At 64.1% G+C, this 57,050-nt stretch carries 51 protein-coding genes and 1 riboswitch (1 of these 52 running past the window's edge); of the genes, 28 read left to right on the forward strand and 23 right to left on the reverse strand.

The window, feature by feature from the left end; genetic code table 11:
- The 3 genes from VFW93_RS07545 to VFW93_RS07555 all read left to right on the forward strand — a co-directional run.
- Positions 1 to 828 (forward strand): tetratricopeptide repeat protein (locus VFW93_RS07545; RefSeq protein ID WP_329693379.1); only part of this gene is annotated, 828 nt, incomplete at its 5' end.
- Between the two features lie 109 nt (positions 829 to 937).
- Entirely contained in the window at positions 938 to 1,246 is a 309-nt protein-coding gene (locus VFW93_RS07550) for a hypothetical protein (protein WP_329693380.1), read from the forward strand.
- Between the two features lie 131 nt (positions 1,247 to 1,377).
- Positions 1,378 to 2,145, forward strand: a complete 768-nt coding sequence (locus tag VFW93_RS07555) for a hypothetical protein (protein WP_329693381.1) — start codon at positions 1,378 to 1,380, stop codon at positions 2,143 to 2,145.
- Positions 2,146 to 2,152: 7 nt separating this feature from the next.
- Here VFW93_RS07555 and VFW93_RS07560 read toward each other — a convergent pair whose 3' ends face one another.
- Positions 2,153 to 2,728: a helix-turn-helix domain-containing protein gene (locus tag VFW93_RS07560; protein WP_329693382.1), complete on the reverse strand. Its 576-nt coding sequence runs from the start codon at positions 2,726 to 2,728 to the stop codon at positions 2,153 to 2,155.
- Positions 2,729 to 2,830: 102 nt separating this feature from the next.
- Between VFW93_RS07560 and VFW93_RS07565 the strand changes: the two genes are divergently transcribed.
- Complete coding sequence (locus tag VFW93_RS07565) at positions 2,831 to 3,298, forward strand: nuclear transport factor 2 family protein (RefSeq protein WP_329693383.1); 468 nt, start codon at positions 2,831 to 2,833, stop codon at positions 3,296 to 3,298.
- On the opposite strand, the gene VFW93_RS07570 is transcribed toward VFW93_RS07565, so the two are convergent.
- Positions 3,299 to 4,234, reverse strand: a complete 936-nt coding sequence (locus tag VFW93_RS07570) for an AraC family transcriptional regulator (protein ID WP_329693384.1) — start codon at positions 4,232 to 4,234, stop codon at positions 3,299 to 3,301.
- Positions 4,235 to 4,371: 137 nt separating this feature from the next.
- On the opposite strand from VFW93_RS07570, the gene VFW93_RS07575 reads away from it, so the two are divergent.
- Positions 4,372 to 5,778 (forward strand): cytochrome P450, encoded by a 1,407-nt coding sequence (locus tag VFW93_RS07575; protein ID WP_329693385.1) that lies wholly within the window; start codon positions 4,372 to 4,374, stop codon positions 5,776 to 5,778.
- 32 nt (positions 5,779 to 5,810) lie between these two features.
- On the opposite strand, the gene VFW93_RS07580 is transcribed toward VFW93_RS07575, so the two are convergent.
- Positions 5,811 to 6,164, reverse strand: coding sequence for an HPF/RaiA family ribosome-associated protein (locus tag VFW93_RS07580; protein ID WP_329693386.1), 354 nt, complete (start codon positions 6,162 to 6,164; stop codon positions 5,811 to 5,813).
- 182 nt (positions 6,165 to 6,346) lie between these two features.
- Here VFW93_RS07580 and VFW93_RS07585 point away from each other — a divergent pair, with 182 nt between their 5' ends.
- A complete protein-coding gene (locus tag VFW93_RS07585) occupies positions 6,347 to 7,315 on the forward strand; it encodes an AraC family transcriptional regulator (RefSeq protein ID WP_329693387.1) in 969 nt (322 codons plus the stop codon).
- A 4-nt stretch (positions 7,316 to 7,319) separates the two neighbouring features.
- Here VFW93_RS07585 and pbpC read toward each other — a convergent pair whose 3' ends face one another.
- The 3 genes from pbpC to VFW93_RS07600 all read right to left on the reverse strand — a co-directional run bounded on the left by pbpC (position 7,320) and on the right by VFW93_RS07600 (position 16,197).
- Positions 7,320 to 9,506, reverse strand: a complete 2,187-nt coding sequence (gene pbpC, locus VFW93_RS07590) for a penicillin-binding protein 1C (protein WP_329693388.1) — start codon at positions 9,504 to 9,506, stop codon at positions 7,320 to 7,322.
- Positions 9,507 to 9,529: 23 nt separating this feature from the next.
- Positions 9,530 to 15,754 (reverse strand): MG2 domain-containing protein, encoded by a 6,225-nt coding sequence (locus VFW93_RS07595; RefSeq protein ID WP_329693389.1) that lies wholly within the window; start codon positions 15,752 to 15,754, stop codon positions 9,530 to 9,532.
- 155 nt (positions 15,755 to 15,909) lie between these two features.
- Entirely contained in the window at positions 15,910 to 16,197 is a 288-nt protein-coding gene (locus VFW93_RS07600) for a hypothetical protein (protein ID WP_329693390.1), read from the reverse strand.
- A 276-nt stretch (positions 16,198 to 16,473) separates the two neighbouring features.
- Here VFW93_RS07600 and VFW93_RS07605 point away from each other — a divergent pair, with 276 nt between their 5' ends.
- The 6 genes from VFW93_RS07605 to VFW93_RS07630 all read left to right on the forward strand — a co-directional run bounded on the left by VFW93_RS07605 (position 16,474) and on the right by VFW93_RS07630 (position 22,074).
- Positions 16,474 to 17,172, forward strand: coding sequence for a hypothetical protein (locus tag VFW93_RS07605; RefSeq protein WP_329693391.1), 699 nt, complete (start codon positions 16,474 to 16,476; stop codon positions 17,170 to 17,172).
- A gap of 32 nt (positions 17,173 to 17,204) precedes the next feature.
- Positions 17,205 to 17,837, forward strand: a complete 633-nt coding sequence (locus VFW93_RS07610; protein WP_329693392.1) for a class I SAM-dependent methyltransferase — start codon at positions 17,205 to 17,207, stop codon at positions 17,835 to 17,837.
- A 17-nt stretch (positions 17,838 to 17,854) separates the two neighbouring features.
- Positions 17,855 to 19,345 carry a bifunctional aminoglycoside phosphotransferase/ATP-binding protein gene (locus VFW93_RS07615; protein WP_329693393.1) on the forward strand — a complete coding sequence of 497 codons (1,491 nt, stop codon included), beginning with the start codon at positions 17,855 to 17,857 and terminating at the stop codon, positions 19,343 to 19,345.
- Positions 19,346 to 19,347: 2 nt separating this feature from the next.
- Positions 19,348 to 20,307, forward strand: a complete 960-nt coding sequence (locus VFW93_RS07620) for a hypothetical protein (RefSeq protein ID WP_329693394.1) — start codon at positions 19,348 to 19,350, stop codon at positions 20,305 to 20,307.
- A 149-nt stretch (positions 20,308 to 20,456) separates the two neighbouring features.
- A complete protein-coding gene (locus VFW93_RS07625) occupies positions 20,457 to 21,635 on the forward strand; it encodes an acyl-CoA dehydrogenase family protein (protein WP_329693395.1) in 1,179 nt (392 codons plus the stop codon).
- A 220-nt stretch (positions 21,636 to 21,855) separates the two neighbouring features.
- The gene (locus tag VFW93_RS07630; protein WP_290675160.1) at positions 21,856 to 22,074 is read left to right on the forward strand and encodes a SlyX family protein; all 219 of its coding nucleotides are present in this window, start codon (positions 21,856 to 21,858) and stop codon (positions 22,072 to 22,074) included.
- Positions 22,075 to 22,107: 33 nt separating this feature from the next.
- On the opposite strand, the gene VFW93_RS07635 is transcribed toward VFW93_RS07630, so the two are convergent.
- The 5 genes from VFW93_RS07635 to VFW93_RS07655 form a co-directional block, all read right to left on the reverse strand.
- On the reverse strand, positions 22,108 to 22,890 hold the full coding sequence (locus VFW93_RS07635) for a hypothetical protein (RefSeq protein WP_329693396.1): 783 nt from the start codon (positions 22,888 to 22,890) through the stop codon (positions 22,108 to 22,110).
- Positions 22,891 to 22,927: 37 nt separating this feature from the next.
- On the reverse strand, positions 22,928 to 25,549 hold the full coding sequence (locus tag VFW93_RS07640) for a PAS domain S-box protein (RefSeq protein WP_329693397.1): 2,622 nt from the start codon (positions 25,547 to 25,549) through the stop codon (positions 22,928 to 22,930).
- Positions 25,550 to 25,719: 170 nt separating this feature from the next.
- Positions 25,720 to 27,594, reverse strand: coding sequence for an ATP-binding protein (locus VFW93_RS07645; protein ID WP_329693398.1), 1,875 nt, complete (start codon positions 27,592 to 27,594; stop codon positions 25,720 to 25,722).
- A 129-nt stretch (positions 27,595 to 27,723) separates the two neighbouring features.
- On the reverse strand, positions 27,724 to 28,332 hold the full coding sequence (locus VFW93_RS07650; RefSeq protein ID WP_329693399.1) for a tRNA-uridine aminocarboxypropyltransferase: 609 nt from the start codon (positions 28,330 to 28,332) through the stop codon (positions 27,724 to 27,726).
- Between the two features lie 18 nt (positions 28,333 to 28,350).
- The gene (locus VFW93_RS07655) at positions 28,351 to 29,823 is read right to left on the reverse strand and encodes an aminoacyl-histidine dipeptidase (RefSeq protein ID WP_329693400.1); all 1,473 of its coding nucleotides are present in this window, start codon (positions 29,821 to 29,823) and stop codon (positions 28,351 to 28,353) included.
- Positions 29,824 to 29,918: 95 nt separating this feature from the next.
- Between VFW93_RS07655 and yegQ the strand changes: the two genes are divergently transcribed.
- The 5 genes from yegQ to VFW93_RS07680 all read left to right on the forward strand — a co-directional run bounded on the left by yegQ (position 29,919) and on the right by VFW93_RS07680 (position 36,019).
- A complete protein-coding gene (gene yegQ, locus VFW93_RS07660; RefSeq protein WP_329693401.1) occupies positions 29,919 to 31,286 on the forward strand; it encodes a tRNA 5-hydroxyuridine modification protein YegQ in 1,368 nt (455 codons plus the stop codon).
- Between the two features lie 141 nt (positions 31,287 to 31,427).
- The gene (locus tag VFW93_RS07665; protein WP_329693402.1) at positions 31,428 to 32,342 is read left to right on the forward strand and encodes an HDOD domain-containing protein; all 915 of its coding nucleotides are present in this window, start codon (positions 31,428 to 31,430) and stop codon (positions 32,340 to 32,342) included.
- Between the two features lie 96 nt (positions 32,343 to 32,438).
- Positions 32,439 to 35,222, forward strand: a complete 2,784-nt coding sequence (locus tag VFW93_RS07670; protein ID WP_329693403.1) for a TonB-dependent receptor plug domain-containing protein — start codon at positions 32,439 to 32,441, stop codon at positions 35,220 to 35,222.
- A gap of 52 nt (positions 35,223 to 35,274) precedes the next feature.
- Entirely contained in the window at positions 35,275 to 35,592 is a 318-nt protein-coding gene (locus VFW93_RS07675) for a cupin domain-containing protein (protein ID WP_329693404.1), read from the forward strand.
- Position 35,593: 1 nt separating this feature from the next.
- Positions 35,594 to 36,019 (forward strand): hypothetical protein, encoded by a 426-nt coding sequence (locus VFW93_RS07680; protein WP_329693405.1) that lies wholly within the window; start codon positions 35,594 to 35,596, stop codon positions 36,017 to 36,019.
- 16 nt (positions 36,020 to 36,035) lie between these two features.
- Here VFW93_RS07680 and trhA read toward each other — a convergent pair whose 3' ends face one another.
- Positions 36,036 to 36,650, reverse strand: coding sequence for a PAQR family membrane homeostasis protein TrhA (gene trhA / locus VFW93_RS07685; RefSeq protein ID WP_329693406.1), 615 nt, complete (start codon positions 36,648 to 36,650; stop codon positions 36,036 to 36,038).
- Between the two features lie 222 nt (positions 36,651 to 36,872).
- Positions 36,873 to 36,963, forward strand: a riboswitch (cyclic di-GMP riboswitch).
- Between the two features lie 105 nt (positions 36,964 to 37,068).
- Between trhA and VFW93_RS07690 the strand changes: the two genes are divergently transcribed.
- The 3 genes from VFW93_RS07690 to VFW93_RS07700 all read left to right on the forward strand — a co-directional run bounded on the left by VFW93_RS07690 (position 37,069) and on the right by VFW93_RS07700 (position 39,772).
- Positions 37,069 to 37,992 (forward strand): hypothetical protein, encoded by a 924-nt coding sequence (locus tag VFW93_RS07690; RefSeq protein ID WP_329693407.1) that lies wholly within the window; start codon positions 37,069 to 37,071, stop codon positions 37,990 to 37,992.
- Between the two features lie 85 nt (positions 37,993 to 38,077).
- Complete coding sequence (locus tag VFW93_RS07695) at positions 38,078 to 39,367, forward strand: secretin N-terminal domain-containing protein (protein ID WP_329693408.1); 1,290 nt, start codon at positions 38,078 to 38,080, stop codon at positions 39,365 to 39,367.
- Positions 39,368 to 39,406: 39 nt separating this feature from the next.
- On the forward strand, positions 39,407 to 39,772 hold the full coding sequence (locus tag VFW93_RS07700; RefSeq protein WP_329693409.1) for an HU family DNA-binding protein: 366 nt from the start codon (positions 39,407 to 39,409) through the stop codon (positions 39,770 to 39,772).
- Positions 39,773 to 39,781: 9 nt separating this feature from the next.
- Here VFW93_RS07700 and VFW93_RS07705 read toward each other — a convergent pair whose 3' ends face one another.
- The 3 genes from VFW93_RS07705 to VFW93_RS07715 all read right to left on the reverse strand — a co-directional run bounded on the left by VFW93_RS07705 (position 39,782) and on the right by VFW93_RS07715 (position 42,193).
- Entirely contained in the window at positions 39,782 to 40,813 is a 1,032-nt protein-coding gene (locus tag VFW93_RS07705; RefSeq protein WP_329693410.1) for an SGNH/GDSL hydrolase family protein, read from the reverse strand.
- Positions 40,814 to 40,898: 85 nt separating this feature from the next.
- Positions 40,899 to 41,306, reverse strand: coding sequence for a DUF4345 family protein (locus VFW93_RS07710; RefSeq protein ID WP_329693411.1), 408 nt, complete (start codon positions 41,304 to 41,306; stop codon positions 40,899 to 40,901).
- Positions 41,303 to 42,193, reverse strand: coding sequence for a sterol desaturase family protein (locus tag VFW93_RS07715; protein WP_329693412.1), 891 nt, complete (start codon positions 42,191 to 42,193; stop codon positions 41,303 to 41,305). Before VFW93_RS07715 ends, VFW93_RS07710 begins: the two co-directional genes overlap by 4 nt.
- Before the next feature lie 95 nt (positions 42,194 to 42,288).
- Here VFW93_RS07715 and VFW93_RS07720 point away from each other — a divergent pair, with 95 nt between their 5' ends.
- Genes VFW93_RS07720 through VFW93_RS07730 form a run of 3 tightly spaced genes read left to right on the forward strand, consistent with a single transcriptional unit; the run spans position 42,289 to position 45,557 of the window.
- Positions 42,289 to 43,287, forward strand: a complete 999-nt coding sequence (locus VFW93_RS07720) for a helix-turn-helix domain-containing protein (RefSeq protein WP_329693413.1) — start codon at positions 42,289 to 42,291, stop codon at positions 43,285 to 43,287.
- A 51-nt stretch (positions 43,288 to 43,338) separates the two neighbouring features.
- On the forward strand, positions 43,339 to 44,259 hold the full coding sequence (locus VFW93_RS07725; protein WP_329693414.1) for a ProQ/FINO family protein: 921 nt from the start codon (positions 43,339 to 43,341) through the stop codon (positions 44,257 to 44,259).
- 2 nt (positions 44,260 to 44,261) lie between these two features.
- On the forward strand, positions 44,262 to 45,557 hold the full coding sequence (locus tag VFW93_RS07730) for an SAM-dependent methyltransferase (protein ID WP_329693415.1): 1,296 nt from the start codon (positions 44,262 to 44,264) through the stop codon (positions 45,555 to 45,557).
- Position 45,558: 1 nt separating this feature from the next.
- Here the strand turns inward: VFW93_RS07730 and VFW93_RS07735 are convergent, their stop codons facing one another.
- From VFW93_RS07735 to VFW93_RS07765, 7 genes are read right to left on the reverse strand one after another with little or no spacing between them, the layout of a single operon-like run.
- Positions 45,559 to 46,029 (reverse strand): reverse transcriptase-like protein, encoded by a 471-nt coding sequence (locus tag VFW93_RS07735; RefSeq protein ID WP_329693416.1) that lies wholly within the window; start codon positions 46,027 to 46,029, stop codon positions 45,559 to 45,561.
- Between the two features lie 55 nt (positions 46,030 to 46,084).
- Positions 46,085 to 46,501 carry a DUF6916 family protein gene (locus VFW93_RS07740; protein WP_329693417.1) on the reverse strand — a complete coding sequence of 139 codons (417 nt, stop codon included), beginning with the start codon at positions 46,499 to 46,501 and terminating at the stop codon, positions 46,085 to 46,087.
- Positions 46,488 to 47,036: a GNAT family N-acetyltransferase gene (locus VFW93_RS07745; RefSeq protein ID WP_329693418.1), complete on the reverse strand. Its 549-nt coding sequence runs from the start codon at positions 47,034 to 47,036 to the stop codon at positions 46,488 to 46,490. Before VFW93_RS07745 ends, VFW93_RS07740 begins: the two co-directional genes overlap by 14 nt.
- Entirely contained in the window at positions 47,033 to 47,554 is a 522-nt protein-coding gene (locus VFW93_RS07750) for a phage tail protein (RefSeq protein ID WP_329693419.1), read from the reverse strand. Before VFW93_RS07750 ends, VFW93_RS07745 begins: the two co-directional genes overlap by 4 nt.
- Positions 47,555 to 47,565: 11 nt before the next feature.
- A complete protein-coding gene (locus VFW93_RS07755; protein WP_329693420.1) occupies positions 47,566 to 48,087 on the reverse strand; it encodes a phage tail protein in 522 nt (173 codons plus the stop codon).
- Positions 48,088 to 48,100: 13 nt separating this feature from the next.
- A complete protein-coding gene (locus VFW93_RS07760) occupies positions 48,101 to 48,613 on the reverse strand; it encodes a phage tail protein (protein WP_329693421.1) in 513 nt (170 codons plus the stop codon).
- Between the two features lie 14 nt (positions 48,614 to 48,627).
- Positions 48,628 to 49,326, reverse strand: coding sequence for a PEP-CTERM sorting domain-containing protein (locus VFW93_RS07765; RefSeq protein WP_329693422.1), 699 nt, complete (start codon positions 49,324 to 49,326; stop codon positions 48,628 to 48,630).
- Positions 49,327 to 49,595: 269 nt separating this feature from the next.
- On the opposite strand from VFW93_RS07765, the gene VFW93_RS07770 reads away from it, so the two are divergent.
- The 4 genes from VFW93_RS07770 to VFW93_RS07785 all read left to right on the forward strand — a co-directional run bounded on the left by VFW93_RS07770 (position 49,596) and on the right by VFW93_RS07785 (position 54,132).
- Positions 49,596 to 50,420 carry a hypothetical protein gene (locus tag VFW93_RS07770; RefSeq protein WP_329693423.1) on the forward strand — a complete coding sequence of 275 codons (825 nt, stop codon included), beginning with the start codon at positions 49,596 to 49,598 and terminating at the stop codon, positions 50,418 to 50,420.
- A gap of 14 nt (positions 50,421 to 50,434) precedes the next feature.
- The gene (locus tag VFW93_RS07775; RefSeq protein WP_329693424.1) at positions 50,435 to 50,950 is read left to right on the forward strand and encodes an SET domain-containing protein; all 516 of its coding nucleotides are present in this window, start codon (positions 50,435 to 50,437) and stop codon (positions 50,948 to 50,950) included.
- 165 nt (positions 50,951 to 51,115) lie between these two features.
- A complete protein-coding gene (locus tag VFW93_RS07780) occupies positions 51,116 to 52,972 on the forward strand; it encodes an ATP-binding protein (protein ID WP_329693425.1) in 1,857 nt (618 codons plus the stop codon).
- Between the two features lie 122 nt (positions 52,973 to 53,094).
- On the forward strand, positions 53,095 to 54,132 hold the full coding sequence (locus VFW93_RS07785; RefSeq protein WP_329693426.1) for a putative solute-binding protein: 1,038 nt from the start codon (positions 53,095 to 53,097) through the stop codon (positions 54,130 to 54,132).
- A 114-nt stretch (positions 54,133 to 54,246) separates the two neighbouring features.
- Here VFW93_RS07785 and VFW93_RS07790 read toward each other — a convergent pair whose 3' ends face one another.
- Positions 54,247 to 54,459, reverse strand: coding sequence for a hypothetical protein (locus VFW93_RS07790; protein ID WP_290674407.1), 213 nt, complete (start codon positions 54,457 to 54,459; stop codon positions 54,247 to 54,249).
- Between the two features lie 988 nt (positions 54,460 to 55,447).
- Here VFW93_RS07790 and priA point away from each other — a divergent pair.
- A protein-coding gene (gene priA, locus VFW93_RS07795) for a replication restart helicase PriA (protein WP_329693427.1) crosses the window boundary here: on the forward strand, positions 55,448 to 57,050 show its 5' portion. The gene runs 500 nt beyond the window's last position; 1,603 of the gene's 2,103 nt are visible here — the first part of the coding sequence; the start codon lies at positions 55,448 to 55,450; its stop codon lies beyond the right edge, outside the window.

Here is a 57,050-nt window from a genome sequence, read left to right on the forward strand (position 1 = left end):
GTGATCCTCTCTCAACAGGAAGAGGTGGACGCGCGCATGGTCTTTCAAGCACACAGCGTTCTGGCTGAGGTGGCGCTGTACGACGGGCGATTTGAAGAGGCAGGGCCTCATTTGGAAGAAGCATTGAGGCTTCAGCGTGAATTACATGATCGCGTACCGCTTGATGGGCATTTGCAGACTGTCATGGCATGGTACCTGGACGATGTTGGTCGAGCCAGCGATGCTCGGCTGCTGCTGGCACAGGTACGCAAGGAGTTGGTGAAGCGACTTGGCGCCGATCATCCATATGTGATTGCTGTGGATGACGCCATGGTCAACAGCTATCTGTCGGAGGGCAATTGGCAGGATGCCGAACAAGCTTTGCAGTCGTTGAGAATCTTGCATTCTGGGGGGACAGGGGAATCGCAGGATACGTTGGCGGCGTTGTTCATGGCCAAGGGCGCATTTCAAAGTGCAGAGCCCATACTGGACAGACGATACAAGCAGGTCCGGGCGTTGCCGAGAGACGATCAGTATCGGCTCGTTGTATTTAGCTTGCAGGACCAGATGGGGCGCCTCAAATTTGGAGTGAGGAAATTGGCCGAGTCCAAAACTCATTTCGAAAGCGCGATACAAACGCTTTCTCATGGCAATCCAGCTAACCCGTATCTCGCTGCGACTCGGGCGAGGTATGGTTTGTGTCTACTGGCCATGGGAGATAAGGGCGGCGCGATCAAGCAAGCAGAGCTTGCTTCAAGGGCATTGAAAACTCAGCCAGCCTTGTCGAGACGATTTCGCGAACCGTTGGAACTCTTGACGACCAGATTGGCGGACGCCAGCCGAGATTGAATTTGTATGAATTTGAAACAGCGTGACGGATGGCAGACGTTTTGCGCGTTTTAATGAGTGTGACTGTGGCGTGTGCCAAGGTCTGTTTCAACCCTCAAGGAGCAATGCCATGAAGTTTTCGCATGTGGGTCGGGTCAGCGTTCTGCTGGCTTCTGGCTTGTTGAGTCTGGCCGTTGGTGCGGCCCAAGCTGAAGTCAAGACAGAAGTCAGCCAGGCTGCAGCGAGCGCTGTGACGAAGACCAATCCCAAGGTAACGCCCGGCAAGGTCGTTCCAAAAGTGACCACTGCAACCGGTGCAATTGAAGTGAAAGGCGGGGACAACCAATATCCGACAGGCACCATTCCTGTTCCCCCCAAGCCCAAAAAAGAAGGCCTCGAAGCCGCCGGTGCCATCAAGGCCAAGGCCGCTCAGCCCTGATTGAGTCCACGCGAAAGCGTGCCTGGCACGAAACCGCCTTCGGGCGGTTTTTTTTGTTGCAGACTCATGACATGCCCCACATCACTTCTGCCCTCATGGCCCCTCAACGCGCCCTGGCTTGGATGGTTGGCATGTCCTGCTGGTTGACCGGTGTGGCGAATGCGCAGCCCGAGACGCGCTTCTATCAGGACATCGGCCGACTGACCTCGCAGTTTCCCGCCGACGGCCATTTCTTCTGGGCAGTGCCTCATTTCACGCAAGGTCCCCGCGTCCTGTGCGGTGAGGCGATGCAGGCTGATTGCGAGATACAGGTTTCGGCGCGTGATCTCACGGTGAGTCGCCCGCGGCGCCGAGAAGACCTGATCAAATCGATGCAGGCTTACAAGGCTGACGCCAAGGAGGCCACCATCGACATACTGACCGCCGGCTCAACCGATTTTCCCGTCGAGTATGTGAGCCTGACACACAAGGTGGATGGCGGTCGCGTGGCTGTGGGGCATTACGTCAAGGGGCCTTTCGCCATCAAGTTTCACTTTGTGGGGCGGGACCCGACGGGGGAGAAACTCCAGCGCGTGCTGAGTCTGCTTGGCACCGTCACTGCGCTGGATGCGGATGCGTATCTGGCGTTCAAGCTGGTGGACTACAAAGCCGGTTGCGATCTTTTGATGCCGGCCTTTCGCGCAGACAACGAGCAAGCGTGGCGTGCGTCAACCTTGTCTCGGGTGGATTACAAGGCCTTGATCGCCAATGCGCAACTGACTGGTCAAAAGGCCTTGCAGGAAACGGACTTCGACAAGATACAGCGTTTGACCGCCGACAGCATGCGTGAATGGGGTGCCCCGGCGACGGAGGCCTTCTGTCGCACTTTGCCCAGGCAAATGGCAGAAGCCATGCGCTAGTGGTGCGCTAGGCGCTGGATGGCGCCAACAAAGCCTTCACCACCCTCTGCAACCCACTCAAAGACCCTGGCGCATCCCCCGTCATCTGCACCTGCACGATCGCCCCATCCACCACCATCGCCAGGGCTTGCGCCAACGCAGCCCGCTGCCGCGAAGCCGGCAACAAGGCGGCGATGGCCCGCGTCATGTCCTGCTTGTGCGCTTGAGAGACAGCCACCACCTCCGGCAGTTCTTCGCCCAGCTCGTTCACCACGTTGATGAAGGCGCAGCCCCGAAAGCCCTCGCTCTCGAACCAGGCTTTCATCGTGGGGACCAGGGCCGTGGCCTTGCCACCGTGTGCGGCCAAGGTGGCGTCGAACCACTGCATCCAGCGTTCGTGGCGCAAGGCCAGGTAAGCGAGGATCAGCTCGTTCTTGCTGGGAAAGTGCCGGTAGAACGTGACCTTGGTGATGCCTGCCTCGGCAATCACCTTGTCGATGCCCGTGGCGCGGATGCCGTGCGCATAAAACAGGCGGTGTGCCGTGTGCAGGATCCGCGCGCGTGCGTTGGTGGGCAGGGCATCACCCTGAAAAAGGCTGGTCATGCACGCATTGTAGACAGACTTGTCTACTCCGTGTAGATTGCGCCCATGTAGACAGATCTGTCTACTTTGTTGATGATGCCATTGGCCACGCAAGGACACCCTATGGAAGCCCGCCCCCCACTCCCGCCTTTCACCGCCGATTCGGCTGCGCAGAAGGTCCGCCTGGCCGAAGACGCCTGGAACAGCCGCGATCCGGATCGGGTGGTGCAGGTCTACACCGAAGACACGCAATGGCGCAACCGCGCCGAGTTCCCGGTAGGGCGTGAGCAGGTGCGGGCGTTCTTGCAACGCAAATGGGCGCGTGAGCTGGATTACCGCCTGATCAAGGAGCTCTGGGCGCATTCGGATGAGCGCATTGCCGTGCGCTTTGCCTACGAGTGGCACGACGATGCCGGCCATTGGTTTCGCTCCTACGGCAACGAGAACTGGCAGTTCAATGCGCAAGGCCTGATGGTGCGTCGCTACGCGAGCATCAATGACATGCCGATCAAGGCATCGGAGCGCTTGTTTTTCTGGCCACTGGGCCGCAGGCCCGACGAGCACCCGGGTTTGAGCGAACTGGGCTTGTGATCAGCGCGGGGCCTTGCGGGCTTGTTCCTGAAAGCCCCACACGCGGTAGCTCCAGAAGCCCTCGTCTTCTGCGATGCGTCGGCGCAGGTCGTCGGGCGCGAAGCCGGTCAGGCGCCGTGTCTGGCGGCACAGGTGTGATTGATCCGTGTAGCCCGCCTCTTCTGCCACGTCTGACCATTTGTCCGTGCCGGTCTCCATGGCCAGCAAGGTTTCGAAGAAGGCGCGCTCCAGCTTGCCCATGCCTTTGAGCTCGCGCAAGGGCATGCCCGTCCACTGCTTGATGCGACGTTCGACCTGCCGCAAGCTGCGCCCCAGTCCGGAGGTGGCCGCACGCGTGGCCAGATGCTGAGCCCAGTCTTCCACCAGCTGACTGCCGGGCATGCCTTCGGGGCGCAAGGCCTGCCATTTCGGCTCCAGCGTGGCCTCGATGAACTGGATACGCGCCTGGTCATCCGCGGCGTCTCTCACACGATGACACCAGTCCAGCCATTCGGGGCTCATCACTTCTGATGCGGGCACCACCTTGTTGGCATATACGCCTGGGTCCAGGCCCATCAGGGCCTGCGCCGCCTGGGGCATCCAGCCCAGCATGAAGCAATACAAAGGGCCGGTGCTCCAGCTGACATAGGGCTGCGAAAACGGCCCGCTGAACAGGATGCGGGCGCGGTAGGGCGTGCGGGGGCTATCCGCATAGTGGCGTGTGCCGTCCTGAACCTCCAGCGATTCGCCCTCCAGAAACCAGGTGATGGCGCAATAGGGCGTGGCGGGAAAGAAGTTGAAGCGCTGCGCGTCCGTCAGCGTGACGCCCCGTGTGTCGCGAACCAGGGTGCCGCGCAGGCAATGCGCCAGCGAGGGCCGTGGCAGATACAGGCGCGCGGTATCGGTGCTGGGCGTTTTGTGCGTGTTGTGGGTGCTGGGCGACTCAAGCGCAGGCATGAAGTGGGTTCCCTCTTCGCGGCATGTGGGCGCAGTATAGACAGCAGCCTGCTTGATCGAAGGGACGGTAGCAAGAGGCCCGCCGATGTCGACTTCGTTCAAGACAAGGCGACGCGGGCTCCCTAGGATGCCCCCCCATGACTCAACACAATCTCAGCGCGCCTGAGGTGGTCCGCCGCCCGCCGGGTCCACCCTGCCCCTGGTTCGGTGCGCCGCACATGCAGGCGATCTCGCGCGACTTTCTGGGCTACACCAGGCAGATGCACCGGGAGTACGGTGACATCGTTTTTGTGCAGATGTACTGGGAAAAGGTCTGCCTGCTCAATGCGCCTGAACTCGTGCGTGCCGTGATGGTGGACAACGCCGCCAGCCTGATCCGCCAGGAGCGGGCCATCGAGGTGTTCAGCCGCGTACACGGCCCCAGCGTGATGATGGCCGAGGGTGAGGACTGGCAGCGCCTGCATCGCCTGCTCATGCCGGCGTTCTCGCCCAGGCGGGTAGCAGGCTATGCGCGCCTGATGGTGGATGCGGCCAAACCCTTGCTCGACAGGCTGGTGCCCGATGAGGCAGGCGCATCCGCCTTGATCGACATGGATGAGCTGACTTCCCGCGTGACCATGGACGTGATCTGCCGCACCTTGTTCAGCCGTGACCTGGGCGACAAGGCGCGAGAAGTCATGGAGGCCTCCCATGCGCTCAACGAGATCGCCATGCAGGAGTTGACGGTGCCCATGACCTTGCCGGATACCTGGCCCTTGCCAGGCAAGGCCGCCAAGCGCCATGCCATGCGCCTGTTTGACGAGGTGATCGACAGCCACATCGCCGCTCGTCGCCAGATGCCGGCCGATCAGGCGCCTCAGGAAGACGTGCTGGCCATGCTGCTGGCCGCGCGCGATGAAGAAGGCGGTGGCCGCCTGAGCGAGGCAGAGTTGCGCGCCCAATGCAAGGTGATCTTCCTGGCGGGCTTTGACACCTCGGCCAAGGCCCTGCAATGGTGGGCCTGGCTGATGGCCGCGCACCCGCAACAGGCTGCGCTGGCCTGTGCGGAGGTGCAAGGCGTGGTGGGCCAGCGCGAACCGCAGGCCGACGACCTGGCCCAACTGCCCTATCTGAGCGCCACCATCAAGGAGGCACTCAGGCTGTATCCCCCGGCGGCAGGCTTGCTGACCCGCAGAGCCCTGAAAGACATCGAGGTGGGTGAATGGACGATCCCGCGCCGTAGCCTGGTCATCGTGTCGCCCTGGGTGTTGCACAACGATGCGCGCAGCTTCCCGCAGCCGGAGGTGTTCCGGCCTGAGCGCTTCATGCCCGATGCGCCACCCTTGCCACGCAGCGCCTGGATGCCATTCGGGTTGGGGCCGCGTGTGTGCATTGGCCAGCACTTCGCCATGACGGAGATGACGCTGGTGGCCGCGATGCTGCTGCGGCGTTACGAGCTGGCCCGGGAGCCTGGGCAGCCCGAACCGGTGGCGCAACTCAACCTCACCTTGAGGCCCGCGCAAACCTTGCGCTTGCGCCTGCGCCGACGAGCACCCGCACCGTGAGGGCGGGCACCGGGGTTCAGATCAGATGACGCTCAATCTGCCGCGTCGTCCGCCTCAGGGCGGGGATGGCGACGTGTGTCGTGCTTCTCGATGGACGAGGCCACGGCGCGCTTGAGCTTGGCCACCGCGCCAGCAATGGCCTGGTGGGCATTGGGGGCAAATTCCTTGACAACCACAGGCTCCAGGCCGGTCAGGCGGGCTTCCAGCGTGCACTGGATGTCATCCGGATTGGGCTTGCTGTGGTGGGCGGCATCCGTCACGTGGGCTTCCACGCGGGTGACGTGATCGCCAAAGCGGTGCAGCGCTTCCTTGACCACGGTTTCAAGATGTTCGGCCATGCCCTTGCGGCCATCAACATGGGTATCGGTTTGCAGCAGTACTTGCATGTGCTTCTCGTTATGGAAAGTGGTCGGTTCAGTGTAGACCTCATCGAGGATGTCTGCATTTGATCTGGCTCGGGTTTTGTCGGGGGGCGTTGCGGGCTCGCCAAATGGCCATATTGGTGGCGCTTTTCAAACGAGCACACCGGGACACGTGGCGCCAGCCCGGTTTGGACACAATGGCGTCCATGCCTTACGCCCTGCGTCACCCCCTTGATTCGAGCCGCACCGCCGAACTGGTGTCACGTGCCCTGGCCCATGTCGATGCCCATCTCGACGAGGTGCTGGACGCCGACACCCTGGCCGACCGGGCCGCGATGTCACGCCACCACTTTCACCGCATGTTCAGGGCCCATGTGGGTTGCAGCGTGGCCAGCTATGTCACCTGGCGGCGCTTGCAGCGTGCCTGCGCCCTGCTGGCCAGCGGGGACGAGCCCGTGCTGGAGGTGGCCTTGTCCGTGGGTTATGACTCCGCGCAGGCCCTGGCCAAAGCCATGCGCCGTGAACTGGACACGACACCCACGGCCGTGCGACGTGGTGCCAGCGCACCGTGGAAGAGCCTGCTCATCCCGGAGCGTTTGCCCTTTCCTGCCACCCTTTCCGCCATGCAGGCGCCAGCTCCGGAGAGCGAGATCATGCACATCACCCGATTCACCGACTTGCCCGATGGCATCGTGGCCTTGACCGCCACCGCACGTGGCATGGTCGACAACAACATGAGCCGCGCCGCCCAGACGGCCTTCAATGAGCTCGCTGCAGCTGTGGTGCCCACCGGCTTGATCCGGCAGGTGGGCAGCTTCATGTGCATCGTGCCTGACGATGCGCATGGACCGGATGACCCGCACTGCCGCTTCGTGGCCGGCATGGTGTTCGGCTACAACATGGCCAGCCTGCAAGGCACGTGCGCTCAGCCAGATCTGCCCTTGAAGGGCTCGCTGGCCTGGCAGGCGCTGGCACCGGGCCGTTATGCGGTGTTCACGCACATCGGCCCCTACGACACGCTGTACCAGACCTGGCGGGCCGTGTATGTGGACTGGCTGCCCACCTCCGGCGAAAGCCTGCGTGATGCGCCACCCATGGAGTTGTGCCTCAACGATCCGCAGACCACGCCACCAGAGGCCTTGCACACCGAGATCTGGATACCGGTGCAGGCCTGAGTGCTTACCGCGGCGGTTTGCCCTTGCCCTGTTCCTTGACCTGGGCACCTCTGACCTCGAAGCGCACGGTCTCCATGACCTGGCTGCCCGCATCCACCAGTTCCAGCAGGTGAGGGCCGGGCCACATGGCCCATTTCATGTTGGTAGCCGGCCCGAGCCGCTTGCCGTCCAGCCGCCACGACCACCTGGGTGACACACCGGGCACCACGGTAAAGGCGATCTTCTGGGCCTGCAGCGGGATGTCCGGATCGAGCGCGAAGATGGTGCGATCAGCCGGCGCGTGGATCAGCGTGCGGGCCGCACCCATCTGGCTGGCCAGATGGATCTCGGCTTGTTCGGTGCCCGCGATGAACCACTCGCTGCGCGGCGGCTCCAGGTTGCGTTCGAAGTGCACCGTCTGCTGCAGCAAGCCCGCGGGTGCCGGTGGTGTTTGATGGGCTTGTTGATCGGGGTGGCGTCGGTGCAGTTCGTCCATCACGGCGCGCCAGACAGGTGCGGCGCCCGTGGTGCCGGACACATCCCACATCGGGTCGCCATTGGCATTGCCCACCCACACGCCCACGGTGTAGCGCTTCGAAAAGCCGATGCACCAGTTGTCGCGCATGTCCTTGCTGGTGCCCGTCTTGACGGCGGCCCAATAGCGTGCGGCCAGCGCATTGCTCAGGCCGAAGGTGGGCACGCGGGCTTCGCGGTCGGCCAGCACGTCGGCCACGATGTAGGCGGCCGCCGGGTTCATCAGCGGGCTGCCAGCCTGCGGTGTGCGCCCTTGGACCGGCTGCACGCGCCAGGGCCCGTATTGCCCGCCATTGGCCAGCGCCCGATAGGCATTGCTCAGGGATGCCAGCGTGACTTCCGCCGAGCCCAGTGCCAGGCTGTAGCCATAGAAGTCGCCGTTGTGGCTCAGGGGCAGGCCCAGCGCGGTGAGCCTTTGGGCGAAGCGCTCGGGTGTCACCATCACCAGGGTGCGCACCGCTGGCACGTTCAGCGATGAGCCCAGGGCCGTGCGCAGTGACACCGGCCCCTTGAAAGCGTGATCGTAGTTTTGCGGGATGTAGAGCCCGCTGCTGGTGGTCAGACCCACGGGCGAGTCATCGAGGATGGACGCCGCAGTCAGCCAGCGCTGTTCGATGGCGATCTCGTACAGGAAGGGCTTGAGCGTGGAGCCGGCCTGGCGCAGGGCCATCACCCCATCCACCTCGGCTGCTTGCGACAGCTCTCCGCTCGACCCGACCCAGGCCAGCACCTCGCCCGTGGCGTTGTCCAGGGCGATCACGGCGCCGTCTTCGACATGCCGCTCACGCAGCTCGCGCAGGTGCTGGCGCAAGGTGTCGCGGGCAAAGCGTTGCAGGCGGGCGTCCAGCGTGGTGGTGATGCTGGCGGGGCGCGGTGTTTTGGCAGGCCAGGCTGCGAGCAGGCGTTGGCCCAGATGCGGTGCCAGTTGATCGTCGGCATGGAGGCGCTCGTTGCGCTTGCTGGCCAGCACCTGCGCCGTGTAGGTGGCCAGGGTCTTGCAATCGGGCTTGAGGCCTTGTTCCTGCAGCACGCCGCAAGCGCGATCGGCCACGCGCGCCGCGGGCGCGTTGGGCGAGCGGATCAGCGCGGCGGTGATCGCCGCCTCTTCGGCATCCAGCCCGCTGGGGTATTTGTGGAAGAGGCGTGCCGACAAGGCCGAGATGCCGACCACCTCGCCTCTGAAGCCCACGAGGTTGAGGTAGGCCTCCAGGATCTGATCCTTGCGCCAGCTGCGCTCCAGCCGCCACGCGGTGGAGGCTTGCCCGATCTTGGCCACCACGGAGCGGCTTTGCTGGCCGCCCTGCGGCATGGCCAGGTCCTGGTCCATCAGGCCGGCGAGCTGCATGGTCACCGTGGAGGCACCGCGCGTGCGGCTGTTCCATAGATTGCCCCAGGCGGCCGCGCCCACGGCCTGCCAGTCCACACCGGTGTGTTCGTAAAAGCGTTTGTCTTCCGACAGCAGCAAGGCGGTGCGCAGGGCGGGCGACACCTGGGGCAGCGTGGCCCAATCACCGCGCAGGGCGGTCTTGTCGGTGCGCACGGCCTGCAGTGCCTGCCCTCGCCGATCCAGCAGCACCGTGTCTGACGAACGGTAGCCTGCCTTGACTTGATCGAAGCTGGGCAGGGCATGCGCCGCCATGCCGGCACCCGCCAGCGTCATGGCGACGCTGGCGGACACGAGCCCGCTGTGCCGCTTGTGGCTCAAGGTTTGACCACCACCGCTGCGTTGGGCGATTCGCCGAACATCTCGGGCGAGTACATCGCTTCCATGCGCGTTTGCGGCAGGCCGAAGTTGCCCGGGTTGTTCAGGCGCACCGTGTACTCGATGTTGAACGAGCCCTTGGGCAGGTAGCGGTAGTACACGCGGTAGGCCTCGAAGCTGCGCTCCTTGTAGGCCAACCAGCCGCGGTCGTCTTCCTTCTCCGAGCTGGTGTCCATCTGGCTGTCACGGCCCAGGCCGCTGCCCAGGATGGTGGCCCCGCCGGGCACCGGGTCGTTGAGCACCACCCAGGTGGCATCGGCTTGTACGTCGATGTCGAGGTGCACGCGCAGCACGTCACCGCGGCTGTACTGGCCCTTGACCTTCTGCTCCACCGGCGTGATGGTCTTGGTGATGCGGTAGCCCGAGCTGAACGGCGTGACCACCGGCACGGCCGCCTTGCTGGTGAAGGTGACCCAGGGCTTGCCCGTGCCTTCATGCGTGACCTTCACGGCGGTCGAGGCCTTGTTGCCACCCACGGCAAAGCCCGTGGGCCAGCCCAGGGCCAGCGTGCCGCCTGCGCCTTGGGCCGACCAGTTCAGCGCCTGCGCGTTGCCACCTGGCTCGAAGCCCACACGCGAGGTCCCGCTGACGGGGTCCTTCTCGAACTTGCGTGAGAAAGCCTCGATGGCCACCGAGCCCCAGGCATTGGCCACCGTGGTGGACCAGCGCCCGAACTGCTGGCGTTGCAGCGTGCCGGTCACCAGGCGAGGCATGTCGCTGGTCCAGGCGGGTTTGTCCAGCGCGCCCAGGATCATGCGCACGCTGTTGACGTCGCCGTTGCTCATCAACCACCACCAGCTGTCGTCGCGCTCGGTCGAGAAGCCCAGTCGGGTGCCTTGCACATTCAGGCGTGCACGCAGCACCTGCTCGGCCTCGTTGAGGCGCTTGTCGCGATCGGGGATGTCCTTCACGCGCTCCAGGACCATCAGCCAGTCGATCACGGCACCGGTTGGCCACTGGTTGGGCAGGATCTGGATCGAGCCCAGCATGCGCGGCTGCACGCGGCCGGTGCGGCTGAGGGCTTCCAGCGCGGCCAGCTTGCGCACATCCAGATCACCGTTCTTGAGGAAGGCCGGCATCCAGAAGTCGCGCTTGATGCGCCCTTCCACAAAGGCGATCAGGCCGCGCTCCATCTTGTCGCGCGTATCAGGCGGGATCTGGAAGTCATAGCCCAGCTTGCTGGCCTCATCGGTGATGGACAGCAGGTAGGCCGTGAGCGAGTCGCTGCCCGTGTTGTGCCAGCCTGCGGCGGGCGGGAAGTAGTTGGCCATGCCGTCTTCGTCCAGGTACAGCGGGATCTGGCCGGCAATGGCTTGCCAGTAGCCCGTGTCACGCAGGCCGATGGCGATCGAGGTCTTCTGTTCCAGGCAAGACCAGGGATAGCGGCTGAAGAAGTCGCGCACACCCGGCAGGCCATCGGCCAGCTTGGGCTTGAAGCCCACCTCGATGCCGCCCCGCAGCGCGCCCTTGCCATCGGGCAAGGCCTTCAAGGGTGGTGCAATCGGGATGCTGATGGGCTTGTCCAGTTGCATCAGCGTGGCTTGTTGCACCGTGACGGGCACGGCCTCGACCACCTTCTGCGTGAACTTCATGCGGTCTTGTGCACCGCCGCCCTGGGCGCTGACCAGCCATTCCACCTGTGGGATGTTGAAGGGCACGGTCACGTCCCAGCTCACCTCGGCGGCGGCATTGGGCTCGATGTGCACGCGCTGCTCGGGCAGGGCGTTGCCTGCCTGGCCGGTCAGCACCACGTCCATCGGCTTGGGCGTGGTATTGCGCAGCGTGAACATGGCGGTGTATTGGTCACCTTCACGCACCAGCGGCGGCACACCAGAGAGGATCTGCAGATCCTGCGTGGCGCGGATGCTGGCCTGGCCGGTGCCGAACAAGGCGGCATTGCTGCCCTTGACGGCATCGGCCACCACAACGATACGGAAGCTGGTGAGCGAGTCGTTCAGCGGCACCTTGACCACGGCTTCGCCCTTCGCATCCAGCACCACGCGCGGGTTCCACAGCAGCAGGGTGTCGAACAGTTCGCGGGCGGGGAAGTCACCCCCGCCGCCGCCAGCTGGCGCGGCCTTCTTGCCATAGTGGCGCTTGCCGATGATCTGCATCTGCGCGGTGGCGGTTTCCACGCCATAGCCGCGCTGCCTGATCATGGCATTGAGCAGGTCCCAACTGTCATTGGGCTTGAGTTCGAGCAAGGCCTCGTCCACCGCTGCCAGCGTCACTTCGGTGCCGGCGGGCACAGGTGTGCCATCGGGCAGGCTGACCTTCACGCGGACCTGGCTGTTGGCCCGGATGGGGTAGCTGGTCTTGTCGGGTTGCACCTCGACCTTGAGCGTGTGCGGGCCCATGCCCACTTCGATTTCGGCCAGGCCGTACTTGAAGGCCGGCTTGGACAGGTCGACCATGGCCGTGGGCTCCTGATACTGCTGGCCCTCCGTGCGATAGGCGTGCCACCACTCGGTGGGCGCGCGCCAGCCCCAGGTGAAGAAGGAATACCAAGGCACTTCGCGGATGCGGCCACGCACGGCCAGTACCGACACATACACGTTGGGCGCCCACTCGGCTTTAACAGGTACCTCGATGGTGGGATCCTTGCCGTTGAGTTCCACCGTCATGGTCTCGATGATGCCGTTGCGCTCGATGGCCACCAGGGCCGTGGCATGGCGGAAGGGGCTGCGCACCTGGAATTTGGCGACCTGGCCGGCTTCGTAGTTGCGACGCTCGGGGATCACGTCCATGCGGTCCTGGTTGTCGCCACCGAACCAGACTTCACCCTGGCGTGTCACCCACACCGAGGCGGCCGAGCGGGCCAGGTGGCCGCCGCTGTCCTTGGCTTCGGCGATTAGCTCGACCTCGCCCGTGGTGCTCATCTCGGCTTCGCACAGCACCAGGCCGCGCGCATCGCTGGTGCCGCTGCACACCTCGCCCAGTTCTTCATCGGCGTTCTGGTTGTCGTAGGCGTAGAAGCCACCCACCAGGCGTTTGCGTGTGGAGCTGGTGCGGTGCACCACGGCCTTGACCTTCACGCTCACATTGGCCTGTGGGTTGCCGTTGGTGTCCAGTGCCATCACCTGCGTGGCCACCTTCTGCTTGACCGACACCCACGAGTCCGTCCTCAGGCCCAGCACGATGGCGGAGGGCCACACGGGCAGCGTCTGGCTCAGTGTCTGCACCTCGCCGTTCGGGTCGGCATACGTGGCTTGCACCAGCAACTGGCGCGGTGTGGTCACCTCGGGCAGCTTGCTCAGTGTCACGTTGCCCGCACCTTTGGCATCCAGGGTGGCGGCCAGCTTGTCGGCCACCAGTTTGGATCGGTCATCGCGCGTGTGTTGCGAGGTCTCGTTGTCGTCCTCGTCCACATAGTCTTCCGAGAAGAAGCCGCGTGCATTCGGGTCACTTGGGGCGCGCGGTGCCTGGAAGCTGAAGCCTGGGAAGCGTTTGGTGCGCAAGGCGGTGTTGATGTCGGCCTCACCCAGCTGGGCAGATACGCGCACGGGCAAGCCTGCCGCGCCGCCGCCATTGCCGTAGTTGATCTGCAGGCCGATGGGCACTTCCTTGGGCTGGATCAGGGCAGCCTTGGGGCCGATCAGACGGCCTGTCATCACGGGCAGTCGGAATTCTTCAACACGGAAGGAGCCTGTGCTCACATGGCCGCGATGCCCCCCGGGCAGACGCAGCGAGACGCTGTAAGTGCCCAGCTTGGCGTCTTCCGGGATCTTGAAGCTGGTGTCCGCATGGCGTTGATCACGCCAGCTCAGCGGGAACTTGAACTCCTGGCCCGAGCCTTCATGCACGATGCGCACTTCGTCGGGCAGTTCGCCACCCTGCAGCAGGCGCATGCCGGTGAGCTGCTCGGCGCGGGCATGGTGCTGCATGGACACGGTCTGGCCGGCGCGCAGCAAGGTGCGGTCGAACACGGTGTGAAAGCGTTGCGGCTCCTGCGTGTCATGGCCCACGTTGTTCACGTGGAAGCGCCAGGATTCGATACCGTCATTCCAGGTCGACCACACGAAGGACATGTCGGCACGGCCTTTGTCGTCGGTCTTGCGGGCGCTGATGAAGTAGCCCTCTTCACGGCCGGTCTCGTAGCCCTGGCAGTAGCCCCAGCGCGGCGTAGGCAGCTCCTGCTTGACGATGGCAAAGCCGTTCTTGTCGGTACGACCCTTCCACACAAGCTGGCCCTGGCAGTCCGAGATCTGCACCTGGGCCTCAGGCACGGGCTTGCCCTTGTCCAATGTGGTTACCCACACGCCGGAGTTGACCGCACCCCACTTGAAGTGCACACCCATGTTGGTGACAAGCACGCTGGTGCGCACGTACATGGGGGCATCGCGGTCCAGCAAGGTCTTGCCCAGCCGGGGTGATTCGATCTCAACCACATGGAAGCCGGGTTGCGGCATGGGGATGCCGATCACCTCGAAGGGATGTGGGTCGGTTTTGGCCTGGCTGGGCAGGCTCAGGCGTTTGGCGGCTTTTTCCTGGTTGAGCAGGCTGACGGTGCGTGTCTGGACCAGGCCTTGCGCTTCGGGGCTGTAGTCGCGTGGCTCGTCGCCGTCTTGGGATTCGTCGTCCTCATCACTTTGACCATAGCGCTTCGCTTTGCGCTGCCCCTTCTGCTTGGCCTTGACAGGCGGTGGGGGCAGCTTGATGCCCAGCTCTGACTCCACCTCTTCACGGCGTCGGTTGGTTTCGTCATAACGCTTGACCATGGCCAGCCAGTCGATGATGGCGGCGTCATCCACCACGGTCAGGTCGCGCACGGCGCTGGGCTTCTTGCCTTGGCCTGATGCGGCCTTGCTGTGCTCGGGCCTGGCCTGATCAGCCTTGGCTGCATCGGCACCCGCCTGCAGGCCCTTCACGGCCAGATCGCCTTCCACATGGCGCACGGTCACGGGCAGCGTGGGTTCGGCGTTGAGCTCCAGGATGCCGAAGGTGGCGCGCGGGAACTTGGCCAGTGGTGGCGAATCGGCCGTCTTCGTCTTGATCGGGAAGGCGCTGGCATTGCTCAGCTTGCGGCCCGAGTCATCCTTCAGATCAGCCGGGATCTCGATGCTGACGGCTGCCGTGGGCGGGAAGTCAGGCTTGAATTCCACCGCGCTCACGGCGCTCTCGGACGGGTCGATCTTGACCTCGCCTCTGTTGCGCGTGAAGAAGTAGAACCACTTGCGGATGCCGCCGCTTTCCACGCCCACCAGGCGTTCTTCGGTCTCGCCCCGGTTCTGCTCTACCAGGGGCTTGTGATCCCCATCGGATGACTTGAGCACGACGCGCTCGGCCAGTTTGCGCGGCACCGGCGACGAGAACTCGATGCGCATCGGGCGGATGGGCAGGCAGTCCGACCGCGAGTTGACGCGTTCGCAGGTGAAGCTGGCCGTGAACGGCGGGCGCACCTTGTACTCGAGCTTGCGGTCGGCCGAATTGGGCACACCGGACGGCGTGGCAATGCCGCGTGCCCACACCAGGTTCACGTTCGCATCGGGCGGCAAGGGGCGGGCGCAGCGCAGCACCACGGCACGTTCCTGCTGGGGCAGCAGGCTCACTGCTTTGAGGATGTCGTTGCGCACGGCGCCCGTGATGACGGCCACGGGTAGCCGCTCAGACACGCCGCTGACTTCGCAATACGCGTGTTTTTCGATGCTGGCCTGGGTGGCCGCACCGTTGAGCAACAGGGCAAAGGCCTGTTCTTCTTCGATCTTGTTGTATTCGCCGGGCGAGGGGTAGGCGCGCACCACCGCGGGGCCGCCTGTGCTGAAGGCAAAGCGCGTGTCGCCCGTGACGGCTTCGCCGCTCAAGGCCTTGACGCCTTGGCTGAGCTTGATGCCGCAGCGGGTGCCTGCAGGCACATCCTGCGTGAAGTCGTAGACCCAGGTCTTGTCGTCCACCCAGCGGCCCGTGCCAGTGACCGGCTTGTCGTTCTGGCAGCTGACATCGAACGGCGAAGGCAGGCGCGGGTCGCCGAACTTCACCATCGAATCCGAGAAGGTGACGCGGGCCTGCCGCACCTTGGCCACTTCGCCCTGGGGCGACATGGTCTGCACGGTCACGGCCAGAGCGTGTCCGATGACGGCCACCGAGGCCACGGCCATGGCCAGCCCTGCCAATACGGACAGGCGGCCGGTTTGATGACGATCCTGCTTGTTTGATGACGAGCGCATGGCGCCTTCCCCCTGTTTGGCGGCTGGATGATGGCCATCCAGCGATCGCGAAACTATAAGGCGGGGGCAAGCCTGGGCCCGTGGGTGCTGCAACCCTCTTCAGGAGGATGGTGACGGGGTGTATCTGCGGGTGGGGTACCGCGGTGAGCTGATGCTCAATAGCCGCGCATGCGCGCTTCTTCCAGCCGACGTTCGCGCCGCTGCGCCCATTCATCCTTGGGGGTCAGGGTGGAGTCGGCTTCGGCGGCCTGGCGATGCTTGTATCGCCACAGTGCCGTGAGCACGCCGGCGGCCACCAGCATCGCAGCGCTGATCACGCTCGGACCGTTCAGGCCGAAAGCGGGCACGAGCGCCGCGCCGGCGGCCACATAAATGGCGGGCAGTTTCTGGTAAATCGAGTCAGGTATCCACATGTCAGTCAGGTTTGAGCTGGCTTGAGTCATGGTCCCAGAAGCGAGCCACCTTGTGGGGCAAGGCGGGCCCCCTGGGCACAGGGGCTCACGCGATAAAACGGGCGAGAGCGTGAAGGAATACCGCTCGGCGTGGTGCGCCATCAACGGGTTTTCCGGTAAACCCTGTTTTGGCCGGATTTCCGTGTCTGCATGGTCAGGCGATTGGCTCCGTGGGTCATCCCGCCGGTCGGGGGCGAGCACGTGGATGGCCTGGAGAACGCGCAAACTTGGGTGGTGCGCATGAAACGGGACACCACAGAGACAGCCATGAACCACCAACGCAGAGTCATCCTGGCCTGGGGGCTGTTTCAGCTTGCCCTGGGCGGCAGCGGTTGCTCGACCGCACCCAAGATCACGCGGCAAACCTATACCGAGAAGGTGTCGGTCGTCATGATCACGCGGGACAAGCAGCAGTTCGTGATCCTGGGCGAGCGCTATCACTACATCTTTGCCGCACCGGAAGAGCTGGTGGCCTTGCTGAATTCACCGCTCAAGGCGCAGGCCAGTGCCGTGTTCGATCCCTTTTTCGTGAAGCTGGACGGCCAGACCAGAGGCCAATACCACCTGAGGCTGCCTGCCTCGCTCAAGCGCGCCGAGATCGAGGATGCGAAGGCGATGGACTTCACGCAGCAGCCCGATGGCAGCTGGCTGCTCGAGGGCGAGCTGAGAGGCAAGCGCTTCATCCAGGGCAGCAATCTGTTTGCAGGTCGCGTGCACGCCAATCTGGCGAAGAACGAGACCCTGCCCCACACCCACATCGTGACGGTGGAGGCCGAGGAGTCCTTGGGTGAGAAGGCGGCGCAGCAGGCGGCCACGCCACTGGCCGTGACGGCCGATGGCGTGTGGATGCTGTACTTCGTGGTGCTGGTGCCGGTGCTGGTGCCATTGATGTTCCTGGCGCGGGAGAAAAAGCCCGGTGAATTGCCTCCTCCCGCACCAGCTGCCTCGGCTGCTTCGGTGCCTTGAGCGCACACGGCCATCCTGTGTCAACATGAGGCATGGGCCTCACACCTGACGCACTGCAGCGCATCACCTCCGACACCCTCTCGCACTACGAGGCGAGTGCCGAGCAGTTCTGGCTGGGCACGCGTGACCATGATGTCAGCCAGAACATCCACGCTCTCTTGCGCCACATCCAGGGCACCGCGCCGTTCGAAATCCTGGACTTGGGCTGCGGCCCTGGACGTGACCTGAAAACCTTCACGGCCCAGGGCCACCGTGCCACGGGCCTGGAGGGCACCCCCAGCTTTGCCGCCATGGCCCGCCAACACAGTGGCTGCGAGGTGATGGAGCAAAGCTTTCTCGCGCTGGATCTGCCAGCGGCCCGTTTTGATGGCATTTTTGCCAATGCATCGCTGTTTCATGTGCCTAGCCAGGCGCTGCCACGGGTGCTCTCCCAGCTCCACCAGGCCCTGAAACCAGGCGGTGTCCTGTTCAGCTCCAACCCGCGTGGCAGGGGGCAGGAGGGGTGGCACGGCGGGCGCTATGGCGTCTACCACGAGCTGGAAGGCTGGCGTGCCTTCATGACCGGCGCGGGGTTTGTCGAGCTGATGCACTACTACCGGCCAGAGGGCTTGCCGCGTGATCAGCAGCCCTGGCTGGCCAGCGTGTGGCGCAAACCAGCAGCCTGACAGAGGGAGACGTGGCCATGTCGCTCGAACTGGTTCGCACCCTGCAAGCACAATGGCAAGCGCAACTGATCGAGACGCACATCTCCTGGGTGCTGCTGGACGGGCAATGTGCCTGGAAGATCAAGAAGCCCGTGCACTTGTCATTTCTGGATTTCAGCGAGCTGCGCACGCGCCAGCACCTGTGCGAGGTGGAGCTGCAGCTCAACCGCCGGCTCGCACCAGACATCTACCTTGGCGTGCATGCGCTCACCGGCTCGGCTGCCGCGCCGGTTCTGAACGGCCCCGGCCAGCCCTTCGAGTACGTGCTGCAGATGAAGCAGTTTGCCCCCGGTGCGCTGCTCAGCGAGCGCCTGGCCGCCGACACCCTGCAGGCCGTGCACCTCGACAAACTGGCCAGGCGCCTGGCGGCCTTTCACGCGGAGGCCGCCATCGCCGGGCCCGACACCGACTGGGGCAGCTCCCGGCGCATCACCCAGCCGGTGGAGGTGCTCCTGACGGGCCTGGCCGAGCATGGCTGCCAGGCGGCCTGTGCCCGGCTGTGGCCGTGGTTGCAGGATGAGGCGCGCCGTTTGCAGCCCTTGTGGCACCAGCGCAAGGCGCAAGGCCGTGTCATCGAAGGGCATGGCGATCTGCATCTGGCCAATGCCGTGGTGCTGGGCGACGAGGTCACGGCTTTTGACTGCATCGAGTTCGACCCCGCCCTGCGCTGGATAGACGGGCTCAGCGACATCGCCTTCCTGGCCATGGACCTGATGGCGCATGCGCGCACTGACCTGGCCTGGCGCTTCATCAACGCTTACCTGGATGCCCGTGGTGACCATGCCGGCTTGCCTGTCCTGCGCTATTACCTGGTCTACCGGGCGCTGGTGAGGGCACTGGTGGCCCGGCTGCGCCAGGATCAACAGGGGCGAGAACCTGCCGCCGACGGGCCGGATTACCTTGCCCTGGCTTTGCAACTGATCGAGCCCACGCGGCCTGCGTTGTTGATCACACACGGTCTGTCCGGCTCGGGCAAGAGCCATGTGTCTGCGCCGATGTTGATGACCGCGGGTGCGGTGCGCCTGCGCTCCGATGTGATCCGCAGGCAACTGCTCGGCACGGGGCAGTACGACCAGGCCGCCACGCAAGCGACCTACGCGCGATTGCACGAGCTGGCCGCACTGGCGCTGTCGTGTGGCTACCCCGTCATCGTGGATGCGACTTTTCTGGATGCGGCAGAGCGTGCCCGCTTCAGGCAAATGGCACGTGACCACGCCGTGCCATTTGCCATCCTGCATTGCCATGCCCCTTTGGCCGTCTTGCAGGAACGCATCCGGCACCGGCAGGCCAAAGGTGGTGACCCTTCCGAAGCCGATCTGGCGGTGCTGGCCTGGCAGGCCCAGGGCGGGGATGCCTTGCTGCCTGAAGAAGGCCCCGAAGCGCTGGAGGTGGATGCCAGCCAGACCTGGTCGGCCACCGACCTGACGCGTCGCTGGCTGAACATGGCACCTGCGGGAAAGGCAAGCTGATCATGCAGCGCTTCGATGTCTGCAATGGTGATGCCGATGGCTTGTGTGCCACGGTGCAATGGCGCTGGTTCGAGCCGGCTGAGGCCACCCTGATCACCGGGCTCAAGCGCGAGATCACCCTGTTGGGCCGCGTCCAGGCGCGCGCGGGTGACGAGGTGAATGTGTTTGACCTGTCCATGCAGCGCAACCAGGCCGCCCTGAGGGCGCTGCTGGAACGGGGTGTGCGCATTCGCTATGTGGACCACCATGCGTCGGGTGAGATTCCGCTTCATCCGCTGCTTCAGGCCCATGTGGACCTGGGGCGTGACGTGTGCACCAGCTTGCTGGTGGACCGCCTGATCCAGGGTGCCAGCCGAGCCTGGGCGCTGGTGGGCGCCTACGGCGACAACCTCGCTCAGGTGGCCGATGCGCTGGCCATGGCCTCCGGCTTCGATGCCGCAGCACGTGCCGCGCTCAAGCGCATGGGTGAAGCCATCAACTACAACGCCTACGGTGACTCCGAACTGGATGTGCTGCTGGCGCCGCAGCATCTGTACCGGTGCATGCAGGCTTACAGGGACCCCCTGGACATGCTGGCAACCGAGCCCATCATCGATGAGCTGGACGCGCAGCGACAGGCCGACCTGCAGCAGGTGGCGGCGCTTGAGCCACTTTGGGAGAGCCCAGGCGGCCAGGTGCTGTGCCTGCCCGACGCGCCCTGGGCCCGCCGTGTGATCGGCGTGCTCGCCAATGAACTGGCCAATGCCGAGCCCGGTCGGGCCCATGCCGTGCTGCGTCAGCAGGCTGATGGCAGCTACTCGGCCAGCGTGCGGGCACCCTTGAGCAGGCCGTCGGGTGCCGAGGCCGTGTGCCAGGCCTTTGGCGGCAATGGCCGCGCCAGGGCCGGTGGCATCGATACCCTGCCTTCGGATCTGTTGCCACGCTTCATTGACACGTTCGCGGCAGCCCCCTGGGGCGCGTGAATTTCTCACGACAGGGCGGGCGTGCCGCCTGAATGAGTGGGGTGCCCGGCCATGGCAGATGCGCGCGGTTTGTGTTGTGTCAACGTCGCCCGCCGCCTGGCCAGTAAGGTTGGCAAGCCCGTCTGAACAGACTCCGCTTTGCCCTCATCATGACCCTCAGCCCCGCCGCCCTTGACCGTATCGAAGCCGTTCGCCGCATTGCCCGCGAGGTGGCCGGGCCTGCCGCCGTTTCCGTCGACAAAGAGGGCCGCTTTCCCCGTGAAGCCATCGATGCCTTGAAGGCGGAGAAGCTCCTGTCTGCCTATGTGCCCGAGAGCCTGGGCGGCAAGGGCGCTTCGATCGTCGAGCTGGGCCTGATGTGCGAGGCCCTGGGCCAGCGCTGCGCCTCGGCGGCCATGGTGTTTGCCATGCACCAGGTACAGGTGGCCTGCCTGGTTCGCCACGGTCACACGCCCTACTTCCAGGCCTATCTGAATGATCTGGTGCGTGACCAGCGCCTGATCGCCTCCGTGACCTCCGAAGCGGGTGTGGGTGGTTCCGTGCGCACCAGCATCTGCAACATCGAGCAGGAAGGCGACACCTGCCATGTTCGCAAAGACGGCACGGTGGTGTCGTATGGCGAAGATGGCGAAGACTTCCTGATGACGGTTCGCCGCACCAACACCTCGGCAGCGAGCGATCAGGCCCTGGTGCTGGTCAACAAGAGCCAGTGCAGCATGCAGATCACCAGCACCTGGGACGCCATGGGCATGCGCGGCACCTGCAGCCCGGGCTATGTGATCGAGGCCACTTTCAGGCCCGATCAGATCGTGCCGGATCCCTTCGCCGACATCAACGCCCACACCATGGTGCCCTGGGCCCACATCTTGTGGTCCTCCGGCTGGCTGGGCATCGCCACCGATGCCGTCACCCGCGCCCGCGCCTTCGTGCGTGACACGGCCAAGCGCATGGGGGGCGCCACGCCACCCACCGCCGCGCGCCTGAGCGAAGTGGCCTCCAGGCTGACCTTGATGCGCACCCAGGTGCGTGAACGTGCCGCCTACTACGACATGCTCACCCGCCAGCCAGATGGCGGCAAGGACACGCTCTCGTCCGTGGGCTTTGCCGTCGAGCTCAACCACCTCAAGCTCAACGCCTCGGAGCTGGTGGCCGAGATCTGCACCAAGGCCCTGCGCATCACGGGCACCACCGGCTACCGCAATGACTCGCCCTACAGTGTGACCCGCCATCTGCGTGACGCCCATTCGGCTGCGCTCATGATCGGCAACGAACGCATCCATGCGGCCAACGGTGCTCTGCACCTGGTCTTCAAGGACGACGTGCTCTGATTTTTTTGATCGGGCCGTGTCGGATCTGACGCGGCGCTTGCGTATTCCCCTTGTGAGGCCTGCCGTTTTGGCCAGGCGCCTGCAAGGAGTACGTGATGCCGGTGTCCGATCCCGATATGATCCCCTGGGGATTTGTCCTGTTTTGTGCGGTGGTGCTGTTGGTCAGCCACCTGCGGTTGCCAGGCGCCTGAACGGCCCGGTTTTCAGGTCCAATACGGGCATGGAACAAAGCGACCTCATCGACAAGCGCCTGACCGATCTGGAGATCAAGGCCAGCTTCACTGAAGATCTGGTGGAGGACCTCAATCAGCTGATCGTGCGCCAACAGCAGCAGATCGACATGCTGATCCGCGAGGTGTTGCAGTTGCGTCAACAGTCAACCGACACCAGCCAGGGCAGCTTCCGCAGCTTGCGTGACGAGCTGCCGCCGCATTACTGATTACCATGTCGCGGATTGCTGGTCTCAGGGCGATCAGCGTGGGGCCATCTCCAGGATGGCGCGCTCGATCGGCGCGGCCGTCACCGCCGTGGGCTCCTGAAAGGGGTTGCCCTGGATCAGCACGATGGCAGCCGTTGGCGCCGCCGCCAATGCAAACAGCATGATGGCCACGAAGGCCGCACGCGGGTTGTCCACGTGCACGACGGCCACCGACATCAGCGTCAACAGCCCCAGAAAGGCCATGCCCAGCCACTTGAGCGGGTTGACGTGCGTCTGGCTCAGGCCGATGCGCTGGTTGCGTTCATCCCGCAGTTCGCTGGCTTTGGCGAGCATCAGCGATTGCACGTTGCTGCCCGCAGCCTTGGCCATCTCGTCGCTCGACAAAAGGCGCATCAGCGCGTCGGCCCGCTGGCGTACTTCGCGGCTTTGGTGGCGTCGGGCCAACTGAGGCCATTCGTCGGCGCTGGCGCGGGCGTAGGACTGCAGGGCGTCATGTGTCTGGGCCTGCAAGGTGTAGGGCAGCTTGCTGGACAGGGTATGGATGGTCTGCAGGGCATCGGCCTCCTTGTAGACGGCCTGCATGGCCCGATCGTGGGCACTCCAGGTGTCATTGGCCAGAAACGCCAGCGTCAGGCCGAACAGCACACCGATGATGTTGATGAACGGTGGGGCCACGCCGTGCAGCGTGCGAGCCCAGTCTGCCCAGCGCGAATGCTGGATCACCCACTGGATGAGGGCCACGGCGGCGAAGGTGCCCACTATCGCCACCAGAGCGTAGCCGTATTGATCGTAGGTGTGCCAGCTGTTGGGAATCATGGAGCCGTTTGGAGTGATCCTTCTTGCAGTGTAGACCTCAGCCGTCACGCGGCCTGTCGCCGGGGTGCATGCCCGCCCAGTGGGCGATGCGCTCTTGCAGCAAATGCGGCGAGATGGGCTTGCTGATGTGATCCGTCATACCGGCGGCGAGGCATTCGCGTCGGTCTTCCTCGAAGGCGTTGGCCGTCATGGCCAGGATGGGCGTGGCGCCATATCCGGAGAGCTGTCGAATCAACTGCGTGGCCTCCAGCCCGTTCATCAAGGGCATCTGCACATCCATGAGGATGAGGTCGTACTGATGGCGGCTGGCCTTGAGCACGGCTTCTTCGCCATTGAGGGCCACGTCGAATTCGATGCCCGAGCCGGCCAGGCCCTCGATGGTGACCAGCCGGTTGATGGCGTTGTCTTCGGCCAGCAGCACGCGCAGGCCTTTGAGCTGGTCGGCACGCAAGGGCTGTCGGGCCCGCGCACGGGCTTCAGGGTCGCACGGGCTCAGTCGGGCAGGCGAGAAAGGCAGCTCGACCCAGAAGGTGCTGCCCTGGCCGGGCTGGCTGCGCACGCCGATGCACCCACCCATCAGCTCGGCCAGTCGCTTGCTGATGGCCAGGCCCAGCCCGGTGCCGCCGTAGCGGCGGGTCAAGGAGCGGTCCACCTGCTCGAAAGCCTTGAACAGGTCGTCGAGCTTGTCGGGGGCGATGCCGATGCCGGTGTCTTCGATGGCCAGCTTCAGCCATGTCTTGCCACTGGCACGATCGGGCGGGCTGCCGATCAGTTTCACCGAGAGGCTCACCCGCCCCCGCTCGGTGAACTTGACGGCATTGCTGGCGAAGTTCAGCAGGATCTGCTGCAGGCGCATGTCATCGCCATGCAGGCATCTGGGCAGGGAAGGATCCAGGTCCTGCACGAGATCCACCCTGGCTTGCGAGGCCCGCACGCGCACCATGTCGAATACATGGGCCACCACGTCGCGCAGGTCGAAGTCACGCTCGGCCAGGGACAGGCGGCCCGCTTCGATCTTGGAGATGTCCAGGATGTCGTTGATGATCTGCAGCAGGTGGGCGGAGGCCGCGTCGGCCTGTTCCAGCCTTTGGGCCTGAACCGGTTCGGTGACGTCTCGCTTGAGCAGCGCGAGCAAGCCGATGATGGCGTTCATCGGCGTGCGTATCTCGTGGCTCATGTTGGCCAGGAAGGTGCTCTTGGCCTGGTTGGCCTTGACGGCGTCATTGCGGGCGTGTTCCAGCTCCTGCGTGCGCTGGCAGACCAGCTGTTCGAGCTCCTGTCGATACTGCTGCAGTTCGCGCTGGGTCTGCAGCTTGTCGGTGACATCCAGCAGCGAGGCGATGACCAGCTGGGTCTGGCCGTCCGCCCGGTAGCTGGCCACCGAGACGGTCAGGTCGATGACGCGGCCGTCCTTGCGCACGGCGCGCTGGTCCATCTGGTAGTGATCGACCTCGCCGGCGAGGAGCCGCTGGTAGCTGACCAGGGCTGCGGCCCGGTCTTCCGGGTGGACGAGCTGTTCCCACTTCATGTGCTGAAGCTCGTCTTCGGTGTAGCCCAGCATGTCGCAGTAGCGGCGGTTGTAGCGCACCCAGCGCTTGTCCGGCGTGGTGATGTTGATGCCGATGTTGCCCAGATCGAACTGGGAGCGGAACATGAACTCGCTTTCTTTGAGCGCGTTCAGGGCCTGGTCGCGGCTGCGACGAGCCCGGGTGGCATTGAGACCATAGCTCAGCGTCTCGACCAGCCGGGTCAGGAGCTCGATTTCGTCCGGCTGAAAGGCGTCGGGTTCCGCGGCGTAGAGCGACAGCACGCCGATCTTGTCGTCGTCCAGCTTGAAGGGCAGCCCGGCGGATGACTGAAACCCGTGCCGCAACGCCGCCTCACGCCAGGGAGCCATGGCCGGGTTGGTCAGGAAGTTCTGGTTGCACACCGGCCGCATGCTGCGCACGGCCGTGCCGCAAGGGCCATGGCCGCGCTCGTCGTCAGCCCAGGAGAAGCTCAGACCTTCCAGGTAATCGGATGCGCCGCCAGCGCAGGCAATCGGGTGGATGGTGTGGGCGTCATCGTGCATCGCCTCCCCCACCCAGGCCATCAGGTAGCCGCCATCCTTGACGGCCAGTTCGCACACCTGACGCACCAGATCATCCTCGGTGGCGGCGTGAATCAGCATGCTGCTGGCTTCGGCCAGCAGGCGCGAGGCCCGGTTGATCTTCTTGAGTTCCAGCTGGGTCTGCCGCATGGCCGTGACATCACGGGATACCCCGGCGACGGCATAGATGCGGCCGTGTGCGTCGAACAGCGGTGTCTTGATCGACTGCACCAGCACCTGTCGCCCGTCGCTGGCATAGGTGATCAGCGATTCAGACGTGTGCGAGCGCCCGGATGCCATGGCCGCCAGGTCACTCTTGCGGAAGTATTCAGCCTGTTCGAGCCCGACAAAATCGTGGTCACGCTTGCCGATGATGTCCGCTTCCCGGGCGCCGAAGAATTTTTCGAACTCGGGGTTGCAGGCGAGATAGACACCTTCGAGGTCCTTCACCCAGACAAGGTCGGGGATGGCGCTCATCAGCGCCGACAGGTCTACGCGTTCATGTCGCATCTCGCTCAAGGCGTCCACCCTGGTGTCATGCTGATGCGTGTGACGCTGAGAAAGACGCATGCTGCCTCCCTGGCCTGACGGCCGTCAACGCACGGGTATGCAGCAGCCAGAAAGGGGGTCAGGCTCCGCACCGGGATACACAGGATAACGAAAGGGTCATTGGAGCGGAATAGCGCCCTGCACCAATTCAGCCCCTGCTGGGGGGAATACGCAACATCGGATCTGGCCCGTCAGGGGGCCTGGGGCAGGTCAAACCAGAACTCGCTGCCCTGATCTGGCGCGCTGCGAACATGCAGATCGCTGCCCATCAGTGCCAGCAATTGCTTGCAGATGACCAGTCCGATTCCGGTGCCCGGCTTGTCGCTGTGGTGGCGACCCAGCCGGTTGAAGGGTTCGAACAGGTGTTCGCACTGTTGCGCTGACATGCCCAGCCCCGTGTCCCGGACGGCAAAGCGCAGGCAATCGCCCTGGCGTTGAAGGCTCAGCGTGACATGGCCGCCGGGGCGGTTGTACTTGATGGCATTGCTCAGCAGGTTGAGCAGCACTTGTTTGAGCCGGGTGAGGTCTGCCCTGACCTGGCCGTTCTGGCTTTCGTTGATGATGGCCAGTTGCAGCCTGGCCTGGGCCGCATCGGCCTGCATCATCTGATGGCATGCTTCGATCAGGCTGCCAGCGTCCACCTGTTCGAATTCGATGCGCAACTGCCCGGATTCAATGCGGGAGAAATCCAGGATGTCACTGATCATGCTCAGCAGGTGCTGCCCCGAGCTGTCGATCAGCCCGATCAGGTTGCGCTGGCGTTCGGTGAGGGGCTCGGCGTGGTCCAGTTGCAAGACCTGGGTGAAGCCCAGCACGGCATTGAGCGGCGTGCGCAGCTCGTGGCTCATGCGTGAGAGAAAAGCCGTCTTGGCGCGGTTGGCGGCTTCGGCGGCCAGTTTGGCTTCGCGTTCCTTCTCACGCTCGCGCAATTTGGCGCTCATGTCGGCAAAGCCGTGTTCCAGCATGATGAACTCATGAGGGGTGTGTTGCATGTCGACCGGGCCGGGCTCCTGGCCGTGTGCGATGGCCTGCATGCGTTTGAGCAGTTCATGGGCAGGCTGCATCACGCGGGTCACGGCCAGGCGCCAGGCCACCCACAGCGCGGACAGGTAGAGCAGCACGCTGGCCACCAGCAGGGTGAACAGCGAGCGCTTGAGTTCGGCGGTCAGCTGTGCCTGTGGGATGCCGACCGCCACGCACCAGTCTGATAGCCGTGAGCGGCTGAATGCCGTGACCACGGGAATGCCCTCCAGCGTGACCGTTTCCAGCACACCTTCGCTGGATTGCCTCGACATGCGGACCAGGTCCGGCACGGCGGGCTTGCCGACAAAGCGGGCCATGTCGTGGGTGCGCGCCACCACATTGCCTTTGCTGTCCAGTACGGCGCTGATCCAGTTTCGAGGCAGGTTCTGCGACAGCAGGACCTTGGCAATGCGCTCGGGAAAGATGCCCGCATTGAGGCTGTACACGATGCGCTTGTCGCGCATGACCGGTACACCCAGCGCAAGGATGGGCTTGCCGGTCACGGGCCCGACGAACACGTCCGTGAGCATCGGTTCGCCGGTATCGAAAATGCGTTGCAGCTGCGGCGGCCCACCCACGATTGGCAAGGGGCTGCCCCAGGGCTTGAGCGTGTTGAGCAACTGACGCCCGGATGCATCGATCAGTACGTAGTTGGACACGGCCTGATAGGGCAGCGCGTTTTGGGCCTGTGTATAGAAGCTCGTCAGGTCATCGTTGCTCAGCGCGCTGGAGGAGGCCAGCACGCGCAACGCGGCGGAGATGCCGGCGAGATCGCGGTCCAGGCTGGCCGTGCCCGCTCGGGCGATGGCGATGGCGTTCTGGATGGCATGAGCCTTGTGCTGCCGGTAATCGGACACGATGAACCACGCGCTGAGCAAGATCCCTGGGAGCATGCTCGCGGCCACCAGCCAGATCAGGCTGGTGCGAATGCGCAGGCGTACGCCTTGTCCAGCCTGGTTCTCACGCGCGACGTCAGCTTGCTGGGGTATCTGGCCGGCAAGCCAGGTGAGCTCTTCAGGCATGGCGAAGGCAGCAGAACGCAAGGTCTCGGGCACCTTGCCTCGATACACCTGAGGCAAGGTGGGCGGTTACGGCAACCAATACGACTTACAGCCAGATCAGTAGACCAGAGCCAGCTCGACCTAGCCTGAAAAACCTCTGATTTTTCGTGGTTATGCGCGCGGCGTGTGGCGCAGTTGATCGCTCACAAATGATGAGAAGGCCGTGAGCAAGGGCGTATAGCGTTCTGGCGATTGCTCCAGCTCGGCCAGTGCCATGCACGTGGCTTCCAGCGTGGACAGCTGATCCGGGCGATGCGCCTTGCGGATCAGATAGCGGGATGGTGCATCCGGGCTCAGGGCCAGCCGTGGCAAGGCCTGCAAGGCGGGATGGATGTGCAGCATCTTCAGGCTCTTGCGCCAGGTGCCGTCCAGCACGACCAGTTTGATCTGCGAGGGATGCAAGGTGCTCATGTCGGCGCCGGGCGCAGGCAACTCCGGGTGGGCCGGGTAGAGCAAGACCGTTTGTGATGCCCCGCCGCCGTCGGCCGCCAGCCAGGTCTGCAGTTCGTCAGGATCGAAGGTCTCGCCCACCCGCAGTTCGGTATGTTGCAGACTGAGCTGCAAGAGCCTGGCGCTGCCTTTGGCCTGCTTCACTTCCAGCGGATGCTGCAGGATCAGGACGCGTGCTTCATTGGCCGTGGGGGTGATCCAGGCACAGATGCAGGCACTTTGCGGCCGATCACATCGCGGACACAGGAGGCGGCGCGGCGCGTTCGACACCGGGGCATCACCAGGCACTCAGGCTCCGATGGCCGACACGATGGCCTGTAGCAGCTGCCAGGTACGGGCCACCGAGGCCACTTCCACCTGCTCGCCGGGGGCATGCGCGCCCCGGATGGTGGGGCCGAAGGAGACGATGTCCATGCCCGGGTACTTGGCCGCGATGATGCCGCACTCCAGGCCGGCGTGGATCACCTGCACGCTGGAGGCGCTCTGGAAGGCCCGCTGGTAGACCTGCTGGCACAGCGACAGCAAGGGTGAATCGGGGTTGGGCGTCCAGCCCGGGTAGGCGCCGGACTGCTCGGCCCTGGTGCCCGACAGCGCCCACAGGCTCACGATCTCGTCGGCCAGGGCCTGGCTGCCGCTGTCGCGCAGGGAGCGCACCATGAAGTTGCAACTGCCGCCTTGTGGCTCCAGGTCGACCATGCCCAGGTTGTTGGAGGTCTCGACCACGCCGGCCACGCGTTGGCTCATGCGGCGCACGCCGTGCGGAGCGGCATGCAGGCTGCGCAGCCAGATGGTTTGTTCTGCTTCGCTCAACACATGGCTGGCCGATGCGGGCTCGGCCTGCAGCTTGATGCCTTGCTCCACGCCTTCCAGCTCCTGCGCGAGCAATGCTTGCCAGCTGCCCAAGGCTTTCGACAGTGCATCCGACTGACCGTCAGGCAGCGCGATCACGGCAAAGGCCTCGCGAGGCAGGGCATTGCGCGCGGTGCCGCCTTGCAGGGCCACCAGGTGCAGTGGCAGGCGGGCATTCAGATCGGCCAGCACCCGTACCAGCAGCTTGATGGCGTTGCCGCGTTCTTCGTGGATGTTCACGCCAGAGTGCCCGCCGCGCAGGCCCGTCAGGCTGATGCGCCAGGCCTCATGGCCAGCGGGCAGGGGTTGCGCCATGCCGGGGCGCTGCACGTTCACGTCCATGCCACCTGCGCAGCCCAGGTAGAACTCGCCCCACTCTTCGGTGTCGAGGTTGAGCATCAGCCTGCCTTGCAGCAAGCCGGGCTGCAGGCCCTGTGCGCCGCCCATGCCGGCTTCTTCGTCCACAGTGAACAGCGCTTCCAGCGGCCCGTGTGCGGTCGTCTTGTCTGCCAGCAAGGCCAGGATCATGGCCACGCCCATGCCGTTGTCGGCGCCCAGGGTGGTGCCTTCGGCTTTCACCCAGCCGTCTGCCAGCACGGGGCGGATCGGGTCGCGGCTGAAATCGTGGGTGCTGTCGCTGTTTTTCTGGCAGACCATGTCCAGGTGCCCTTGCAGCACCAGGCCTGGCGTGGTTTCGCGGCCCGCCGTGGCCGGTTTGCGGATGATCAGGTTGCCGGCCGTGTCCACCTGGGTGGCCAGCCCCAGGCCTTCGGCCCACTGGCGCAGATGCTCGCGCAGGGCGTCCTCCTGCTTGGACTGGCGCGGGATGCGGCACAGCGTGGCGAAGTGAGCCCAGACGGCGCTGGGTTCCAGCTGATCCAGGGCGGCGGTGGCGGAAGCGGTCTGTGTCATTTCAGCTGATGGGATCAAACAGGTGGGGCTGGTGTGAAAAGGGACAAGCAACCCGGGGATGCTAAGTCAAGGCGAAACGGAGACAATACCGCCCCATGACACGCCCTGCTCCCGAACTGCTCCTGCCTGCCGGCTCGCTCGACAAGATGCGCGCCGCCTACGATTTTGGCGCCGATGCCGTCTACGCCGGCCAGCCGCGCTACTCCCTGCGCGCCCGCAACAACGAATTCAAGCTGGAGCAGCTGCAGCAAGGCATCACCGAGGCCAAGCAGCGCGGCAAGAAGTTCTACGTCACCAGCAACCTGCTGGCGCACAACGACAAGGTCCGCACCTATCTGCGCGACATCGAACCCGTCATCGCGATGAAGCCCGACGGCATCATCATGGCCGACCCTGGCCTGATCATGATGGTGCGCGAGAAGTGGCCCGAAGTGGCCGTGCACCTGTCCGTACAGGCCAACACGACCAATTTCGCCACCGTCAAGTTCTGGGAAAAGATCGGTGTCAAGCGCATCATCCTGTCGCGCGAGCTGAGCCTCGACGAGATCGAGAAGATCCGCCAGGAATGCCCGGACATGGAGCTGGAAGTCTTCGTGCATGGTGCGTTGTGCATCGCCTATTCGGGCCGCTGCCTGCTGTCGGGCTACTTCAACCGCCGCGACCCCAATCAGGGCACCTGCACCAACGCCTGCCGCTGGGATTACAAGACCCACACGGGTACCGAGCTGTCGGACACGGGCGAGGTCATCCCCATCAAGCTGGAGGGTGACTTCAACTTCGGCAAGGAACAGGAAGAAGCCAACAAGGCCTTCTCGGCCTGCGGTGATGGCCAGCGCCATCCGGCGGCCGATCAGGTCTACCTGCTGGAAGAGTCCGAGCGCCCTGGCGAGCTGATGCCCGTGATGGAAGACGAGCACGGCACCTACATCATGAACTCCAAGGACCTGCGCGCCGTGGAGCACGTGGCCCGCCTGGCTCAGATCGGGGTGGATTCGCTGAAGGTGGAAGGCCGAACCAAGTCGCTTTACTACGTGGCGCGCGTGGCCCAGGTCTACCGCCAGGCCATCAACGATGCCGTGGCCGGCAAGCCCTTCAACCCGGACTTGCTGCTGCAACTGGAAGGCATGGCCAACCGGGGCTACACCAGTGGCTTCCTGGAGCGCCGCCCCGCGCAGGACTACCAGAACTACATCACCGGGCACTCCGAATTCCAGCGCAGCAAGTTCGTGGCCGAAGTGCGCGGCATCGAAGATGGCTGGGCGGAAGTCGAGGTCAAGAACAAGTTTGCCGTGGGCGACACCATCGAGGTCATCCACCCGGCCGGCAACCAGATCGTGAAACTGGAAGCCATGCGCAACATGGACGGTGAACCCATCGATGTGGCACCGGGCAGCCCCCTGCATGTGCGCATTCCTCTGGGCGAGCAATACCGGGGTGCCCTGATCGCCCGCATGTTGGGTTGAGGTGGCGGGTGTCGCCTACGGCACCCGTTCAATGAGCAGATGAAAGTGTGCTGAAGCGCACGGTCGGGTCACCGGTCGACGTTCAGTTCGAACCCCGGCAGACGATGATGACGGTTCACGTTCGTGTTCCTCATCTTTCGCATGACTGATACCGCCATCGCCACACCGCCCAAGGCTGATCCGACCAAACTGAGCGATTTTGCGCAGTCCGTCATCGACGTGCTGGACCAGCTTCGCAAGAGCGGTCCGATGCAAAGCATCGTCTTCCCGCCCTACCCGGAGTTGCTGGCCCGCTTGCAGACGGCGCTGGCGGCTGCCGAACCTGATCTCAACGAGGTGTCCCGGATCGCCACGAGCGACGTGGGCATGTCCATGGCCTTGCTCAAGGCCGCCAACAGCCCCCTGTATGCCGCCGGCCAGCCGGTGCAGACCATCGGCCAGGCCCTGAACCGCCTGGGCCTGGACCAGACCGCTGCCGTCATGACCGGCTTTCTGGCGCAGCGGGCCATCAAGGTCAACAGCCCGCACCTGGCACGCTTCTGGGAGCGCGCCGGCAAGCGCGCCACCGCCCTGGCCTATCTGGCGCAGAAGCTGCCGGGCATGTCGCCCGATGTCGCCTACACCTTCGGCCTCTTCTGCCACGTGGGCATGGCCGTGATGGTGCAAAGCTGCAAGGGCTACACCGGCACCCTGGTCGAGGCCATGGCCCGCAAGGACCGCTCCTTCGTGGCCACCGAAAACGCCAACCACAAGACCGACCACGCCGTGGTGGGTGCCCTGGTGGCGCGCGCCTGGCGCATGCACCCCCTGGTGATCGCCTCGATCCGCCTGCACCACGACCTGGGCAGCCTGGGCGAAAGCCGCATCGACAGCGACATCCACAACCTGCTGGCGGCCGGCCTCATCGCCGACTACCTGATGCGCGAGCACGAAGGCCTGGAGCCCGATGCGGATTGGAAGACCTATTCCGAGGCCGCCTTGGCGTGGTTGCAGATCACGGGCGACGAGCTGGCGGGATGGCAAGTCGAGCTGGGGGATTTGCTCGACGAGGGCTGAAGCGCCCCCCTAAGCTGAAGGGCTGGCGGCCTGCGGGTCGGCTTGCGCTGCGCCTACACTCGCAGCTCAGCTTGACCTTGCCCTGAAAGCCAGCCCGTGAACCGACCCTGCCCCCACCAGGCGGTGGCATGGGCCGTTGCCCTGCTGTGCGCCTCGATGGCCACAGCGGCGCTCGCCCAGACTGCGCCATCGCGATCCGCCCCCGACAACGATGCCGACACCGATCGCCTGCCCGCCGTGCAGATCACGGGCACGGCCTTGCGCCGCATCGATGCCGAAACGGCTTTGCCGGTAACCGTGATCCGGCGCGCCGAGATAGACCGATCCGGTGCGCGCACCACGACCGAGCTGCTGCAGCAATTGCCTGCCATGCAGGGCGTGGTGCCCACCAGCTCGGTGGTGGGCTCTGATTCACGTGGCTATGCCAGCGTGTCCATCCATGACCTGGGGGACGCCTACACGCTGGTGTTGCTCAATGGGCAGCGCATCGCGCCCTTCGCCGGGCAGTTGAGCAGCGGGGCCTTGTCGGGGGTGGACATCAACACCATCCCGCTGGCCATGGTCGATCGCATCGAAGTGCTGACCGATGGTGCTTCTGCTTTGTATGGGGCTGATGCGCTGGGCGGCGTGGTCAACATCATCACCCGCCGTGACGGCGATGCGAACGAAGCCACGGTGGGCTGGACGCTGCCGAAAGGCGGCGCGAGGGAGTGGCGGGCCAGTGCGTTCAAGAGTGTGGGGAGCCTGGACACCGATGGACAGGCGCTGAGCCTGGCAGGTTCGGTTGCCCATCGGTCAGCATTGCGCGCCACGAAGCGCGACTACGCCAGCAACCTGTTTCCGTCTTTCGAGCGAGATGGGCAGCGCTATCGATACGCAGAGTGGCAACTCAGATCGGCACCCGCCAACGTGGTGAACAGCGACTATCTGGCCGGTGGCAATGTCTACTACAACGCCAATGGCACCTGCCCGGGCGGTCAGTACGAGTACTACGGCCTGTGCCTGTACAACTATGCAGCTGATCTGGACATCGTGCCCGAGCAGAAGCAACAAAGCCTGATGGCCAGCTATACAAAGCAAGTGGGGCCCGATGGCAAGCTGCAACTGGATGCATTGTGGTCTCGCAGCGTGGTCCGATCTCACCTGGCACCGGTCTCCACGACGTTCAGCATTGATTCGACGTCACCCTTGTATGCCAGCTATCTCGCTGGATTGGGCATCACCGACGATCCCGCATCGGTTGACTACCGGTTTGTGGACGTGGGGCGACGAGGGTTCGAAGACTCGTCCACCTTGAGCAATCTGGCGATGCGCCTGGAGGGCCGTCTTCATGGGTGGGCGTGGCAAAGCGCCATGACTTACTCGGTCAGCGAGCAGCGCAGCGATATCCAGGGTGCGATGGGCACGAATGCGGCGAACAGCCTGGTGGCCAACAATCTGATTGATCCATTTCTGGCGCCCGGGCAGCAGTCGCCTTCTGGTATGGCGGCCATCATGCGGCAGGTCTACAACGGCAACTGGACGAATGGGCGCAGCAGCTTGTTGGAGTGGCAGGCACAGGCGTCCAACGAACTGGCCCGCTTGCCTGGCGGTACGCTGAAGTGGTCCGTGGGGGCCAATGTGCGCGAGGAGCGCTTGTCCATGCGCCCCAGCCCGTTTGCGGCGGGTCTCCTGTCAGATCCAGCGGCAGGCACCGTGGCCACGTCGGGCCTGGGTGATTTGCGATTGGGTGACGACCTGCCCTTGAAAAGCATGGACGCTTCGCGTCTGGTGATGGGGATCTTTACGGAATGGCTGGCTCCGATTTCAACCCAGACAGACCTGGGCGCGGCGTTACGAGCCGATCATGATGCCCTGTCCGGAGATGCCATCACGGGCAAGGCCAATGTCCGGTGGCGTCTGACTCCCACCGTGCTGTGGCGTGCATCTTTGGGCACGGGCTTCAAGGCGCCTACGCTGGGGCAATTACGCTCACCGGATCGTTCTTCGAGTGTCACCACGTCCAGTCAGGCCTGCACCGCTGGTTTGCAGGAAGTGGCATCACGTTTGGGCGTGGTGCCTTGCGCTGATGGCACTTCTCAGGCCTACCACTATGTCATCGGCGGGAATGATCAGTTGCGCCCTGAGAAGTCAATACAGGGCAGTATGGGACTGAGGCTTGAACCGCTGGCGGGTCACAGCATCGGATTCGATCTGTGGGCTGTTCACATTCACGACCGAATAGGCAGCGTGGATCAAACTGTTGCGTTTGGAAATCCAGGCGCCTACTCGGGCGCGTGGACTGTTGTCGGCAACCAGTTGGCCTTCAACGGACAAGTCGTGAACCGTGGCGCTGTGATGTCAAGCGGGTTCGATGTGGATGCTTCGGTCAGGCGCGGGTCGGCGTTGGGCTTGTTGGACAGCCAGTTGCGTGTATCGACCATTTTGCGAGAGGACAGCCAACTCTATCCTGGCGGCCCTTGGAGCAGCAACATCGGAGACGGCGCCAATGGCACACCCACGCTGAAGTGGCGAGCCACCTGGCGCACCAGCTTGATCCGTGCAGGCTGGACTCACAGCCTGACCGCCCGTTATCAGTCTGGGTATGCAGACATGCCTCGATCTGTTGAGCCGATCGACGCCAATGGTCAACCTACCGGCGCGCCGAATCAGACGATTCAGTTGAAAGTGCCGGGTCAGGTGCTGTGGGACTGGCAAACCAGTTGGCAGTTCAACGCCAACATGCAGGTGAGCGCGGGCATCATCAACGTGTTCAACACCAGGCCGCCGCTGTCCTTGTCCAGTGACGGGACCTTCAAGGGGCAGATGCTCGGCTACGACGAACGCTACTACGACGCCCGCGGCCGCATGCTGACCCTGGAAGCGCGTTTGTCCTTTTAAGCATCCCGGCCGTCAAGCCAAACTCATCATGCAAACCGGCAATCTTTTTTCCATGGCGCCGCCCCCCGAAGAGGGCGAGCGCTTCGACACCTTGCTGCGCCACAAGGGCCTGGTCATCGAGCGCATCGTGAGCTCGTCCAAGATCGAATCCCAACAGTACCTGCAAGCGCAGGACGAATGGGTGGTGCTGTTGCAAGGCGAGGCCGAGCTCGATGTCGCTGGCAAGCGTCTGGCGCTCAAAGCGGGCGACTACGTGTTCATCCCCTCGGCCACGCCCCACACGGTGCTGAGTGCCTCGCAAGGCGCGCTCTGGCTGGCTGTTCATCTGCATGAAACCATCCGTGAGGCGGGTGTCAACAAGGAGCGTTGAATTGACGAAGAAGATGTTGTGCTGGCTGGGCCTGCTGATGGGCGCCTCTCTGGCGTCGGCCAAACCTGTTTTCACCGGCCCTGATCTCAGCGGCGTGTATGACTGCAAGGGGCAGGACGATCATGAAGGGCCTTACTCCGGCACCGTGACGCTGGAACGGGTCCCCGCGCAAAGCGTGCAGCAATATGGGGCCTACAACTTCAAGCTGGATGTGCCTGGATACGGCAGCTACCCGGGCCAGGCTGCGGCCAAGGGCACGCAGATGGCCATCCACTTCGCTTTGACCGACCCGAGCACCAAGGACTACGGCACCGGCATCGCCTCATTCAAGAAGAACAAGCGCGGCAAGTGGACCTTCAGCAAGTTCTATTACGAGCCCGAGTTCAAGGGGGGCAATCACGGCATGGAAGACTGCACCCAGCGTTGAGCTTTGCCTGCCGGCCTCAAGCCACAAAGCGCCACACTGTGAAGAAGTGGCTTGCCGTGCCCCCCAGCACGAACAGATGCCAGATGCCGTGGGCGTGTTTGAGTCGTTTGTCCAGCACGTAGAACACGATGCCCACGGTGTAGAGCAGGCCACCAGCCAGCAGCCACATCCAGCCCTGGTCATGCAGGCCATCCATCAAGGGCGTGGCCGCGCCGATGCCGCACCAGCCCATGAGCACGTACAGCGGCACGGAGGGCACGGTCTCGCGGCCCCACCACAGTTCCTTGCCGATGCCGATCAGCGCCAGCGTCCACTCGAAGGCAAGGATACTCCAGCCCAGCGGGCCATGCAGCGTCACCAGCGTGAAGGGCGTGTAGGTGCCGGCGATCAGCAGGTAGATGGCGCAGTGGTCGACCTTGGCCCACATTTCCTTGCTTGCGCCGCGCACGCTGTGATAAAGCGACGAGGCCGCATACAGCACGATCATCGTGAGGCCGAATACGCTGACGCCGATGATCCTCAGGGCATCACCGCCTTCGATGGCCTGTGCCACCAGCACAGCCGAGCCCACCACGGCCAGGGCCAACCCGAGCAGGTGGGTCACGCTGTTCAATCGCTCACCGTGGTACATGGCGTCCTTGTCGCAAAGGGGGAGGTGAAAGGTGGCGCCATGCTACGCGCGCCTGCACGACATGCTGATGACAGGGCCATGCGGCCATTGCGCCAGATCATGTCTGGTGCATCCATACGCCTGTTTTGACCGTTCGGCGGATGCGCGATACCGCTTGTCCGCAGCGTCTTTCAAGTGTGAAAGATTTGCTTACATGAAGTAACCGGCGGCCTTAATCTGCGTCTGCACAGTTGGCAAACCCGCTGAAAAGCGGGGACGCAAAGCCTCCGGTCTTCCTGCGTGGACGCATGCAAAAGATAGCGGGGTTGCCTCGGTGGAATGGGCCCGTTCCACAGAGACCGTCCCATTGGTTTGGCGCTTGCAATTCTCACCCAACCCTCGAAGTCCGCTGTGACTTCAACCTGTTGAAGGATGCAAGATGAAAGCCCAAGCTTTGATGATCTCCGTGATGCTGGCCTCTCCCGTTTTCGCTGCCAATTTCGGTAGTACGGAGCCACCCAGGACCACGCCCCCCGTCACCCCACCGACCACCACGGTCACGCCCCCGAAGCCCGCCAGCACACCGGCGCCTTCAGGCCCTCAGGTCACGGGCTTGTTCCGCATCGTCAAGCCCGATGGCAGCACGGTGATTGCCCAGACACCGATCGGCATGAGCACCAGCGTGATCAATGTGATCAACGTGGCCACGAGCGACGCCTTCCTCACCAGCGGTGGCAAGTGCGCCTTCAACGTCAAGTATGACGAGGTGTCCGGCGTGGCGGCGACCAACACCACCAACCGTCTGTTCAGCAATGACACGCTGATCGCTCAGAACACCAGGATCGATCTGGCCGCCAATGTGCTCAAGACGATCTGGACGCAGCCCTATCTGGTGCCGGGTCAGAACAACGTGAAGGTGGTGATCAACGCGGATTCGGCCACGCCCAGTGTGGGCTGGGTGCGCGTCAATGTAAGCGGCACATGTGGTGCGGTGGCGACCACCACGCCGCCCAAGACTGAACCACCGAAGACCACGCCACCCAAGACCGAGCCCCCCAAGACCACACCCCCTGTGGTGACGCCGCCTCCTGTCGTGAAGTTCGCGCCTGGATCAGCCGAGTGGAACAACCTCACCAACGCCTTCGGCTACAGCAACTACGGCGTCAACGGGCTCAAGGGCAAGAACTACGCGCGCTACAGCGAACTGGTCAAGTTCAATGCCGACGTGACGGTGGTGTTCAAGGCCAAGGTGGTGGACCAGGCGACCTACAACGCCTTGATGACCCGCTGGAACAGCTTTGTGATGGAGCCAGCCTTCCAGGCGGCGATGAAGGCCATCGTGCCTTCGGCTGACAGGAAGTAAGCGTCGACGAGGGGCTGGCTGGTGTCCAGCCTTGTCAGCCCCCTGTGCGACGCATCTGCACCGAACGTCCAGCGGAGGTACTTCCATGCCCTCTTCACCTTTGACGGTGTCATCAGCCAGACGCGGTTTTGCCCTGTGTGCGCTGTCTCTGCTTGTCCTGAGCGGGCAGGCCGCGCAAGCAGCCAAACCCAGTGTGCCTGCACCGGATCTGACCCAGATGCTGCAGCCCATGCCACTGAGCCAGCCTGACGCGTCGCCACCAGCCAGTGCCACACCGCCACGTGCACCCCGTCCACTGAGCCAGGCATCGCTGGAGGCCTACAGCGCGCCCGGTGCACAGGCACTGGGCAGCACGCCCCAGGGCACCCTGGTGAGGGCCTACGCCATCAACCACATGCGGGCCAGCGAGATGCTGTCCTTGCTGTCGGATCCCGCCATGCCCTTGCTGCCGCGCGATCAAGCCGCCGTGGTGGTGGAGCCGCGCAGCAACCTGCTGCTGGTGCGGGCTTCGCAGGTCGAGCACCAGCTCATCGAGAACCTCATCAAGCGGGTGGACGTGCCTTCCAAGCAGGTGCTGATCGAAGTCAAGATCGTCAGTGCCGACGAATACTTCGGCAAGAGCCTGGGCGCGCGCTTCGGCGTGACCAGCTCCCGCATGCTCAATGCAGCCTCACCCAAACAGACCGGCGTGCAGGTGGGCGGCACCGTGAGCGATCTCAATCAGATTGCCGCCACGGGTGTTTCGGGCTTTCCCAATGGCGTTTCGTTGCCTGCAAGCAACTCTTTGACGCAGGCCGCGGTGAGCAGTCTGGCGCTCGGTTTTTACAAGCTGCCGGCCGGCATCAACATCGGGCTGGAGATCTCGGCGCTGGAAGAGGCCGGGCACACCAAGATCCTGTCGAGCCCCAAGCTGGTGCTCAGCAACCAGAAGCCCGGGCTGATCTCGTCGGGGCAGCGCATCCCCTATTCACGGCCCTCCATCGTGCAGGGTGTGAACACCACGGAGTTCGTGGATGTGAAGGTCTCCGTGGCGGTGACAGCCCTTGTCGCCCCGGACGGAACCATCTCCATGGACCTCACGCTGACCGACGACAGCGTGGGCTCGACCTCGTCGGTCGGGCCCACGATCAACACCAATCAGGCCAACTCCAACGTGACCTTGCAGAGCGGGGAAACCCTGCTGTTAGGCGGCTTCCAGAGCAGCAGCCAGGTCGAAGAGAAGAACCAGACACCCGTGCTGGGCGACCTGCCCGTGGTGGGCTACCTGTTCAAAAACAGGAGCCAGAACACCGTCAAACGTGAACTTCTGTTCATCATCACACCAACGATCATTGAGACAGAACACTTCACAAGCCCCATGAATACTGCACAATAGCTTGCCCGACGATTGCGGGTGCAACTCGAACTTCGACTTATGAACAAGACCGATCTGATCCAGCACCTGGCTGAAAAGCACACCCTGACCAAGGCTGAAGCCGGCCGCATCCTTGACACCCTGCTCGACGTGGTCGTGGCCAGTGTCAAGAAGGGCGACGCCGTCGTGATTCCTGGTTTCGGTTCTTTCAAGCAACACGCACGCGCTGCTCGTAACGGCGTGAACCCCAGCACCGGCGCCAAGATCAAGATTGCCGCCGCCAAGCTGCCCAAGTTCACACCTGGCGCTACCTTCAAGGCTGCTGTGGACCCCAAGGCTGCTGCTCGCAAGGCTGCTGCCAAGCCGGCCGCCAAGCCCGCTGCCAAGAAGCCAGCCGCCAAGAAGGCTGCTGCCAAGAAGAAGTAATCTGCTTGATCAATCTGGTTGGGTTGCGCGTTCACGGCGCCTTGTGCGCCGCACGCGGGCCCGCCAGAGCAAGCTGCCCAAGCCGCCCAGTCCCCAGACCATCTGGGTGCCACTGGCGGTTTCTGGCACCGCTGCCGCAAAGGCAGTACCCAGTCGGGCATGCAGCCCGGTTGTGAAATGCGTACCGTCCCAGTAGACATGGTCCTGCGGATTGGCGCATACCGATATGACGTTCTCGAACGTGCCCTTCACGCATGCCGTGCTGGTGTCGGCAAAGGCGGTACCCGGCGCAGCAAGCAAGGCGGACAGATAGTTGACCGTGTCGAACGATTGAATGGCTGCATCCGGATGTTTTGCGCTGGCTTGGCGCAACGCTGTTGTCAGGCTCTGGTTGTAGGCCTCGGTGGCCGGCTGGAACAGCCTTGACAGGCCCTTGAAGGTCGGCATGCGCGACAGCTCCGGCATCAAGGGGACAAAGAAGTTGCGAGCACCTGCTGCGTACAGCGTGTCCAGTGCTTGCATCATCTGCTGGCTGGCCTTGTCGGCCGTGGCCTGATTGGGGCTGAAGATCATGTCATTGGCGCCGGCCCACAACACGTAGAGCGACTGGCTGTCCAAAGAATGTGCGCCATGCGCCAGCACGTAGCCGTCGACCTGATCCAGCAGCCCGGTTTGTGCCAGTTCTCCCTGCTTGTTCAGAAAATTGCTGCGACCTGTTGTGGCGCCGCCCCATGCTCGGTCGTCCAGTGGGACGCCCAGTGCCAGGGCCATGTATTCCACGGCGACAGGGCCATTTGAAAAGCGCCCGTCGAAGTAATAGGGGGCCTGCGGGAGGTTCTGCCCCGTCGTGTTCTGGAGCTGTTGCCAGACCAGCCCCTGGTCGCTGAGGCTGTCGCCAAACACGATCAGGGCGTTGGGTGAGGTGGCGTTGGCCGCGACGCACAGCAGGGTCAAGGTGGCGGCGAGCCATTGACGGATGTGGTGCAGGCGGGTGTGGTGCATGTCGGTCCCCTGTTGATTGCGAGAGGGGTATTGCGTCATGCCTGGTCAGGCGTGGGCAAGTGCCGTGCGACCGAGTGGTGCCATCCGGCGTTCAAGTGCGGCTGTGGCGACCTGAACGACTCGTTCAGGCGGCTGGCTTGCGGTGCGGGCGAACCAGCCACAAGGTCAGCCCGCTGATGACCTCGACGGCCATCATCACGCGCAGCACGCCATCGGGCCATCCCCATTGCGCCGCCGACATCACACGGCCCACGGCTTGCGAGAAGATCAGGAGCGCCAGGACATCACCCAGCAGGGGTTGGCGATCCACATGGCGCGCCGCCAGCAGGCCCAGCGCCGTGTGCCCCAGCCACAAGCCCGCGTAGATCGCATGCAGCTCGCTGTAGTCATTGGCACTGCGCAGGCCATTGCCCACTGCCTGGGCCACCAGGTCCGGCCGTATCAGGGTTTGCACAGCCAGCCCGGCGAAGACCAAGGCGGTCATCAACAGCATGGCACGCCGCGCGGGCGTGTGGTGGATCAGGGCGATCATGCCGCTGCACTGCGTCCAGGCAAGGTGCGTGCACCAGGGTATTGCTCTTCCACCCAGTCAGGGTGCTTCCACAGGATGCGCAGGTCCTTGTGGCGCCACACATCGCCCCACATGGCGACCCACTCGTCGAGGTTCAGGCGCAGCGGGTTGAGCGTGGTGGGCTGGCGGTGGCTGATGCCGTAGACGATCTTGCCGGCGTCCTTTTCGTCCACGAAGGTGCCGAACAGGCGATCCCAGATGATCAACACGCCGCCGAAGTTGGTGTCGATCTGGGCCGGGTTGCGGCCATGGTGCACGCGGTGGTGTGAAGGCGTGTTGAAGATGGCTTCGTACCAGGCGGGCAGGCGCTTGATGGTCTCGGTGTGGATGAAGAACTGGTAGAACAGGTTCAGCTCGATCGCCATCACCACCGACATCTTGTCGAAGCCGATCAGGGCCAGGGGCAGGACCCACACGAAGACCAGGCCGCTCAGGTCAAACAGGAAGTTCTGACGCAACGCGGTCGAGAAGTTGTAGCGCACGGAGCTGTGATGTGTGATGTGCGAGCACCAGGCGTAGCGCACCTTGTGCATCACGAAGTGAGCCACGAAGAAGAGGAAGTCCGTGATGAAGAACAGTAGCGCGATGCCCACCCACTTGTTGGCCGGCTTGTACTGCAGGCCCAGCTTGACCACCTCGTCATAGAACTGGGTGATGAAGACGGCCACCACGACGCCGTCCACCATCTTGTAGATGAAGCCAGTGCTGATGTTGGCGATGGACTCGCGCAGGTTGTAGGCGTCCGTCTTGCCCTGGCGGCGCAGGTAGGCGGCCTCGGCCAGGATGACGACCATGAAGGCCGCGCCGGCGATGAGCACGAAGCTCAATGCGTGAAGGATGTCTTCCATGTTGCTTGTCTCCTCAACGTGATGGCATTGAATGTAAAGACGAGGCTTCAAATCGCATCGACAATCGATGTCGGCTTTTTAACTATCCATGACATATGAGCCTGCTGATGCGCGTCACCGGGGCCTGGACGCAATTGCTCACGGATTGGCTGGATGCGCAGCGCCTGCCTGCGCCGACCATCCGTGCGCGTCTGGCCGCCTATGCACCGGATGACGTCGTCCCGCTGAACGTGTGGCGCGAGATCCTGGACCTGGGCGCTGCGCTCAGGCCGGACCTGCCCGCGCCCGGCTTGTCCATCGGCGCGGGCGTGCTGCCGCGCCATGTGGGCGTGCTGGGCTACCTCGTGCTGGCCAGCGACAACCTGGCGGAGGCCGTGTCCATCTACCAGCGCTACGAGCGCCTGTTCTATGGGGTGGACCTGGCAGAGGTGGTGATGCACCAGGGCGAAGTTGAAATCCGCTGGGCGCGCACCGACACCACGGGCGTGATGGCCGATGAAACCGCCATCGCCGCGCTGGTCACCTTCCTGCGCAAGCAGATCGACAACCCGCCGCCGCCTTCGCGCGTGGGCTTTGTGTATCAGGTGCCGCCCGAGCGGGCGCAGGCTTGCGAGGCCTTCTTTGGTTGCCCGGTTGAGTTCGGTGCCAGCCACACCCTGGTGCGCTTCCCCGTGGCCTACATGAGCATCCCCATGCCGCACCGCGAGCCCGGCTTGCGCGCCCTGCTGGACCGACAGGCCAAGGCCCTGCTGGATGCCCTGCCAGATCCGAACGCCTTCGACAAGGCCGTGCAGCAACTGCTGGTGCGTCTGCTGCCCGATGGCGATGTGTCGGTCGACAAGGTGGCGCAGGCCATGAACCAGTCCACGCGCACCCTCCAGCGCCGCCTGGCCGACAGCGGCATGACCTGGCAGCATTTGCTGGACCGCACGCGCGAGCAACTCGCTCGCCAGTACCTGAGCGACCGCGCTCTTTCACTGGCTGAAATCGCGCTGCTGCTGGGCTACAGCGAACAAAGCGCCTTCACGCGTTCCTTCAAACGCTGGACGGGCCTGACACCCTTGGCTTTCAGGACACAAACTGTTCATATTTAAAGGGCGATACGGGGTGACAATCGGGGGTTACCGTTTTCACACGCCTGACTCATGTCCTCGATCTCCCCGGCGCCTGCCGACCAAGCCGCTGAACCCCCTGCGCCCGACACCGTGCCAGAAGCCGTGCCTGCCGCTGCTGCGACCGCAGACAGCGCTGCTGCACCCGCTCAGGCCCAGCAGCCTGAGTCGCCCGCCGCCACCGCAGCCCGCCTGGCCGAGCTGTTTCCGGCGCTGTTCAAGGGCCAGCCCAAGCCTTTGAAGTTGCGCATCCAGGTTGACATCCAGGAGCGTGCGCCCGGCGTGTTCAGCAAGCAGGCCCTGTCGGCCTTCTTCCGTCGCTACACCGGCGCCACCTCCTACCTGATCGCCGTCTCCAAGGCCACGCAGCGCTTCGATCTGGATGGTCAGCCCGCCGGCGAGTTGACTGACGAACACCGCAAGGTGGCGGCTGACGAGCTGGTGCGCCGCCGCGCCAATGCCAACGCCAAGCGTGAAGCCGAACAGGCCGAGCGCCGTCAGCGTGCTTCGCTGCTGCGTGATTTCGAAACCACCAAGCTGACCACGGCCAACTTCTGCGCCCTCAAGGGCGTGGCGCCCGAAGCCCTGGATGGCCTGCTGGCTCAGGCGCGCGCCGAAGCGCTGGAAGACGCACAGAACCCGCAGCGTCATCATCACGGCCACGGTAGACCGGAACATGGTCGCCGTGATGGCCAGGGCCGCCCCGGCGGTCATGGTGGCAAGCCAGGCAACGGTGGCCCACGTCGCGAGGGCCAGGGGCCTCGTCGCGAAGGTCAGCCTCGTGGTGATGGCCCGCGTGGTGAACAACGCCGTGCCGGTGGCCCTCGCGAAGGTGGCCAGCGTGACGGTGCGCGCCGTGATGGCGGCAACCGTGGCCCGCGTGGTCAAGGTGGCCAGGGCGGTGCAGGTGGTGGCCAAGGTGGCCAGGGTGGTGGCGAACAGGCCAAGGGTTGAGGATGTCGCTGGACGAGGCCAATGCCGCGCCCCTGTCGCGCTTTTCGGATCTGCTGAGCCAGGCGCTGACGCAAGGGCGCTGCGACAAACTGGTCATGGCCAACTACCAGGGCGACGACGCTCAGTTGGGGCCTGACCTGCAGCGCGTGCTGGTGCGCCCCGTCGAGCTCAAGGGCCAGCCGCATCTGTCTTTCGTGCTGCGCTATCCCACCAAGGACATCACCAAGAACCTGCCGCTGGCCGAGGGCATGGCCCACGTGATGGGCTGGGCGCAGGCCCGGACTTTCCGCAACGCCCACCTGCACACGCCGACCGCAGAAGTCCAGCTCGCTTTCAGCAAGAAGGGCAAGGCCAGCGTGCGCGTGGGCAAGCCTTCCAATGCCGAGGCTGCGCAGGCGCGAGCCGAGGCCTCAGCCGCCGGGCGGCCGGGTACCGCTGCCGTGGTGTCGGCGCCATCGGAAGCGGGCTCGGCAGGCCACAACCGCGACAAGCACCGCTTCCTGGAACTGTCGCGCCCCTTCCTGCACGAACTGGGTGTGACCGACGCCCATGGCCACTTGATCCCGGCCATGTCGCGCAAGTGGAAGCAGATCAACAAGTTCGTCGAGGTGTTCGCGGCGGCGCTGGCGCGTTCACCGCTGGCCGAGCAGAACGAGATCCACGTGGTGGACTTCGGCTCAGGCAAGGGCTACCTGACCTTCGCCATCCACGACTGGCTGCGCCACAGCATGGGCCGTGATGCCCGCGTGACCGGGGTCGAGCTGCGTGACGAGCTGGTCAAGCTCTGCCAGCGTGTGATCGGCAAGCTCCAGCTCGAAGGCATGGACTACGAGCAGGGCGACGTGCGCGAGTACCACCCCACCGCGCTCAATGTGATGATCGCCCTGCACGCGTGTGACGTGGCCACCGACTATGCCATTCACCTGGGTATCCGCGCCGGCGCCGAGATCATCATGTGCTCGCCGTGCTGCCACAAGCAGATCCGCCCGCAGCTGCTGAGCCCGCATCCCCTGCGGCCCATCCTGCAACACGGCATCCACCTGGGCCAGGAGGCCGAGATGCTGACCGATGGCCTGCGCGCCATGCTGCTGGACGCGGCGGGTTACGACACCCAGGTCTTCGAGTTCATCTCGCTGGAACACACCAACAAGAACAAGATGATCCTGGCGGTCAAGCGTGCCAAGGCCAAGTCGAATGACGAGGTGGTCGCGCAGATCAAGGACATCAAGGCCTTCTACGGCATCCAGGAGCAGTGCCTGGAAAGCCTGTTGAAGGCGGACGGGCTGTTGCCCGCCTGATTCAGCGTTGGCGGCGTCGCCGGCTTGCCTTGCCTTGTATCGGCATCTTCGTGGGTTTGGGCGGCAAGCCGATCGCGGCACGTGCGAGCGCATCGGCCTCGCCATTGCGGTGGCGCGGGATCCACTTCAAGGCGGGGAGCGAGAACGTGGCCAGCAGTGCGCGGGCTTCATCGAACAAGCCCGCCAGGCGCGCTACCGGTGGTTGTGCAAGGTGGCCATCCAGTTGGGCCACCAGCACGCTGTTGTCACTGTATATCTGCAGCGCGTCTACTTGCGCCGCCTCCAGCGAACGCAAGGCCGCCAGCAGGGCGCGCAACTCGGCTTCGTTGTTGCAGCCCCGTTCGCTGCTGGTGAGGGAGAGCGTGTGCCGAGCACCATCCGGTGCCACGATCACGGCACCCATGCCCATGCGGCCCGGGTTGGGCTCGGCGCTGCCATCGCAATGAACGGTCCAGGTTTGAGAAAGCGGCATGGGCCGAGCATCTCACGAAACCAGGCCCACAGATCATCACACCTCGCCGGGGTGCTCAGCTCAGCAAGCTGAAGTGCGCGTCGTAGTGAATGTGTTCACCTTGTGGCACAGGCTCCAGGTACAGATGAACCTGGCCAGCCTGCGGGTGTGTGAGTTCATGCAGACCTGGTTTCAGCGGCAAGGCCCTGGGCCCCTGGAAGGACACGGTGAACTGTTCCAGTCTGCTTGCAGCGGGGCTTGCGCCCTTGTCACTCACGGCGAGCAAGGTCAGGGTGACGGGGCGGCCCATGCCGGTCTGGCTGTGAAAGCCCTGGCCCATCAAGGCCTGCCAGCGTGCCTGCGCGCTGCTCGACCCTGCCTGGTCAGCAAGCTCAGGCGATGGCGACCCGGTGTGCGCAGCCCACGCGCTACCCAGGGTGGCACTGCTCAGCAAGGCACTGCCACCTTGCACGATGAAGTCACGTTTGTTCATGCTGATGCTCCTCAATGGTGGGGATGCGCGTCATGGCCTGGTACAGGCCGGAGACGGAGGTGATGTCGAAGCCCAGTCGGGCATACCAGTGGCGAACGGGGTTGTCTCTCAACACATGCAGATGGATGGGCACGACATCGGCATCAGCCAGTTGCAGCAGGGCTTGCAGGCAGCTGCTGGCGCCGCCCATGCGCTGAAAGGCTGGCAGCACGGTGATGTCCACCACGCGCAGCCCGTCGTGGTCTTCATGCAGCCACAGTCGGCCGGCAGGCTGGCCATGGTGACGCAGGATCAGCTCGATGGCTGCGGGGTAGTGCAATTCGACCGAGCGACGCTGAGCCAGCATCTGAGACTGAATGAAGGCATCACGCAAGGCGGTGTCAGGCCCCAGCAGTTCCAGTTCAATGCTGCGGGTGCTGGCAAACACTTCCTGCAGGAAGGCGCGATCGCCCGCGCCCGCCGGCACACACTGCCAGGCACCTTTCAGTGCGGCCGGCAGGCGCAGGATCAGCTTGCCTGTGCGCAGTCGCATCATGAGCGGGGCGGGAAGATGCCTTGCATCGCGATGATGAAGGTCAGCGCCAGGGCCGGGGACTGGTTGTTGTGTGCCCAGCCGGCACCATTGGGCTGCACCGCCGTGCCAGCCATGGGTGCAGGTGTGCCCAGCGCGTGGTACAGCGAGGCGTTGTCACTGCTGCGTGCCCACAGCGCTTGCGGACCCGGCTGCGTGCTGTCCGGTGCGGCGGCGCTTTGCAGGGCGTGGTTGTGCTGAGGGGTCTCTGCCGTGCTCAAGGTGTGCGTGGCTTCGCCGTCTGCCTCGCCCAGGCTGCGTGGTGTCAGCCCGGGGCCGTTGCCTGCACCCAGGGGCATGCGCGCTTGCAGGTTGGGCAAGGCGAAGTTGGTGCGGCCATCGCCGCCGTAGGTGGTGCCCAGAATCGAAAACAGCGCGGTGTTTTGTGAGATGGGCAGCAACTGACCGTTGCACAAGGCCCAGCCGGTGGGCGCGAAGTTGCCGGTGAACAGGCGGATCTCGCCGATGAAGGGATCGCTCATCAGATGTCCTTTCAGCCTTGCGACGGGTAGATGCCGAACAAGGAAATGATGAAGTTCAGGCCCAGAAAAGGCGCCATGTTGTTGTGTGGCTGGTTGCCGCCGCTGGGCAGCAAGGCCTGCGCGGCCAATGTGCCTCCCCCGGGCGTGCTGCCGTAGAAGGACGTGGTGGCGGCCTTGCCTGTGAGGCTGCCGCTTACACCCGTACCGGCCGTGGCGTCGGCGGTGGTGGCATTGAGCACGTGGTTGTGGCTGGGCAGCTGCGATGGCAGCAATGTGACCTGCTCCGAGCCGGCAGCCTGGCCGATCACGTAAGGGCTCAGGCCCGGCCCCTGGCCCTGGTGCACGGGCACACGGCCACGCATATCGGGCAGGGCAAAGGTGTTTTGCCCGTCGCCACCATAGGTGGTGCCAATCAGGCTGAACAGGACATCGTTCTGGGCGATGGACAGCAGGCTGCCGTCACACAAGGCCCAGCCAGCGGGCGCAAAGTTGCCCGCAAACAGGCGGATTTCGCCGACATAGGGGTCTGCCATGGTGTCTCCGGGCTCAGTTGCGCGAGGGGAAGATGCCCTGCATCGCGATGATGAAATTGATCGCCAGGTAGGGCTGCATGTTGTTGTGCGCCTGGCTGCCACCGGCTGGCGCCACGGCCTGCGGGCTCATGGGCTGAGCCGGTGAGCTGCCGGCGGCGTAGATGTCCTTGCCGCCGCGCCCTTTGGCTGCTGGCACATTGCCCACGGGGGATGCATTGTTGGCCAGGTCGCTGGCGCCTTGCAGTCCATGGGTATGGGGCGGGATTTCGTTGACCGTCAGCGTGTGCGCTTCTTCACCCACCCGCGCGCCCAGGGGCAGCGCGTTGGCCGTGTGCACCGGGCTGCGCCCGCGCAAGTCAGGCAGGGCGAAGTTGGTGCGTCCGTCGCCACCATAGGTGGTGCCCAGGATGGCGAACAAGGCCTGGTTCTGGGCAATCGACAGCAGTTGCCCGTTGCACAGCGCCCAGCCCTTGGGTGCAAAGGCAAACGCGGTCGGGCGAATTTCGCCCAGGAAAGGTACCGACATGGCGCAATCCTTTCTCAGCGCTTGCTGGCGCGTTGGGTCAGCCCCAGAACAGCCACGCCAAGCAGGGCCAGCAGGGCAGTCGAGGGTTCAGGCACCGCCGTGGTGACCACATCGATGCGGAAATCCACGAAGTTGTTGGACTCGCCCAGCCCACGATCGCGGAACTTGATCTGATCGAGGTTCACCTCGAAGCTGTGCGGCGACAGCAGCTTGACCACTTGCGCGCTGATCAGCGCGGCCTCATTGCTGGCGCCACTGGTGCCGGTGTTGAGGAAGTTGTCCTTGAGCGAATAGCTCAGGCCGGTGATGGCAAAGCCCGTGATGTTGAGCCCGTCGAACTGGTAGCGGGCGTGTTGCGCGCCCAAGCCCAGATAGCCCGTCGTGCCATTGCTGGCGCCTTCGGCCACGCGCAGCTGGAAGGACGTGCCGATGTTCTTGATGAACTCCGCCGGCAGCATGAAGCCCCCAATGCTGCCGCCGTCGCCGGGGACGATCTGCCCGCCTGGTGTCAACGATTGGGTCAGATCGAGTGGTGTCGGGTCGATCGTCACACCATCGCTGGTGATGCCGCCAGGTGCGAGCAAGGACACGGTCAGCGGGCCGCTGTAGTTCGCGGCGTGAGCGGCGCCAGCGCCTGACAGGGTCAGGATGGCGGCCAGTTGCGCGATGCCGGTGCGCCACCGAGGCGTTGCAAGGGCGTGGGCTGGGTGCATGGGTGAACTCCTGAGTTGTGGCATGAATCAGCCGCGACTATGGGTGCGCCGCACCCCGGCAGACCATCCCTAGTTCAGCGCGTGTGCACCTGATACTGAACTGCACCCACTGACATGACTTTGTTCCCATGCCCTTCGGCTCCGTTGATGCGATCATTTATGGGATGCTCGAGGGCCTGGTGCCAGTCGGGCGGGCTGCCGCGGCGGCTTGAAACGCACCTTGTCTGACCTGGTCCAATCTGATCTTGCCCATGAGCGCGGTACACCCCATGAGCGTTGCCCACCGTCCTGTGCCGGATGATTTCCGGGGCGTATGGCAGCGTACGCTGCTGCAGACGGACACGCAGGCTGGTCAGGCGCCGCACAGCGACAGCAGCAGCTGGGTGCGCTGGTTGCAGACCAGTTCCTGGCATGCGGATCTGCGTGTGCCGGCGACGGCCATGCTGGATCGCACACCCAGGCCGCTGGCCGAGCTGAGCGCCACCCAACTGGCGGCACTGGCAACCCAGCAGGGTTTTGTGGGCATCACCCAGGTTGATCACGAAGCAGAAGGCCCTTGCTGCACCTGGCTGCGTCGTGCCGACTACCAGCCGCCGAGCATGAATCCGGACGCCGGGATGATGCTGTTCGACCGGGCCGATCGCGTGATCGAAGTCGGCGTGCATGACGACTACAACGAGGTCTGGGAGCGCTTGCCAGAGTCCGTCGGGCGTTTCATCACCCTGGCAGGCAGCGGGCCGGATGGCCTGGACAACGGTGAGCGCATTCTGGTGGCCGGTCGCTACCTGATGTGGGTCAGGCCCCGACGGGTCCGCTGGCCTCGAGGCCTGAGGCCCGGTTGCACGCTGGTCGATGTGCTGCTGCACAGCCCGGATGAGGCGCGCGCCTGGCTGGATTGCGAGATCTCTTTTGGCGCGCTGGAGGGGGAAGCCTGGGTGATCGAGCGCTCCACCTTGCCCGAGCGCGAAGGCCAGTCCTGGGCCTGGCAGGCCCGGCGCACCGAGCCGGCGCTGGCCGAGCTGGATGTCAATGGACACCGCTCTAGCTGGCAGGTGCTGGAGTGGACGTTTGACGGCGAACTGCTGCGCGGCTGAGCGATACTCGGGCGATGCCCACGCTGCGTCCCCTTGTCCCTGCCCAGCCCGCTGAACCTGCCGAACCTGTCCAGCCGGCGGCGCAGCCCTCTTCGGCAGCGACGGGCCCGGCCGATCCGCAGAAGTTCAAGGTGACGGTGGGGCCCAGCCAGATCGATGGCCAGGGCGCCTTTGCCGGCGAACCGATTCCTGATCGTCGCAAGATCGGTGAAATCCGCGGCGAATTCGTCGACATGCGGACCGCCCGAGCCCGGGCCCGTGAAGCCGAGCGCAGCACCGGCCGCATCTTCATGGTGGCGATCTCCGACAAGCGCGCCGTGGATGCCACCCATTCCACCGACCCGCTGCGCTTTGCCAACCACGCCTGTGATCCGAACATGGTGCTCAAGGTGCAGCAGGGGCGCGTGGCCTTCTACGCCTTGCGCGACATCGCCGAGGGCGAGGAGCTGACGGCCCGCTACGGCAGCACCCATCATGCAGGGCGCCTGCGATGCCAGTGCGGTGCGCCCAATTGCATCGGTCGCATCTGACCCCCTGACCGGGTACAAACCCGTGCCGGCAAAACTGATCCCCCCGCGCTCAGGCGGCCCTCACGGATGAAAACACGGGCCTGGCGCCTTTGATCAATCGCAAACCCATGGTCCCATACATGTAACGCTGCCCGATACTGCGTGCTCAATAACAAGAGCAGCCTCATGTTTGCGACACGTTTGTTCTCGGCAGCAGATCGCGCATCCGGCCATCCCAGGGATCAGTCAGACCTGCACCAGCAGATCTGGAGCGCGCGCGTTCAGATGCTGTGTCAGCACGTGCCGACCGTGATGGTCATGGCCGTCGGGTTCGCCATGGTGCTGGGGTGGCTGTTGCACGAGCAGGTCAACCCGATCAAGGTCTGGTCGTGGTTCGGGCTGCGCTCGATCGTGGTGGCTTGCCGCGTGGTGCAGGCCAGGCTCTACCTGCAGTCCAGGGATCATGCCAGCCAGGCGTGGTACGGCAGCTTCCTGGCCCTGGTACTGGCTGATGGCATCCTGTGGGGGGCGGCCTGGTGGTGGCTGGTGCCGGTGGACCGGCTGGACCTCACGGCCATCACCCTGACGGCCATCCTGGGTGTGGCGGCACTGTCCGCCTTCATCCTGCACGCCGATGTACCCGCCACGGCCACCCATGTGCTGGCCATGTTGATGCCTTGCGCAGCCTACAGCCTGACCCGCCATGACTCCTATGGCATCTTCGGGGCAGTGAGCCTGACGGCCTTCACGCTCCTGCTCCTGCTGGAGACCTACCGGGCCTATGCGCGCCTGTTCGAGCTGCTGACCTTGCGATTCGAGCACGAGCGCATCCTCGGCGAGCGTGAGCAGGCGCTGGCGCTGGCGCAACATCACAGCGAAGCCAAGAGCCGTTTTCTGGCGTCCATGAGCCACGAGATGCGCACACCCTTGCACGGCATCCTGGGACTTTCTCGCCTGCTGCGTGATGACGAAGCGCGGCCCGTGGCGCTGCGTCGGCTGGAGTTGCTGGAGCGATCCGGTGATCACCTGCTCACCGTGATCAACGACGTGCTGGATGTCTCCAAGATCGAGGCCGGGCATGTGCACATCGAACAGGCCTGTTTCGACCTCACCTTGCTGGTCGACGAGGTGGCGGGCGTGTCCACGGTGACGGCCAACCGCAAGGGCCTGCACCTGCGTCTGCGCACCGACCTGCCGGACGGCTACCCGGTGACTGGCGATGCGATGCGGGTGCGTCAGGTACTGCACAACCTGCTGGGCAATGCCATCAAGTTCACCGAGCAGGGGCATGTCACCTTGTACGTGCAGCTCATGGAAGGCCAGCGCGTGTCCTTTGTCGTGCAGGACACCGGCATCGGCATTCCCGAGGACAAGCAACAGTACATCTTCGATGCCTTTCATCAGGTCGACAACGGCCTGGGCAAGCGCCATGGCGGCACCGGCCTGGGGCTGACCATCTCGCGCGAGTTGTGCCGGGCCATGGGTGGGGATCTGCGTTGCAGCAGTGAAAAGGGCGTGGGCTCTACCTTCGAGTGCATCCTGCACCTGCCGCCCAGCAGCGAATTGCCCGCGGTGCGCCGATCACAGCGCAGTACGGCATTGACGGCAGCCTGCACGGTGCTGCTGGTCGAGGACAACCCCATTAACGCCCTGGTGGCCGAGGCCGCCTTGCGCCAGATCGGCGCAGATGTGGAGGTGGTGGACAACGGGCGCAAGGCCATCGACTGGCTGGCGCGACAGTCGGCCCATCTGGTGCTGATGGATTGCCAGTTGCCTGTGATGGATGGCTTCGAGGCCGCACGCCTGATCCGGGAGCAGGAACGCAATCTGGGCTTGCCTGCGGTGCCCATCGTGGCGCTGACCGCCAATATCTTCCCTGGCGAGCGCCAGCGTTGTCTGGACGCGGGCATGGACGATTACCTGGGCAAACCATTCCGACGCGAAGACCTGCACGCCATGCTGATGCGCCACGCAGTCGGCAGCGCGGCCGGTGCAGCACAAGGGACGTCGGACGACGCCGGATCACGTCCCATGGCGGCATGAGTTCCTGCGGCATGGGGGAATGTCCCTGGCAGACACATCTGCTTGCCTCAACAGACAGAAAGTGCTTCACAATGCGCCCCGTTCAGACTCGGCGCGAGGCGCGCCACTTCAGGAGATTCTCAGTGAGCAAGAGATGGCAGTGGGCCGCCCTGGCGGCCATCATGACGGTCAGCCCCCTGGCGCAGGCCGCCAAACAACGTGTATGCGTGTTCGACATTCTGGGCACGGGTGGTGACGGCTACAACGCCGCCAAGGACTACGCCATCGAAATGCAGAAGTACGGCGGCGACATGGAACTCAAGGTCTACGTCGATGAGCGCGTGGGCGTCGAAGACTTCCGCACCGGCCAGTGCGACGCCGTGATGGCCACGGCCTTGCGTACCCACTCCTTCAATGCCCTGACGGCTGCTTTGGACTCCGTGGGTGCCTCCACCGTGGTCAAGAACGGCAAGCTCGACATGGCGGCCAGCCTGGAAGTGGTCCGCAAGACCATCCAGACCTTCTCCAGCCCCAAGGCCGCGTCCCTGATGGTTCAGGGCCAGTACGAAGTGGGCGGCATCGTGCCGCTGGGCGCCGCGTATGCCTTCGTGAATGATCGCCAGATCAGCAACCTGGAAGCCGCCAGCGGCAAACGCGTGGCCGCCTTCGATTACGACAAGGCCCAATCCCAGCTGATCCAGCGCGTGGGCGCGCGCCCTGTGGCCGCTGACGTGACCAACTTCGGCACCATGTTCAACAACGGCAACGTGGACGTGGTGATGGCGCCTTCCATCGCCTACAAGCCGCTTGAACTGCACAAGGGCATGGGCACCAAGGGCGCGGTCCATCGCTTCCCGCTGACCATCCTGACCTACCAGATGATCCTCAAGCGCGACAAGTTCCCTGAAGGCTTTGGCCAGAAGTCGCGTGAAGTCTGGGCCGGTCGCTTCGACAACGTGGTGGAGTTGATCAAGCGCGCAGATGCCACGATCCCGGCCAAGTTCTGGCTGGACCCCACGCCTGTGGACGCCGAGCGCTATGTCAACCTGATGCGCGACGGCCGTATCGACATGGCCGAGAGGGGCTTCTACGACAAGAAGGGCCTGAAGATCATCAAGCGCATTCGCTGCGATGTGAACCCCGCTGCTTCCGACTGCAGCCAGCCCACGGAAACCTGGTGATCGCATGAAGCTGGCCTGATGGCCGGCCTCTTTGGCTGACCAGCCATGAAAAAAGCCTCCTGAACCAGGAGGCTTTTTCTTTGGGGAGATCGAAGAACGATCTGCCCGAGACGATCAGCCCAGAGCGGCCAGGTCGTCAGCAACCTTCTTCAGCAGGTCTTCGGTGATCAGGCCACCGGAGAACTTGGCCACCATCGACAGGGCGAAGCCCTTGCCCATGCCGATTTGCGGATGGGTCGAGATGCCTGGCAGGTGCTTTTCCAGGATGGCCTTGGTGGTTTCGTTGTCCAGCAGGTCGCCGAGTTTGGATTCGATCGAGAAGCTCATGGATGTCTCTCTAAGGATGATGGGTTTACAGAAGATCGCACCCCGCACGTCTGGAGGCGACCTGCCTTGGGTGCATCCTCAAGCATAACTCGCTTCAAACGGGTGTTTGTGACCGGCGGGGGATTTTCATGTCCCTAAGACAAGGGTGTGGCCCCACCCTTGCCGTGAATGACGCTTGCGTTAACACAAATTGCGCTGCATTGCGGCGCTGGAGAGGGCCAATTTTTGTGCTAGCCCGGCTTACTTATCCCCAAAAAAGGGCGAACGAGATTGGCGTGATCTGCCATGTTGGAAGGACGCTGTGCAGCGCACGGGCATACGTCCCAAGTTATTGATTCATAAGGAAAAGTTGCCTCTGCCTTCAGATGGTGCAGATCAGGAGAAACCCCCGCCTGACAAGCAGTTAGCCCGCGTGTGCAGAGGTTTCCCACAAAGTTATCCACAGAAAGCGTGGATAAAACCCATGCCAGTAAAATCAAGCACTTAGCGGTAGGTGTTGGCAGCCCACTTTGATTGAAGAAGGCAAGTTCAAACGTTCGTTTCCGCTTTACCCAAGGTGTTGGCGCGACCGGCCAAATCGCATGAAACAATCGGCCGCGCCGGCCTGGATAGTTCGTGAACAATGTCACGACATCTGACAAACCGTGTAAGGCATTGAGCAACTAGGGAATACCCTGAAATTTATCAGGCGATACCACACTTATCCCCATAAAACCGGGAGCGTGTGCACACAGATGGGGCAGGGCATGCGAAACGGTCATTTGCCCGACACTGTTCGCTAAGTTGTTGATTCATATAGGAAGCCCACAATTGCCTCATCTTGAGGCAATCTGAACCAAACGACCGTCTGACAAGCATTTAGCGCGCATTTACAAAGCTTTCCCACAAAGTTATCCACAGACCCCGTGGATAAGGGTAAAGCCCCGTCGAATCAAGCACTTGCCCCCTTCTGTTCATACCCTTGTAAGAATTTCGGAGACACGAACGCATGCCTGACACCCCCGCTTCCACTTGCCGAATCGGCGTCGTGGTTGAGGCACCTCAACACAGTGGCCTGTGGGGGGCGCTGGACTACCTCAGCGCGCAGCCCCTGGTGCCGGGCACCTTGGTGAGGGTGCCCCTGGGCCGGCGCGTGGTGACGGGCGTGGTGTGGTCCGGCACAGGCTTTGACGAGCAGGCGCCGGCGGTGGAGGAGGCCAGCCTCAAGGCGGTGCTGGAAGTGCTCGATGGCCTGCCCCCTCTGCCCGATGCCTGGCGCCAGCTCGTCAAGTTCGCGGCCGGCTACTACCAGCGCAGCCTGGGCGAGATGGCGCTGATGGTGTTGCCACCCGAGCTGCGCCAGCTGGATGCGCTGCAGTGGGGGCGGCGGCTCAAGCGCTTGAACAAGGCCGTGGCCGAGCCCTCCGTGCCGGATCCGAGTGCCTTGCCTGAACTGACGCCCCAGCAGGAAGCCGCCCTGGCCCAATTGGCCGAACCAGGTGACAAGCCCTTTCTTTTGTGGGGCAGCACGGGCAGCGGCAAGACCGAGGTCTATCTGCGCCAGGCGCAGCGCGCGCTGGATGAAGGCAAGCAGGTGCTGATGATGGTGCCTGAGATCAACCTCACGCCGCAGCTGGAGGCCCGTGTGGCCGAACGCTTTGCCGGGCGCCGCATCGTGTCCCTGCACAGCGCGCTGACACCGGCCCAGCGACTGCGCAACTGGTTGATGGCGCACTATGGCCATGCCGATCTGATTCTGGGCACGCGCCTGTCCGTGTTCACGCCGCTGCCGCGGCTGGGCCTGATCGTGGTCGACGAAGAACATGACCCCAGCTACAAGCAGCAGGATGGTGCGCGCTACTCCGCCCGCGACCTGGCCGTGTACCGGGCGCGGCTGGAGAAGGTGCCCGTGATCCTGGGCTCGGCCACGCCCAGTCTGGAGAGCTGGTTCAACGCCCTGCCTGAATCAGAAGGTGGCACAGGGCGTTATGTGCGCCTGGCCATGCCGGCGCGCGTGGGCGATGGCGACATGCCGCGCGTGCGCATCCTGGATCTGTCGCGTGCGCCCAAGCAGTTGCGCGGGCAGGAGCCACCACCGGTTGCGCAAGAGTTGCTGGACGCCATCGCCCAGCGCGTCGAGCAAGGCGAGCAAAGCCTGGTGCTGCTCAACCGCCGGGGTTATGCCCCGGTCCTGCATTGCAGCGATTGCGGCTGGAAGAGTGGCTGCCCGCACTGCAGCGCCTGGCGCGTGTTCCACAAGGTCGACCGCACCTTGCGTTGTCACCACTGTGGCTTCACCGAACGCGTGCCGCGTGCCTGCCCCGATTGCGGCAACACCGACATCCACCCCGTGGGCCGGGGCACCGAGCGCCTGGAAGAGCAACTGGCCGAAGCCTTGCCCCAGGCCCGCCTCGGTCGCATCGATGCCGATGTGACCAAACACAAAGGCGCCCTGGAAGAACGCCTGGCCAACGTGCACGCCGGCGAGGTAGATGTGCTGGTGGGCACGCAGATGGTGGCCAAGGGGCACGATTTCCGGCGCATCACCCTGGTGGCGGCCGTGAACCCCGATTCAGCCCTGTTCGCCAGCGATTTCCGCGCTGCCGAGCGCC

It is taken from the genome of Aquabacterium sp. (assembly GCF_036279675.1).
Lineage (GTDB): Bacteria > Pseudomonadota > Gammaproteobacteria > Burkholderiales > Burkholderiaceae_C > Aquabacterium.

Coding starts and splice junctions, on each gene's coding strand:
- VFW93_RS07550 (WP_329693380.1), top strand. CDS start 938: ATGAAGTTTTCGCATGTGGGTCGGGTCAGCGTTCTGCTGGCTTCTGGC.
- VFW93_RS07555 (WP_329693381.1), top strand. CDS start 1,378: ATGTCCTGCTGGTTGACCGGTGTGGCGAATGCGCAGCCCGAGACGCGC.
- VFW93_RS07560 (WP_329693382.1), bottom strand. CDS start 2,728: ATGACCAGCCTTTTTCAGGGTGATGCCCTGCCCACCAACGCACGCGCG.
- VFW93_RS07565 (WP_329693383.1), top strand. CDS start 2,831: ATGGAAGCCCGCCCCCCACTCCCGCCTTTCACCGCCGATTCGGCTGCG.
- VFW93_RS07570 (WP_329693384.1), bottom strand. CDS start 4,234: ATGCCTGCGCTTGAGTCGCCCAGCACCCACAACACGCACAAAACGCCC.
- VFW93_RS07575 (WP_329693385.1), top strand. CDS start 4,372: ATGACTCAACACAATCTCAGCGCGCCTGAGGTGGTCCGCCGCCCGCCG.
- VFW93_RS07580 (WP_329693386.1), bottom strand. CDS start 6,164: ATGCAAGTACTGCTGCAAACCGATACCCATGTTGATGGCCGCAAGGGC.
- VFW93_RS07585 (WP_329693387.1), top strand. CDS start 6,347: ATGCCTTACGCCCTGCGTCACCCCCTTGATTCGAGCCGCACCGCCGAA.
- VFW93_RS07595 (WP_329693389.1), bottom strand. CDS start 15,754: ATGCGCTCGTCATCAAACAAGCAGGATCGTCATCAAACCGGCCGCCTG.
- VFW93_RS07600 (WP_329693390.1), bottom strand. CDS start 16,197: ATGACTCAAGCCAGCTCAAACCTGACTGACATGTGGATACCTGACTCG.
- VFW93_RS07605 (WP_329693391.1), top strand. CDS start 16,474: ATGAACCACCAACGCAGAGTCATCCTGGCCTGGGGGCTGTTTCAGCTT.
- VFW93_RS07610 (WP_329693392.1), top strand. CDS start 17,205: ATGGGCCTCACACCTGACGCACTGCAGCGCATCACCTCCGACACCCTC.
- VFW93_RS07615 (WP_329693393.1), top strand. CDS start 17,855: ATGTCGCTCGAACTGGTTCGCACCCTGCAAGCACAATGGCAAGCGCAA.
- VFW93_RS07620 (WP_329693394.1), top strand. CDS start 19,348: ATGCAGCGCTTCGATGTCTGCAATGGTGATGCCGATGGCTTGTGTGCC.
- VFW93_RS07625 (WP_329693395.1), top strand. CDS start 20,457: ATGACCCTCAGCCCCGCCGCCCTTGACCGTATCGAAGCCGTTCGCCGC.
- VFW93_RS07630 (WP_290675160.1), top strand. CDS start 21,856: ATGGAACAAAGCGACCTCATCGACAAGCGCCTGACCGATCTGGAGATC.
- VFW93_RS07635 (WP_329693396.1), bottom strand. CDS start 22,890: ATGATTCCCAACAGCTGGCACACCTACGATCAATACGGCTACGCTCTG.
- VFW93_RS07640 (WP_329693397.1), bottom strand. CDS start 25,549: ATGCGTCTTTCTCAGCGTCACACGCATCAGCATGACACCAGGGTGGAC.
- VFW93_RS07655 (WP_329693400.1), bottom strand. CDS start 29,823: ATGACACAGACCGCTTCCGCCACCGCCGCCCTGGATCAGCTGGAACCC.
- yegQ (WP_329693401.1), top strand. CDS start 29,919: ATGACACGCCCTGCTCCCGAACTGCTCCTGCCTGCCGGCTCGCTCGAC.
- VFW93_RS07665 (WP_329693402.1), top strand. CDS start 31,428: ATGACTGATACCGCCATCGCCACACCGCCCAAGGCTGATCCGACCAAA.
- VFW93_RS07675 (WP_329693404.1), top strand. CDS start 35,275: ATGGCGCCGCCCCCCGAAGAGGGCGAGCGCTTCGACACCTTGCTGCGC.
- trhA (WP_329693406.1), bottom strand. CDS start 36,650: ATGTACCACGGTGAGCGATTGAACAGCGTGACCCACCTGCTCGGGTTG.
- VFW93_RS07690 (WP_329693407.1), top strand. CDS start 37,069: ATGAAAGCCCAAGCTTTGATGATCTCCGTGATGCTGGCCTCTCCCGTT.
- VFW93_RS07695 (WP_329693408.1), top strand. CDS start 38,078: ATGCCCTCTTCACCTTTGACGGTGTCATCAGCCAGACGCGGTTTTGCC.
- VFW93_RS07700 (WP_329693409.1), top strand. CDS start 39,407: ATGAACAAGACCGATCTGATCCAGCACCTGGCTGAAAAGCACACCCTG.
- VFW93_RS07705 (WP_329693410.1), bottom strand. CDS start 40,813: ATGACGCAATACCCCTCTCGCAATCAACAGGGGACCGACATGCACCAC.
- VFW93_RS07710 (WP_329693411.1), bottom strand. CDS start 41,306: ATGATCGCCCTGATCCACCACACGCCCGCGCGGCGTGCCATGCTGTTG.
- VFW93_RS07715 (WP_329693412.1), bottom strand. CDS start 42,193: ATGGAAGACATCCTTCACGCATTGAGCTTCGTGCTCATCGCCGGCGCG.
- VFW93_RS07720 (WP_329693413.1), top strand. CDS start 42,289: ATGAGCCTGCTGATGCGCGTCACCGGGGCCTGGACGCAATTGCTCACG.
- VFW93_RS07725 (WP_329693414.1), top strand. CDS start 43,339: ATGTCCTCGATCTCCCCGGCGCCTGCCGACCAAGCCGCTGAACCCCCT.
- VFW93_RS07730 (WP_329693415.1), top strand. CDS start 44,262: ATGTCGCTGGACGAGGCCAATGCCGCGCCCCTGTCGCGCTTTTCGGAT.
- VFW93_RS07735 (WP_329693416.1), bottom strand. CDS start 46,029: ATGCCGCTTTCTCAAACCTGGACCGTTCATTGCGATGGCAGCGCCGAG.
- VFW93_RS07740 (WP_329693417.1), bottom strand. CDS start 46,501: ATGAACAAACGTGACTTCATCGTGCAAGGTGGCAGTGCCTTGCTGAGC.
- VFW93_RS07745 (WP_329693418.1), bottom strand. CDS start 47,036: ATGATGCGACTGCGCACAGGCAAGCTGATCCTGCGCCTGCCGGCCGCA.
- VFW93_RS07750 (WP_329693419.1), bottom strand. CDS start 47,554: ATGAGCGATCCCTTCATCGGCGAGATCCGCCTGTTCACCGGCAACTTC.
- VFW93_RS07755 (WP_329693420.1), bottom strand. CDS start 48,087: ATGGCAGACCCCTATGTCGGCGAAATCCGCCTGTTTGCGGGCAACTTT.
- VFW93_RS07760 (WP_329693421.1), bottom strand. CDS start 48,613: ATGTCGGTACCTTTCCTGGGCGAAATTCGCCCGACCGCGTTTGCCTTT.
- VFW93_RS07765 (WP_329693422.1), bottom strand. CDS start 49,326: ATGCACCCAGCCCACGCCCTTGCAACGCCTCGGTGGCGCACCGGCATC.
- VFW93_RS07770 (WP_329693423.1), top strand. CDS start 49,596: ATGAGCGTTGCCCACCGTCCTGTGCCGGATGATTTCCGGGGCGTATGG.
- VFW93_RS07775 (WP_329693424.1), top strand. CDS start 50,435: ATGCCCACGCTGCGTCCCCTTGTCCCTGCCCAGCCCGCTGAACCTGCC.
- VFW93_RS07780 (WP_329693425.1), top strand. CDS start 51,116: ATGTTTGCGACACGTTTGTTCTCGGCAGCAGATCGCGCATCCGGCCAT.
- VFW93_RS07790 (WP_290674407.1), bottom strand. CDS start 54,459: ATGAGCTTCTCGATCGAATCCAAACTCGGCGACCTGCTGGACAACGAA.